This is a genomic window from Nocardioides sp. S5-5 (assembly GCF_054954065.1).
Genome location: NZ_CP199913.1, coordinates 1,239,579 through 1,294,579 on the forward strand (window position 1 = coordinate 1,239,579; position 55,001 = coordinate 1,294,579).

57 protein-coding genes, 1 tRNA gene and 1 riboswitch (2 of these 59 cut by a window edge) are annotated in these 55,001 nt (G+C 71.9%); of the genes, 35 read left to right on the top strand and 23 right to left on the bottom strand.

Annotated features, from left to right (window positions below; all coding sequences use genetic code 11):
* The 14 genes from ACUP6Y_RS05840 to ACUP6Y_RS05905 form a co-directional block, all read left to right on the top strand.
* Window positions 1-542, top strand: the 3' portion of a protein-coding gene (locus ACUP6Y_RS05840; protein ID WP_462554733.1) for an FAD binding domain-containing protein. 325 nt of this gene lie to the left of the window's left edge; the window shows 542 of its 867 coding nt (coding positions 326-867); its start codon lies off the left edge, out of view; its stop codon occupies window positions 540-542.
* Window positions 539-1,042, top strand: coding sequence for a (2Fe-2S)-binding protein (locus tag ACUP6Y_RS05845; RefSeq protein WP_462554734.1), 504 nt, complete (start codon window positions 539-541; stop codon window positions 1,040-1,042). The genes ACUP6Y_RS05840 and ACUP6Y_RS05845 overlap by 4 nt, the downstream gene beginning before the upstream one ends.
* A complete protein-coding gene (gene cutA / locus ACUP6Y_RS05850; protein ID WP_462554735.1) occupies window positions 1,039-3,420 on the top strand; it encodes an aerobic carbon-monoxide dehydrogenase large subunit in 2,382 nt (793 codons plus the stop codon). The genes ACUP6Y_RS05845 and cutA overlap by 4 nt, the downstream gene beginning before the upstream one ends.
* A complete protein-coding gene (locus ACUP6Y_RS05855) occupies window positions 3,417-4,055 on the top strand; it encodes an SRPBCC family protein (protein ID WP_462554736.1) in 639 nt (212 codons plus the stop codon). Before cutA ends, ACUP6Y_RS05855 begins: the two co-directional genes overlap by 4 nt.
* On the top strand, window positions 4,052-5,446 hold the full coding sequence (locus ACUP6Y_RS05860) for an amidase (RefSeq protein WP_462554739.1): 1,395 nt from the start codon (window positions 4,052-4,054) through the stop codon (window positions 5,444-5,446). The genes ACUP6Y_RS05855 and ACUP6Y_RS05860 overlap by 4 nt, the downstream gene beginning before the upstream one ends.
* A 214-nt stretch (window positions 5,447-5,660) precedes the next feature.
* Entirely contained in the window at window positions 5,661-7,739 is a 2,079-nt protein-coding gene (locus tag ACUP6Y_RS05865; RefSeq protein ID WP_462554742.1) for a hydantoinase/oxoprolinase family protein, read from the top strand.
* Window position 7,740: 1 nt separating this feature from the next.
* A complete protein-coding gene (locus ACUP6Y_RS05870) occupies window positions 7,741-9,738 on the top strand; it encodes a hydantoinase B/oxoprolinase family protein (RefSeq protein ID WP_462554745.1) in 1,998 nt (665 codons plus the stop codon).
* A gap of 10 nt (window positions 9,739-9,748) precedes the next feature.
* Window positions 9,749-10,504: an SDR family oxidoreductase gene (locus ACUP6Y_RS05875; RefSeq protein ID WP_462554748.1), complete on the top strand. Its 756-nt coding sequence runs from the start codon at window positions 9,749-9,751 to the stop codon at window positions 10,502-10,504.
* 61 nt (window positions 10,505-10,565) lie between these two features.
* Window positions 10,566-11,501 (top strand): carbamate kinase, encoded by a 936-nt coding sequence (locus ACUP6Y_RS05880; protein ID WP_462554749.1) that lies wholly within the window; start codon window positions 10,566-10,568, stop codon window positions 11,499-11,501.
* Between the two features lie 41 nt (window positions 11,502-11,542).
* The gene (gene bar, locus ACUP6Y_RS05885; RefSeq protein ID WP_462554750.1) at window positions 11,543-12,649 is read left to right on the top strand and encodes a barbiturase; all 1,107 of its coding nucleotides are present in this window, start codon (window positions 11,543-11,545) and stop codon (window positions 12,647-12,649) included.
* Between the two features lie 202 nt (window positions 12,650-12,851).
* Window positions 12,852-13,349, top strand: a complete 498-nt coding sequence (locus tag ACUP6Y_RS05890; RefSeq protein ID WP_462554751.1) for a (2Fe-2S)-binding protein — start codon at window positions 12,852-12,854, stop codon at window positions 13,347-13,349.
* A complete protein-coding gene (locus tag ACUP6Y_RS05895) occupies window positions 13,346-15,799 on the top strand; it encodes a xanthine dehydrogenase family protein molybdopterin-binding subunit (protein ID WP_462554752.1) in 2,454 nt (817 codons plus the stop codon). The genes ACUP6Y_RS05890 and ACUP6Y_RS05895 overlap by 4 nt, the downstream gene beginning before the upstream one ends.
* Window positions 15,796-16,653, top strand: coding sequence for an FAD binding domain-containing protein (locus ACUP6Y_RS05900; protein WP_462554753.1), 858 nt, complete (start codon window positions 15,796-15,798; stop codon window positions 16,651-16,653). The genes ACUP6Y_RS05895 and ACUP6Y_RS05900 overlap by 4 nt, the downstream gene beginning before the upstream one ends.
* A 2-nt stretch (window positions 16,654-16,655) precedes the next feature.
* Complete coding sequence (locus tag ACUP6Y_RS05905) at window positions 16,656-17,366, top strand: SRPBCC family protein (protein WP_462554754.1); 711 nt, start codon at window positions 16,656-16,658, stop codon at window positions 17,364-17,366.
* Window position 17,367: 1 nt separating this feature from the next.
* Here the strand turns inward: ACUP6Y_RS05905 and ACUP6Y_RS05910 are convergent, their stop codons facing one another.
* From ACUP6Y_RS05910 to vapB, 9 genes are read right to left on the bottom strand one after another with little or no spacing between them, the layout of a single operon-like run.
* Entirely contained in the window at window positions 17,368-18,075 is a 708-nt protein-coding gene (locus tag ACUP6Y_RS05910; RefSeq protein ID WP_462554755.1) for a tetratricopeptide repeat protein, read from the bottom strand.
* Window positions 18,072-18,980: a VWA domain-containing protein gene (locus ACUP6Y_RS05915; RefSeq protein WP_462554757.1), complete on the bottom strand. Its 909-nt coding sequence runs from the start codon at window positions 18,978-18,980 to the stop codon at window positions 18,072-18,074. The genes ACUP6Y_RS05910 and ACUP6Y_RS05915 overlap by 4 nt, the downstream gene beginning before the upstream one ends.
* Window positions 18,977-20,020, bottom strand: coding sequence for a VWA domain-containing protein (locus ACUP6Y_RS05920; RefSeq protein ID WP_462554758.1), 1,044 nt, complete (start codon window positions 20,018-20,020; stop codon window positions 18,977-18,979). The genes ACUP6Y_RS05915 and ACUP6Y_RS05920 overlap by 4 nt, the downstream gene beginning before the upstream one ends.
* On the bottom strand, window positions 20,020-20,592 hold the full coding sequence (locus ACUP6Y_RS05925; RefSeq protein WP_462554759.1) for a hypothetical protein: 573 nt from the start codon (window positions 20,590-20,592) through the stop codon (window positions 20,020-20,022). The genes ACUP6Y_RS05920 and ACUP6Y_RS05925 overlap by 1 nt, the downstream gene beginning before the upstream one ends.
* Entirely contained in the window at window positions 20,576-21,466 is an 891-nt protein-coding gene (locus ACUP6Y_RS05930) for a DUF58 domain-containing protein (RefSeq protein ID WP_462554760.1), read from the bottom strand. The genes ACUP6Y_RS05925 and ACUP6Y_RS05930 overlap by 17 nt, the downstream gene beginning before the upstream one ends.
* A gap of 7 nt (window positions 21,467-21,473) precedes the next feature.
* Window positions 21,474-22,532, bottom strand: coding sequence for an AAA family ATPase (locus tag ACUP6Y_RS05935; protein WP_462554761.1), 1,059 nt, complete (start codon window positions 22,530-22,532; stop codon window positions 21,474-21,476).
* Window positions 22,533-22,542: 10 nt separating this feature from the next.
* Window positions 22,543-23,388, bottom strand: coding sequence for an RDD family protein (locus ACUP6Y_RS05940; RefSeq protein ID WP_462554762.1), 846 nt, complete (start codon window positions 23,386-23,388; stop codon window positions 22,543-22,545).
* 26 nt (window positions 23,389-23,414) lie between these two features.
* On the bottom strand, window positions 23,415-23,816 hold the full coding sequence (locus ACUP6Y_RS05945) for a PIN domain-containing protein (RefSeq protein WP_462554763.1): 402 nt from the start codon (window positions 23,814-23,816) through the stop codon (window positions 23,415-23,417).
* Window positions 23,813-24,046: a type II toxin-antitoxin system VapB family antitoxin gene (vapB, locus tag ACUP6Y_RS05950; RefSeq protein ID WP_462554764.1), complete on the bottom strand. Its 234-nt coding sequence runs from the start codon at window positions 24,044-24,046 to the stop codon at window positions 23,813-23,815. Before vapB ends, ACUP6Y_RS05945 begins: the two co-directional genes overlap by 4 nt.
* 39 nt (window positions 24,047-24,085) lie before the next feature.
* On the opposite strand from vapB, the gene ACUP6Y_RS05955 reads away from it, so the two are divergent.
* From ACUP6Y_RS05955 to msrB, 6 genes are all read left to right on the top strand, one after another.
* Entirely contained in the window at window positions 24,086-25,090 is a 1,005-nt protein-coding gene (locus tag ACUP6Y_RS05955; RefSeq protein WP_462554766.1) for a stage II sporulation protein M, read from the top strand.
* Between the two features lie 21 nt (window positions 25,091-25,111).
* Entirely contained in the window at window positions 25,112-26,449 is a 1,338-nt protein-coding gene (locus ACUP6Y_RS05960; RefSeq protein WP_462554767.1) for a protoporphyrinogen/coproporphyrinogen oxidase, read from the top strand.
* Window positions 26,450-26,471: 22 nt separating this feature from the next.
* A complete protein-coding gene (hemQ, locus tag ACUP6Y_RS05965; RefSeq protein WP_462554768.1) occupies window positions 26,472-27,197 on the top strand; it encodes a hydrogen peroxide-dependent heme synthase in 726 nt (241 codons plus the stop codon).
* A gap of 153 nt (window positions 27,198-27,350) precedes the next feature.
* Window positions 27,351-27,800 carry a cysteine dioxygenase gene (locus ACUP6Y_RS05970; RefSeq protein ID WP_462554769.1) on the top strand — a complete coding sequence of 150 codons (450 nt, stop codon included), beginning with the start codon at window positions 27,351-27,353 and terminating at the stop codon, window positions 27,798-27,800.
* Window positions 27,797-28,216, top strand: coding sequence for a rhodanese-like domain-containing protein (locus tag ACUP6Y_RS05975; protein ID WP_462554770.1), 420 nt, complete (start codon window positions 27,797-27,799; stop codon window positions 28,214-28,216). Before ACUP6Y_RS05970 ends, ACUP6Y_RS05975 begins: the two co-directional genes overlap by 4 nt.
* Window positions 28,217-28,238: 22 nt before the next feature.
* Window positions 28,239-28,643, top strand: a complete 405-nt coding sequence (gene msrB / locus ACUP6Y_RS05980) for a peptide-methionine (R)-S-oxide reductase MsrB (RefSeq protein ID WP_462554771.1) — start codon at window positions 28,239-28,241, stop codon at window positions 28,641-28,643.
* On the opposite strand, the gene ACUP6Y_RS05985 is transcribed toward msrB, so the two are convergent.
* Window positions 28,615-29,355 (bottom strand): TetR/AcrR family transcriptional regulator, encoded by a 741-nt coding sequence (locus ACUP6Y_RS05985; protein WP_462554772.1) that lies wholly within the window; start codon window positions 29,353-29,355, stop codon window positions 28,615-28,617. The two genes, msrB and ACUP6Y_RS05985, sit on opposite strands and share 29 nt — an antisense overlap.
* Window positions 29,356-29,460: 105 nt before the next feature.
* On the opposite strand from ACUP6Y_RS05985, the gene ACUP6Y_RS05990 reads away from it, so the two are divergent.
* Genes ACUP6Y_RS05990 through ACUP6Y_RS06000 form a run of 3 tightly spaced genes read left to right on the top strand, consistent with a single transcriptional unit; the run spans window position 29,461 to window position 32,259 of the window.
* On the top strand, window positions 29,461-30,927 hold the full coding sequence (locus ACUP6Y_RS05990; protein ID WP_462554773.1) for an MFS transporter: 1,467 nt from the start codon (window positions 29,461-29,463) through the stop codon (window positions 30,925-30,927).
* A gap of 14 nt (window positions 30,928-30,941) precedes the next feature.
* Window positions 30,942-31,136, top strand: coding sequence for a hypothetical protein (locus ACUP6Y_RS05995; protein WP_462554774.1), 195 nt, complete (start codon window positions 30,942-30,944; stop codon window positions 31,134-31,136).
* A 40-nt stretch (window positions 31,137-31,176) separates the two neighbouring features.
* Window positions 31,177-32,259 (top strand): DNA polymerase domain-containing protein, encoded by a 1,083-nt coding sequence (locus ACUP6Y_RS06000; protein WP_462554775.1) that lies wholly within the window; start codon window positions 31,177-31,179, stop codon window positions 32,257-32,259.
* A 31-nt stretch (window positions 32,260-32,290) separates the two neighbouring features.
* On the opposite strand, the gene ACUP6Y_RS06005 is transcribed toward ACUP6Y_RS06000, so the two are convergent.
* The 5 genes from ACUP6Y_RS06005 to pdxY all read right to left on the bottom strand — a co-directional run bounded on the left by ACUP6Y_RS06005 (window position 32,291) and on the right by pdxY (window position 35,189).
* Entirely contained in the window at window positions 32,291-32,818 is a 528-nt protein-coding gene (locus tag ACUP6Y_RS06005; RefSeq protein ID WP_462554776.1) for a hypothetical protein, read from the bottom strand.
* 31 nt (window positions 32,819-32,849) lie between these two features.
* Complete coding sequence (locus ACUP6Y_RS06010) at window positions 32,850-33,962, bottom strand: ATP-dependent DNA ligase (RefSeq protein WP_462554777.1); 1,113 nt, start codon at window positions 33,960-33,962, stop codon at window positions 32,850-32,852.
* A gap of 16 nt (window positions 33,963-33,978) precedes the next feature.
* Complete coding sequence (locus tag ACUP6Y_RS06015) at window positions 33,979-34,134, bottom strand: hypothetical protein (protein ID WP_462554778.1); 156 nt, start codon at window positions 34,132-34,134, stop codon at window positions 33,979-33,981.
* 85 nt (window positions 34,135-34,219) lie between these two features.
* A tRNA-Thr gene (locus ACUP6Y_RS06020) sits at window positions 34,220-34,294 on the bottom strand.
* Window positions 34,295-34,325: 31 nt separating this feature from the next.
* Window positions 34,326-35,189, bottom strand: a complete 864-nt coding sequence (pdxY, locus tag ACUP6Y_RS06025; protein WP_462554780.1) for a pyridoxal kinase PdxY — start codon at window positions 35,187-35,189, stop codon at window positions 34,326-34,328.
* Between the two features lie 109 nt (window positions 35,190-35,298).
* Between pdxY and ACUP6Y_RS06030 the strand changes: the two genes are divergently transcribed.
* Together ACUP6Y_RS06030 and ACUP6Y_RS06035 are read left to right on the top strand one after the other, a co-directional pair.
* Window positions 35,299-36,954, top strand: a complete 1,656-nt coding sequence (locus tag ACUP6Y_RS06030) for a GMC family oxidoreductase (protein WP_462554781.1) — start codon at window positions 35,299-35,301, stop codon at window positions 36,952-36,954.
* Window positions 36,951-38,510, top strand: a complete 1,560-nt coding sequence (locus ACUP6Y_RS06035) for a succinic semialdehyde dehydrogenase (RefSeq protein WP_462554782.1) — start codon at window positions 36,951-36,953, stop codon at window positions 38,508-38,510. The genes ACUP6Y_RS06030 and ACUP6Y_RS06035 overlap by 4 nt, the downstream gene beginning before the upstream one ends.
* A 40-nt stretch (window positions 38,511-38,550) precedes the next feature.
* On the opposite strand, the gene ACUP6Y_RS06040 is transcribed toward ACUP6Y_RS06035, so the two are convergent.
* Window positions 38,551-38,988 carry an Hsp20/alpha crystallin family protein gene (locus ACUP6Y_RS06040; RefSeq protein ID WP_462554783.1) on the bottom strand — a complete coding sequence of 146 codons (438 nt, stop codon included), beginning with the start codon at window positions 38,986-38,988 and terminating at the stop codon, window positions 38,551-38,553.
* Between the two features lie 81 nt (window positions 38,989-39,069).
* Here ACUP6Y_RS06040 and ACUP6Y_RS06045 point away from each other — a divergent pair, with 81 nt between their 5' ends.
* Complete coding sequence (locus ACUP6Y_RS06045; RefSeq protein WP_462554784.1) at window positions 39,070-39,345, top strand: MerR family transcriptional regulator; 276 nt, start codon at window positions 39,070-39,072, stop codon at window positions 39,343-39,345.
* Window positions 39,346-39,446: 101 nt separating this feature from the next.
* A complete protein-coding gene (locus tag ACUP6Y_RS06050) occupies window positions 39,447-39,650 on the top strand; it encodes a hypothetical protein (protein WP_462554785.1) in 204 nt (67 codons plus the stop codon).
* On the opposite strand, the gene ACUP6Y_RS06055 is transcribed toward ACUP6Y_RS06050, so the two are convergent.
* The 6 genes from ACUP6Y_RS06055 to ACUP6Y_RS06080 all read right to left on the bottom strand — a co-directional run bounded on the left by ACUP6Y_RS06055 (window position 39,598) and on the right by ACUP6Y_RS06080 (window position 46,743).
* A complete protein-coding gene (locus ACUP6Y_RS06055; protein ID WP_462554786.1) occupies window positions 39,598-40,377 on the bottom strand; it encodes a dioxygenase family protein in 780 nt (259 codons plus the stop codon). The genes ACUP6Y_RS06050 and ACUP6Y_RS06055 overlap by 53 nt on opposite strands.
* Window positions 40,378-40,419: 42 nt before the next feature.
* On the bottom strand, window positions 40,420-41,118 hold the full coding sequence (locus tag ACUP6Y_RS06060; RefSeq protein WP_462554787.1) for a uracil-DNA glycosylase: 699 nt from the start codon (window positions 41,116-41,118) through the stop codon (window positions 40,420-40,422).
* A gap of 256 nt (window positions 41,119-41,374) precedes the next feature.
* A complete protein-coding gene (locus ACUP6Y_RS06065) occupies window positions 41,375-42,808 on the bottom strand; it encodes a pyridoxal phosphate-dependent decarboxylase family protein (RefSeq protein WP_462554788.1) in 1,434 nt (477 codons plus the stop codon).
* Window positions 42,789-44,108, bottom strand: a complete 1,320-nt coding sequence (locus tag ACUP6Y_RS06070; RefSeq protein ID WP_462554789.1) for an MFS transporter — start codon at window positions 44,106-44,108, stop codon at window positions 42,789-42,791. Before ACUP6Y_RS06070 ends, ACUP6Y_RS06065 begins: the two co-directional genes overlap by 20 nt.
* Window positions 44,105-45,289, bottom strand: a complete 1,185-nt coding sequence (locus tag ACUP6Y_RS06075) for an alpha/beta fold hydrolase (protein WP_462554790.1) — start codon at window positions 45,287-45,289, stop codon at window positions 44,105-44,107. The genes ACUP6Y_RS06070 and ACUP6Y_RS06075 overlap by 4 nt, the downstream gene beginning before the upstream one ends.
* Window positions 45,290-45,318: 29 nt before the next feature.
* On the bottom strand, window positions 45,319-46,743 hold the full coding sequence (locus ACUP6Y_RS06080; RefSeq protein WP_462554791.1) for an alpha,alpha-trehalose-phosphate synthase (UDP-forming): 1,425 nt from the start codon (window positions 46,741-46,743) through the stop codon (window positions 45,319-45,321).
* A 234-nt stretch (window positions 46,744-46,977) separates the two neighbouring features.
* Between ACUP6Y_RS06080 and ACUP6Y_RS06085 the strand changes: the two genes are divergently transcribed.
* From ACUP6Y_RS06085 to ACUP6Y_RS06105, 5 genes are all read left to right on the top strand, one after another.
* Window positions 46,978-47,280 (top strand): DUF3263 domain-containing protein, encoded by a 303-nt coding sequence (locus tag ACUP6Y_RS06085; RefSeq protein WP_462554792.1) that lies wholly within the window; start codon window positions 46,978-46,980, stop codon window positions 47,278-47,280.
* 32 nt (window positions 47,281-47,312) lie between these two features.
* Window positions 47,313-47,849 carry a LytR C-terminal domain-containing protein gene (locus tag ACUP6Y_RS06090; RefSeq protein WP_462554793.1) on the top strand — a complete coding sequence of 179 codons (537 nt, stop codon included), beginning with the start codon at window positions 47,313-47,315 and terminating at the stop codon, window positions 47,847-47,849.
* 135 nt (window positions 47,850-47,984) lie between these two features.
* A complete protein-coding gene (gene otsB / locus ACUP6Y_RS06095; RefSeq protein WP_462554794.1) occupies window positions 47,985-48,836 on the top strand; it encodes a trehalose-phosphatase in 852 nt (283 codons plus the stop codon).
* A 78-nt stretch (window positions 48,837-48,914) separates the two neighbouring features.
* A riboswitch (SAM riboswitch) is annotated at window positions 48,915-49,061 on the top strand.
* A 10-nt stretch (window positions 49,062-49,071) separates the two neighbouring features.
* Entirely contained in the window at window positions 49,072-50,355 is a 1,284-nt protein-coding gene (gene thrC / locus ACUP6Y_RS06100) for a threonine synthase (RefSeq protein ID WP_462554795.1), read from the top strand.
* A 31-nt stretch (window positions 50,356-50,386) separates the two neighbouring features.
* Entirely contained in the window at window positions 50,387-50,665 is a 279-nt protein-coding gene (locus ACUP6Y_RS06105; protein ID WP_462554796.1) for a MoaD/ThiS family protein, read from the top strand.
* A gap of 10 nt (window positions 50,666-50,675) precedes the next feature.
* On the opposite strand, the gene ACUP6Y_RS06110 is transcribed toward ACUP6Y_RS06105, so the two are convergent.
* Entirely contained in the window at window positions 50,676-52,265 is a 1,590-nt protein-coding gene (locus tag ACUP6Y_RS06110; protein WP_462554798.1) for an acyl-CoA synthetase, read from the bottom strand.
* Window positions 52,266-52,314: 49 nt separating this feature from the next.
* Here ACUP6Y_RS06110 and ACUP6Y_RS06115 point away from each other — a divergent pair, with 49 nt between their 5' ends.
* The 3 genes from ACUP6Y_RS06115 to groL all read left to right on the top strand — a co-directional run.
* The gene (locus ACUP6Y_RS06115; RefSeq protein ID WP_462554799.1) at window positions 52,315-52,785 is read left to right on the top strand and encodes an OsmC family protein; all 471 of its coding nucleotides are present in this window, start codon (window positions 52,315-52,317) and stop codon (window positions 52,783-52,785) included.
* 58 nt (window positions 52,786-52,843) lie between these two features.
* Complete coding sequence (locus tag ACUP6Y_RS06120; RefSeq protein ID WP_462554800.1) at window positions 52,844-53,671, top strand: SGNH/GDSL hydrolase family protein; 828 nt, start codon at window positions 52,844-52,846, stop codon at window positions 53,669-53,671.
* Window positions 53,672-53,772: 101 nt separating this feature from the next.
* Window positions 53,773-55,001 carry the 5' portion of a chaperonin GroEL gene (gene groL, locus ACUP6Y_RS06125; RefSeq protein WP_462554801.1) on the top strand. 403 nt of this gene lie beyond the right edge of the window, so 1,229 of the gene's 1,632 nt are visible here — the first part of the coding sequence; its start codon is at window positions 53,773-53,775; its stop codon lies beyond the right edge, outside the window.

Genomic DNA, 55,001 nt, shown 5'->3' on the forward strand with positions numbered 1-55,001 from the left:
GTACGACGGTCGGCTCGCTGGTCCACGCCGACGCGGCGGCCGAGATGCCGATGGTGCTGCGGCTGCTCGACGGCTCGCTCGACGTCGCCGGACCCGGCGGGCGTCGTACGATCCCGGTCGAGGAGCTGTACGTCGGCCCGCTCGAGTCGAGCCTGCACCACGACGAGATCGCGGTCGAGGCCTTCTTCCCGGCTCTGCCGGACGGCAGCGGGGTGGCCTTCGAGGAGATCGCCCGCCGGCACGGCGACTACGCCATGTGCGGCGTCGCGGCCGTGGTCGCGGTCGAGGACGAGCGGGTGGTGTCGGCGAAGGCCGGCTACCTCTCGGTCTCCGACATCCCGACCGTGGTCGACCTGACCGAGGCGCTCGGCGGCGAGATCAGCGACGCGTCGCTGGCGCGCGGGGCGGAGGCGGCCCTCGCCACCCTCGACCCGGAGACCGACATCCACGCCACGGCCGACTACCGCGCGCACCTCGCCCGGGTGCTGACCGCGCGGGTCGTCACCGCGGCCTACGAGAACGCACGGGAGGAGCGCTCGTGAGCGAGCAGACCCACGAGATCCGGCTGAGCGTCAACGGCGTCGAGCACGCGGCGGCGGTGCCCGCCCGGCGGCTGCTGTCCGACGCGCTGCGCCACGACCTCGGCCTCACCGGCACCCATGTCGGCTGCGAGCACGGCGTCTGCGGCGCCTGCACCGTGCTGGTCGACGGCCAGCCGATGCGCAGCTGCCTGATGTTCGCGGTGTCCGCGGCCGGGCACGACATCACCACCGTCGAGGGCCTCGCCGAGCCCGACGGCGGACTCGGCCCGGTGCAGCAGGCGTTCCGCGAGTGCCACGGCCTGCAGTGCGGCTTCTGCACGCCCGGCTTCCTGACCACGATCACCGCCGGCATCGCCGAGAACCCCGATCCCACCGAGGACGAGGCACGCGACATGATCGCCGGCAATCTGTGCCGCTGCACGGGCTACCAGAACATCGTCAAGGCGGTCTGCCGCGCGGCCGAGCTGGCCCGGTCGACCGACGAGGACGGTGCCGCATGACGACCAAGATGATGGGCGCCAAGGTCCAGCGTGTCGAGGACGAGCGGTTCGTCACCGGTCGCGGTCGGTATCTCGACGACGTGGCGCCGGACGCGCTGCACGCCGCCGTCCTGCGCAGCCCCCACGCCCACGCGCGGATCGTGTCGATCGACGTCGACGCCGTCCTCGACGTCGAGGGCGTCCACGCGGTGTGGACCTACGAGGACCTCGACGGGGCGATGACCGAGCCGCTGCCGTTGCTGATCCCGCACCCGACCCTGACCCATGGCCGCACCCAGTACGCGTTGGCCAAGGACGAGGTCAACTACGTCGGTGAGGCCATCGCACTGGTCGTCGCCGACGATCGCTACCTTGCCGAGGACGCCCTCGCCAAGATCGTCGTCGAGTACGAGCTGCTGCCCGCCGTCGTCGGTGTCGAGGCCGCTCGGGCCGCGACCCACCTGGTCCACGAGGACGTGCCGGGCAACGTGGCCGCGTCGATGGAGCAGTCCAACGGCGACGCCCCCGCGGCGATCGAGGGTGCTCCCCACAGGCTCTCGCTCGACCTCGAGATCGAGCGCAGCGCCTGCATGCCGATGGAGGGTCGCGGCACCGTCGCGCGCTGGGACCCCGACCAGAACCGGCTCCAGGTGTGGACCTCCACCCAGACCTCCACCGGCGTCCGCGCCGCCGTCGCCGCCAAGCTCGGCCTCGACCTCGGTCAGGTCGACGTCATCACGCCCGACGTGGGCGGCGGCTTCGGCGTCAAGATCGTGCATCCGTGGCCCGAGGAGCTGCTCGTCCCGCTCGCCGCGCAGCGGCTCGGTCGTGCGGTGAAGTTCGTCGAGGACCGGCGCGAGCACTTCATCTCCTCGGCCCACGAGCGGGCCCAGGTCCACCACGTCGAGGTCGGCTTCGACGACGACGGCCGAGTGCTCGGACTGGACGTGCGCTTCTGGCACGACAACGGCGCCTACATCCCCTACGGCCTGATCGTCCCGATCGTCACCTCCACCCAGCTGCTCGGGCCCTACAAGCCCGGCGCCTACCGGGTGCGGTTCGACTCGCTCTACACCAACACCGTGATCGTCACGCCCTACCGCGGCGCCGGCCGGCCACAGGGCTGCTTCGTGATGGAGCGGACCATGGACGCCATCGCCAAGGAGCTCGGCAAGGACCGGACCGACGTACGCGCGGTCAACTTCATCCAGCCCGACGAGTTTCCCTTCGACCAGGGCCTGATCTTCCAGGACGGCCGCCCGCTGGAGTACGACTCCGGCGACTTCCCGACGATGCTGACCAAGACCAAGGAGCTCGTCGACTGGGACGGCTTCGCGGCGTTCCGGGCCCAGAAGGCCGCGGAGGGCAAGCGGGTCGGGATCGGTCTGGCCTGCTATGTGGAGGGCACCGGCGCGGGTCCCTATGAGGGCGCGCACGTCAACATCGAGACCTCGGGCAAGGTCAAGGTCGCCACCGGCCTCACGACGCAGGGACAGGGGCACCAGACCGCGTTCGCGCAGATCGTCGCCGACGAGCTCGGCGTGCGCTTCGAGGACGTCGAGATCACGACCGGCGACACCCGCCGGATGCCGTACGCCGTGGGCACCTTCGCCTCGCGCGCGGCGGTGATGAGCGGCTCGGCCATCCACCTGGCCGCCAAGCGCGCCAAGGAGAAGGCGCTGCGGATCGCGGCAGAGGCGCTCGAGGCCGACATCGACGACCTCGAGATCGTCGACGGCGTCGTGAGCGTCAAGGGCACCGACAGCTCGATCCCGCTCGGCACCGTCGCGGTGCTGTCCAACCCGCTGCGCTACGCCTTCGACGAGGCGTCCAAGGCGGCCACGCAGTTCAGCGTCGGCGACCCCGGCAAGCCGCCGGTCGCGGAGGACGACGAGCCGGGCCTGGAGGGCAAGGACTTCTACTCACCGCAGCGCTCGACCTTCGCCTCCGGCATGCACGCCGTGATCGTCGAGACCGACGTCGAGACCGCCGAGATCCGGATCCTCAAGTACGCCGTGGTCCACGACTGCGGGCACCTGATCAATCCGATGATCGTCGAGGGCCAGATCCACGGCGGCGTCGCGCAGGGCGTCGGGGGCGCGCTGTACGAGCGGATGGCCTACGACGAGTCCGGCCAGCTGCTCAACGCCTCGTTCATGGACTTCTTGATGCCCTATGTCACCGAGGTCCCCGAGCACATCGACATCGACCACATGGAGACCCCGTCTCCGCTCAACCCGCTCGGCATCAAGGGCGCGGGCGAGGCCGGCGTGATCCCCGGATCCGCCGCCTTCGCCGCCGCCATCGAGGACGCCGAGGGGCTGCCCATCACCGCCATGCCCATCTCGCCGTCGGAGCTGTTCGCGCTCCGGGCGGCCCACGCTCAGGAGCCGAAGTGAAGATCTCCGGTCAGAACACCATCGCCGCCCCCGTCGACAAGGTCTGGGAGGCGATCCTCGACCCGCGGGTCCTGGTGGCCACGATCCCGGGCTGCGAGCAGCTCGCGGCGACCGGCGAGAACGCCTACGCGATGACGGTCAGCGCCGGCGTCGCGGCGATCAAGGGGACCTACTCGGGCTCCTGCGTGCTCGAGGACCTGCGAGTCAACGACGGGTTGACCATGAAGCTCAAGGGCGCGGGCGCTCCCGGCACCATCGACGCGACGGTGCTGGTCACCTTCGCGGCCTCCGGTGAGGAGACGGTGCTGTCGTACGACGCCGACGCGGTCGTCGGGGGGATGATCGGCGGGGTCGGTCAGCGGATGCTGACCAGCGTCTCGCGGCGGATGGCCGCCGAGTTCTTCGGCAACGTCGAGAAGGTGATCGCGGACGGTCTGCCGGCGGAGGTCGCGGCCGCCGAGCCGGCTGTCTCCGCCGAGGGCGCGCCGGTCTATGCGGCGGCGCCGAAGCCCGCCCGGGCCGCCGGTGCCGGCGCCGCGGTCGGGGGCGAGTCGTTCCTGACGGGGGTCGCGGTCGGCGGCGGGCTGGTGCTCGCGGGCGTGATCGTGGGTGGCCTGCTGGGCCGTCGCCGATGAGCTCGCTCTCGGTCGACTCGACGGCGCGGGAGCAGGCGGCCGCCGTACGGAAGCGGGAGATCTCGGCGCGCGAGCTGCTCGAGCTGCACCTCGACCGGATCGCCGAGCGCAACCCCCAGCTGAACGCGATCGTCTCGCTCGACGAGGCGCGGGCCCGTTCCGGGGCGCTGGCCGCCGACGAGACGCTGGCGTCGGGCGCGGAGGTCGGGCCGCTGCACGGGCTGCCGTTCGCGTTCAAGGACACCCATGCGGTGGGCGGCTGGCGCACGACGTACGGCTCCACCGTGATGGCCGACAACGTGCCCGAGCACGACGAGCTGATCGTGGAGCGGGTGCGCGGGGCCGGGGCGGTGACGATCGGCAAGACCAACGTGCCGGAGTTCGCGGCCGGGTCGCACACCTTCAACAAGGTCTTCGGCACCACGCTGAACCCGGTCGACCCCACCCGCTCCGCGGGCGGGTCCAGCGGGGGAGCGGCCTGCGCGCTGGCCGCCGGCATGGTCCCGCTCGCCGACGGCTCCGACATGGGCGGCTCGCTGCGCAACCCGGCGTCCTTCTGCGGCGTCGTCGGCATGCGCCCGAGCCTGGGCAGGGTGCCCGAGTGGCCGCTCTACAACCAGTGGGAGACCACCTCCGTCGGCGGCCCGATGGCCCGCAACGTCGGGGATCTGGCGCTGCTGCTCTCGGTCATGGCCGGGCCCGACCCCCGGGCGCCGCAGGCGCTGGGCGACCCGGGCGTCACGTTCGCATCCGCGCAGGCCGCGTCCCTGGCCGGTCTTCGCGTGGCCCTGAGCGTGGACCTCGGCGGCGCGCTCGAGGTCGACCACGAGGTCGCCGCCGTCGTCGAGGCGGCCGGCGCCGCTCTGGCCGGCGCCGGGGCCTCCGTGTCCGGTGCCGCGCCCGACCTGTCCCTGGCCGAGGACACCTTCCGCACCCTGCGCGCCTGGCACCTCCAGGCCAAGCTGGGGCGCCTGCTGGCCGAGCACCCCGACGCCTTCAAGACCTCGCTCGCCGACAACATCCGCGCAGGAGAGGGGTTGAGCGGCGCCGACGTCGCGCGCGCCTACACCCAGCGCACGGCGCTCTCGGAGACCATGCGGTCGTTCTTCGGCTCCTACGACGTGCTCGTGCTCCCCGTCTCCCAGGTCCCGCCGTTCCCCGCCGACCAGGAGTTCCCGACCGAGATCAACGGCAGGCCGATGGCGACCTACCTGGACTGGATGCGATCGGCGTACTTCATCACCGTCACCGGCTGCCCCGCCATCTCGGTGCCCTTCGGCACCACCTCCTCGGGGTTGCCCGTGGGGGTGCAGCTCGTCGCGCCGCATGGTGCGGACCTGCGGCTGCTCGAGCTCGCCCTGGCGGTTGAGGGGTTGGTTGGCGCCCGCTGACGGTGCCGGTGCAGGTTTCTCAAGGGATGCAGGAGAATCGGCGCTTCCCCGTTCAAATACGAACTGGGAAGCGCGGGTTCTCCTGCATCCCTTGAGAAACCTGCACCCGGCGCCAGGCACTCGCCGCCGGCAGGCAACATCTGCCCACGAAGCCCGAATCGGTCGGCAGATCATGCCGTCGTGCAGCGCGACGTGGCTCACTTGAATGTGAGTCATGACAGCGAGGCGGATCAGGATCGGCATCGACACGGGCGGCACGTTCACCGACGTGGTTGCCTTCGACGAGGACAGCGGTGAGGTCGTCACGACCAAGACCCCGAGTACGCCGGGGAACCCGGCCGACGGGTTCTTGGCGGGCATCGAGAAGGTGCTGGGGATCGCGGGGGCGGAGTTCGGCGACGTCGTCGCCGTCAGCCACGGCACCACGGTCGCGACCAACCAGCTCCTCGAGGGCAAGGTGGACGCGCTCGGGTTCATCACGACCGAGGGCTACGAGGCGATGCTCGAGATCGCCCGGCAGTCGGTGCCGGACGGCTACGGCAACTCGTACTTCTGGGTGAAGCCGGACCGGATCGTGCCCCGCGACCTGGTCAAGGGCGTCGGGGGTCGCCTCGACTTCACCGGTGCCGAGATCCGCCCGTTCGACGAGGACGGCGCCCGCACGGTCGCGCGCTGGTTCAAGGACAAGGGCATCGACACGCTGGGCGTCTGCTTCCTGCACGCGTACGCCAACCCGGCGCACGAGGAGCGGATGCGCGAGATCATCGCCGAGGAGCACCCGGCTGCGGTGGTGTCGATCTCCAGCGAGGTGCTGCGGGAGTACCGCGAGTACGAGCGCTCGATGACCACGCTCGTCGACGCCGCGGTCAAGCCCAAGCTGAGCCGCTATGTCACCAACATCAAGGACCGGCTCGCCACCCAGGGCGGCCGGACCATCCCGTTCTACGTCATGAAGTCCAACGGCGGCGTGCTGTCGGCCGACGAGGTCGTCCACCAGCCGATCACCACCGTGCTGTCCGGCCCGGCGGCGGGCGCGCTCGGCGCCGCGCTGATCGCGAAGGTCGCGGGCTTCGACAAGGTGCTGACCTCCGACGGCGGCGGTACGTCGACCGACGTCTCGGTCGTCATCGACGGCGATCCGACGCTGACCACCGAGGGCAGCGTGGGCGTGTACCCGTCCAAGATCCCGATGATCGACGTCGTGACCGTGGGTGCGGGCGGCGGCTCGATCGCCTGGCTCTCGCCCGAGGGCACGCTCAAGGTCGGCCCGCACTCGGCCGGCGCCGACCCGGGCCCGATCTGCTACCGCAAGGGCGGCGACGAGGTCACCATCACCGACGCGCACGTCTTCCTCGGCCGGATCCCTCCCCACCTGCTCGGTGGCGAGATCCCGCTCGACGTCGACGCGGCCAGCGCGGCGATCCAGCAGCTCGCCGGCAAGCTCGGCATCTCCGCCGAGGCCTGCGCCACGGGCATCCTCGAGATCTCCGCGTGGAACCAGGCCAACGCGCTGCGCCAGGTCACCGTCAAGCGGGGCCTCGACGTCCGCGACTTCACGCTCACCACGTTCGGCGGCTCCGGCTCGCTGCTGCTGTGCCGGCTGATGGACATCCTCAACGTCCCGACCGTGCTGGTCCCGCCGAACCCGGGCAACGTCTCGGCGTTCGGCCTGCTGACCGTCGATGTGAAGAACGACTACGTGCAGACGCACGTCGCGCTCCAGGACAACCTGGACCCGGCCGACCTGCAGCAGGAGTACGACGTCCTCACGGCTCGTGCCGCGGAGGCGCTGAGCAAGGAGGGCTTCGCCGAGGCGGACCACGTCTTCGTGCGGACCGCCGACGTGCGCTACTTCGGTCAGGCGTTCGAGGTGCGGGTCGGCGTACCGGACGGGCCGATCACCGCGGAGACGCTGACCACGGTCGCGGACCGGTTCCACGCCGAGCACCGGGTGCTCTACGGCTACGACTTCTCCGGCGACGCCTCGCAGCAGGTCGAGGTCGTCAACCTGCGCGTCTCCGGCGTCGGCCCGATCAAGCGCCCCGAGATCCTGCGTGCCGACGGTGCCAAGCCGGAGCCGCAGCCGACCGGCTCGCGCTCGATCTGCTTCGATGCCGACGCCGGGTACGTCGAGACGCCGGTCTTCTGGCGCACCGACCTGCCCGCCGGCCAGGTGCTCGCCGGCCCGGTGATCATCGAGGAGTTCGGCTCCACCGTGCCCATCCACCCCGGCTTCACCGCCCTGGTCGACGACTACGCCAACATCATCGTGACGCGCTCGGAGGGAAACTGACATGTGCCTGAGCTGCCAGACCATCCACAACGGCACCCAGCCGGCCGACCACACACATGACGCGGAGACCGGCTCGCGCCGGGCGCCCACGCTGTTCCCGTTCGGCACGCTGACCGCCGACGCCGGCCGCAGCGCCGACCCGGTGCTCGTCGAGATCGTCCAGGGCTCGCTGGCCGCGGTCGAGCACGAGGTCGAGACCGCCATCGCGCGGACCAGCCGCAGCCCGATGATCCGCGACGCGCACGACTTCCGCGCGGGCATCCACGACCGGCTGCTGCGCAAGCTGACCGGCCGCTCGTACTCCGCGCTCGTGCATCCGGTCGCCCGGGACTTCCCGATCGAGGAGATGCAGGAGGGCGACGTCTTCTTCCACAACGACGTCTACCTGTCCGAAGGCGGGATCGGCCACCTGCCCGACCTGTGCGTCACCGTCCCGGTGTTCGCCGGACCCGACGGGGAGCGCCGCGTCGTCGGCTTCATCCAGGCCTTCGGCCATCACGACGACATCGGCGGCGCGGTGCCCGGCTCGATGCCCTCGCACGCCACCAGCGTGTTCGAGGAGGGTCTCGCCGTACCGCCGATCAAGCTGTGGGACGCCGGTGTGCCCAACAAGGCCGCGCTGCGGATCATGACCCGCAACTCGCGGATGCCCGAGTCGCTGGCCGCCGACCTCGACGCCGAGTGCTCGGCCTGCCTGATGGGCGCGCGGCGCCTGGGCGAGCTGTTCGACCGCTACGGGATCGAGACGGTCGAGGCCTGCTTCGACGCCGTGATCGACCGCTCCACCGAGACCTACCGGCGCGAGATCCTCTCCAAGATCCCCGTCGGCAGCTGGACCTGGGAGGACTATGCCGAGCACGACGGCGTCGACGAGCCGCAGCTGCACACGCAGCGGATCACGCTGACCCGGACGGCGGCCGACGACCCCGAGGGCGAGCGGCTGATCCTCGACTTCGACGGCACCGGACCGCAGGCCAAGGGCCCGATCAACCACTGCGGCGACTACTCCGACGGCGTCTTCCTCAAGAAGTGGCTGGCGCCGATCTTGCGCAACCTCGCCGACACTCCCGAGCGGATGGCCGAGCTCGACGTCAACGAGGGCGTGGTGCCGCTCATCGAGATGCGCTTCCCGCCCCCGGGGACCCTGCTCACGCCGGTGTTCCCGGCGCCGACGAACGCCCGCACGTTCGTCATCCTGCGCCTGCTCGGCGTGCTGGCCGGGGTGATCGCCAAGGCGGTCGACGGCAAGATGCCCGCCGACCAGGAGACCATCCGCTACACCGGCGTGTACGGCGAGGACCTCGAGGGTCGCTCCTACCTCATGCGCGAGGTGCTCGGCGGCGGCTCCGGCGGCCGCTACTACGCCGACGGCGAGGACACCATCCACGTCGTCCCGGACTCGCGCAACCTCCCCACGGAGTTCACCGAGTCGCGCTTCCCGTTCGTGGTCGAGTCGCTCGGCCTCGCCATGGACTCCGGCGGCGCCGGCCAGTTCCGCGGCGGGCTGGGCTACGAGAAGCACATCCGGATGCTCAAGGACGCGAACTTCATGTCCATCGCGGACCGGTCGATCCTCGCCTGCTGGGGCGTCAAGGGCGGCAAGGCGGGCCAGCCGTTCCAGGTCACCATCGACGCGGGCGGCCCGAACGAGCGCGAGGTCGACGCCCTCGCCGACTCCGAGCCCGTCGTGACCGGCGAGGTCATCCGGATCCGCACCACCGGCGGCGGCGGCTGGGGCAACCCGCTCGAGCGCGCCCCGGAGCTGGTCGTGCGCGACGTCGTGTGGCGCAAGGTCTCCGCGGAGGCGGCGCGCGCCGACTACGGCGTGGTCCTCACCGGCTCGCTCGACGACGACACCCTCGGGTACGACGCCGCCGCGACCGCCGCCGAACGGGCCTCCCGCCCGGCGCCGGCTGCCGACGACGCGTTCTTCGACCGCGGTCCCGGCTACGGCGTACTCGCCGGCGGCGCGGCGGCCGCCGCGGTGGACGTGCTCTGAGGTCGATGACATGAAGGTCGCGATCCTCGGCGGATCCGGCAAGACCGGCCGCGCCGTCGGCGTGGCCCTGGCCCGGGCGGGCGTGGCGACACGCCCCCTGGGCCGGGCCGCGTTCGACGACCTGCCGGCGGCCCTCGCCGGCGCCGACGCCGTGCATGTCATCGCCCCCAACCTGCACCCCGACGAGCCCGCCTACGTCACCGCGGTGCTCGGCGCCGCCCACCAGGTCGGCGTCGGTCGGCTCGTCTACCACTCGGTCGCCTCGCCCTACGTGCCGGCGATGCCCCACCACCTCGGCAAGGCCGTCTCGGAGGACCTGGTCCGCCGCTCCGGCCTGGAGTGGACGCTGCTGCAGCCCTGCGCCTACACGCAGAACCTGCTGCCCGCGCTGCGCGCGGCCGAGGAGTCGGGGGTTCTCGAGGTGCCCTATGCGGTGGACCAGCCGTTCGGGATGGTCGACCTGCTCGACGTCGCGGCGGCCACCGCCGTGGTGCTGACTCGGACCGGTCACGTCGGCGCGACCTACGAGCTGGGCGGACCGGCCCTGGTCACCATCGTCGACGTCGCGGCCGCCGCCGGCCGCACCGCCCGCCGGGTGCCGGCGGGCGGAGATGTGCATCCGTGGCTGCGGGCCATGTTCGACTACTACGACGACCACGGACTGCCCACCGGCGGTGTCCCGCTCGGCGCGCTGCTCGGCCGCGCGCCGGCGTCGGTCGCCGACGTGGTGGGCCGGGAGCTGGCTGGCAGGAGTTGCCAGGCTTGAGGGCCGGTGTTGGCTGATCCTCACGATGAACGACGGTGATCCGGCTCACTAGGTTCGCTGCATGAGGATCCTGCTGGCACTCGGCGGCAACGCGATGACATCTCCTGACGGCAAGGCCCGTCCGGAGGACCAGATCGCCGCCGCGACCGAGGCGATGGAGGCCGTGGCCGATCTGGTCGCGGCGGGTGTCGACGTCGTCATCACCCACGGCAACGGCCCCCAGGTCGGCAACCTGCTGGTCAAGAACGAGCTGGCCGCCACCGTCGTGCCTCCCGTGCCGCTCGACTGGTGCGGCGCCCAGACCCAGGGCACCCTCGGCGACATCTTGATGAACGCCCTCGACGGCGCGCTCGCCGCCCGCGGCCTCACCCGGCCCACGGCCGCGCTGGTCACCCGCACCCGCGTCGACGCCGCCGACCCCGCGTTCGCGGCGCCGAGCAAGCCGGTCGGCCGGTACCTGTCCGCCGACGAGGCCCGCACCATGGTCGAGCACGGCGAGACCTGGGAGGACCGGGGTGAGCGCGGCTGGCGCCGGGTCGTCGCCTCGCCCGAGCCGCTCGAGGTCCTCGACGCCCCTGCCGCGGTCGCCCTCGTCGAGGCCGGCTTCGTGGTCATCGCCAACGGCGGCGGCGGGATCCCCACCGTGCGCCACCCCGATGGCAGCCTCGCCGGCGTCGAGGCCGTCATCGACAAGGACCTGGGCGCGGCCCTGCTCGCCCAGGCGATCGAGGTCGACCTCCTCGTCATCGCCACCGACGTCGCGCACGCCGTCCTCGGCTTCGGCACCCCCGACGCTGCCGACATCGGCGAGGTCACCCTCGACCAGATGCGGAAGTACGCCGCCGACGGCCACTTCGCCGGCGGCTCGATGGGACCCAAGGTCGACGCGGTGTGCCGCTTCGTCGCCAACTCCGGCCGCCGCGGTGTGATCACCGACCTCGGCAGCATCCTCGCGGCCGCCGACGGTCGCGCCGGAACCATCGTCACCCCCAACTGAACCACCCGCACGACCGACCACCACTGAAAGGACGGCTGACCATGCCTTCTGCCATCGAGGTCCGCAAGGTCCCGATCCACTCCGTCGCCGACGCCTCCGAGCTGGCCAAGCTCATCGACGAGGGCGTCTTCAAGGCCGACCGCGTCATCGCGATCATCGGCAAGACCGAGGGCAACGGCGGGGTGAACGACTACACCCGGATCATCGCCGACCGTGCCTTCCGCGAGGTGCTCGTCGAGAAGGGCGCCCCGGCCGACCAGGTCAAGCAGGTCCCGATCGTGTGGTCCGGCGGCACCGACGGCGTGATCAGCCCCCACGCCACCATCTTCGCCACCACCGACGTCGCCGAGGACGACCCGAGCCGCGAGGAGCAGCGCCTCACGGTGGGCTTCGCGATGAGCGAGCCGATCCTGCCCGAGGAGATCGGGTACGTCGCGATGATCGAGAAGGTCGCCGCCGGCGTGAAGGTCGCCATGGAGCGCGCCGGCATCACCGACCCGGCCGACGTGCACTACGTGCAGACCAAGACCCCGCTGCTCACCATCCACACCATCCGCGACGCGCACAGCCGCGGCAAGGAGGTCTGGACCGAGCACACCCACGAGTCGATGGACCTGTCCAACGGCGTCACCGGCCTCGGCATCGCCGTCGCCCTCGGCGAGATCGAGATGCCGACCGACGCGGACGTCATGAACAACCGCGACCTGTACTCCTCGGTCGCGTCCTGCTCCTCGGGGGTCGAGCTCGACGTGGCCCAGATCGTCGTCGTCGGGAACGCCACGGGCGTCGGCGGCCGCTACCGGATCGGCCACTCGGTGATGAACGACGCCCTCGACCAGGACGGCATCTGGAACGCCATCAAGGACGCCGGTCTCGACCTGCCCGAGCGCCCGCACTCCTCCGACCTCGACGGCAAGCTGGTCAACGTCTTCCTCAAGTGCGAGGCGTCGCAGAACGGCGAGGTCCGGGGTCGCCGCAACGCGATGCTCGACGACTCCGACGTGCACTGGCACCGCCAGATCAAGTCGTGCGTCGGCGGCGTCACCGCTGCCGTGACCGGCGACCCGGCGGTCTTCGTGTCGGTCTCCGCCGCCCACCAGGGCCCGGAGGGCGGCGGCCCCGTCGCCGCCATCGTCGACCTGGGCTGATGCCGACCCGGCGCGAACTGTCCCGAATTTCGCGCCGACCCGGCCGAGACTGACCCGATCCGCGCGCTGACCCGGCAGAGATCTTCTGCCGGGTCGGCGTGATTTCGGAGTCAGTTCGCGCCGGGTCGCGCACCAACCCGGCGCCAACCAGACGTTCCTAGTGTGAGTCAGGTCACAGGTCCCTTCGCCCACTGGGAGTGTCATGACCCGGATCAGCCTCACCGTCGACGGCCAGCGCGTGACCGACGACGTCGAACCCCGGATGCTGCTCGTGCAGTACCTGCGCGAGAAGCTCGGCAAGACCGGCACCGTCATCGGTTGCGACACCAGCAACTGCGGCGCCTGCACGGTCCACCTCGACGGCAGGAGCGTCAAGTCCTGCAACGTGCTGGCCGTGCAGGCCGACGGCGCCGCGGTCACCACGATCGAGGGACTGGCCGGCGAGGACGGCACCCTGCACCCGGTGCAGGAGGCGTTCCGGGAGTGCCACGGCCTCCAGTGCGGCTTCTGCACGCCCGGCATGATCATGCAGACCGTCGACCTGCTGGCCGAGAACCCCAGCCCGTCGGAGGAGGCGATCCGGCTCGGCCTCGAGGGCAACCTGTGTCGCTGCACGGGCTACCACAACATCGTCCGGGCGGTGCAGCACGCCGCCGGGGTCTCGACCGGCTCGGCCAGCAGCGAGGGGGCGTCGGCATGACCGCCACCCAGGAGCCCACCCAGCACGAGATCGGCCGCGATCGCCGGCGCAAGGAGGACCAGCGCCTGATCACCGGCCGCACCCGCTGGACCGACAACATCACGCTGCCGGGCATGCTGCACCTGGCGATGGTCCGCAGCCCCTTCCCGCACGCCCGGATCACGGCGATCAGCACGGAGGCGGCGAAGGGTGCCCCCAATGTGGTGGCCGTGCTCACCGGCGCGGACCTCGGCGAGAGCCAGGGCGCCTGCATCAACGCCTGGCCGATCGTGCCCGACCAGGTCACGCCGGTCCACCTGCCGATGCCGACCGACCGGGTCGCCTTCGCCGGCGAGACGGTGGCGGTCGTGGTGGCCCGCAGCGCCGCCGAGGCCCGCGACGCCGCCGAGCTGGTCGAGGTCGACTACGAGGAGCTCCCGGCCGCGCTCGACCTCAAGCAGGCCGCGTCGGCACACCAGGAGGGGGGAGCGCTCGCGCACCCCGACCTCGGCACCAACGTCAGCGCCGTGTGGCGCTTCGACTCGGCCGAGGCCGGCACCGGCGGCGACGTCGAGCAGGCCATCGCGGAGGCGCGCGAGAACGGCATCGTGATCGAGCGGGAGTACCGCCAGCAGCGGCTGATCCCGGCGTTCATGGAGCCGCGCAGCACCGTCGTGGACCCGACCGGCGAGCAGATCACGGTCTGGTCGGCGACCCAGGTGCCCCACATCCTGCGCTTCGCGATGGCGGCCACCACCGGCGTACCCGAGTCCAAGATCCGGGTGATCGCGCCCGACGTGGGCGGCGGCTTCGGCGGCAAGCTGCAGCAGACGCCGGAGGAGATGATCACCTTCGCGGTGGCACGGCGGCTCGGGAAGCCGGTGAAGTTCACCGAGACCCGCAGCGAGTCCCTGCTCACCGCCCACCACGGGCGCGACCAGTGGCAGCGGCTCACGCTGGCCGCCACGAAGGACGGCCACGTCACCGGCCTCAAGGTCGACCTGCTCGCCGACCTCGGCGCCTACGTCGCGATCGTCGGCGGCGGCGTGCCGGTGCTCGGGGCGTTCATGTTCAACGCGATCTACAAGTTCCCGGCGTACCAGTTCCAGACCACGAACGTGCTCACCAACAAGACCTGGACCGACGCCTACCGCGGCGCCGGCCGGCCGGAGGCGACGTTCGCGATCGAGCGGCTGATGGACGAGCTCGCCAACGAGCTCGGCAAGGACCCGCTCGAGGTCCGCGAGCTGAACTGGATCAAGCACGAGGAGTTCCCGTTCACCACGGTGGCCGGGCTCGAGTACGACTCCGGCAACTACGAGGCCGCCACCGCGCGCGCCAAGGAGATGTTCGGGTACGACGCCCTGCGCGCCGAGCAGGCCGAGCGCCGGGCCCGCGGCGACCGGGTCCAGCTCGGGATCGGCGTCTCGACGTTCACCGAGATGTGCGGTCTCGCGCCGTCCCGGGTGCTCGGCAGCCTCAACTACGGAGCCGGCGGCTGGGAGCACGCCGAGGTGCGGATGCTCGCGACCGGCAAGGTCGAGGTCGTGACCGGGGCGTCGGCCCACGGCCAGGGGCACGAGACCGCGTTCAGCCAGATCGTGGCGGACCGCCTCGGCGTGCCGTTCGAGGACGTCGAGGTGCTGCACGGCGACACCCAGATCTCCCACAAGGGCCTGGACACCTACGGGTCCCGCAGTCTGGTCGTCGGCGGCGAGGCCCTGGTGCGGGCCGTCGACAAGGTCATCGAGAAGGCCAAGCCGGTCGCGGCCCACCTGCTCGAGGCCTCCGCCGACGACCTCGAGTTCAACGGCGGCCGGTTCACCGTCAGGGGGACCGACCAGGGCCTGGCGATCACCGAGATCGCGACCGCCGTGTTCGCCGCGCACAACCTGCCCGACGGGGTCGAGGCGTCGATCGACTCGGAGGCGACCTACGACCCGGTGAACTTCAACTACCCCCACGGCACCCACCTGTGCGCCGTCGAGGTCGACACGGAGACGGGTCAGGTGCGACTGCGCGCCTACGCCTGCTGTGACGACATCGGCAACGTCATCAACCCGCTCATCGTCGCGGGCCAGGTCCACGGCGGGCTGGTCCAGGGCATCGCCCAGGCGCTGTGGGAGGAGGCGGTGTACGACGAGAACGGCACCCTGGTGACCGGCTCGTTCGTCGACTACCTGCTGCCCACCGCGGCCGACACGATCAGCTTCGAGCTCGACCACACCACCTCGCCGGCGACGACCAACTCGCTCGGCACCAAGGGCGTCGGCGAGGCCGGCACGATCGCGTCCACCCCCGCGGTGGTCAACGCGGTCGTCGATGCGCTGCGCCCGTACGGCGTCCACGACGTCGCGATGCCCTGTACGCCGGAGAGAGTCTGGCGCGCGATCAACGGCGGCGGCTCCGGGGGAGAGACGACCGAGGCCGCCGCACCCCACTTCGACGAGTCGGAAGGAGCAGCCCAGTGATCCCCGCAGCCTTCGAGTACGTCGCGCCGAGCACGGTCGACGAGGCCCTGGCCGCACTCGCCGAGCACGGCGACGAGGCCAAGATCATCGCCGGTGGGCAGAGTCTGCTGCCGGTGCTCCGGATGCGGCTCAACGCGCCGGAGTGGGTGATCGACCTGGGCCGGATCGCCTCCCTGCGCGGCATTCGCGACGAGGGAGACCACCTCGCGATCGGCGCGATGACCACCCACCACGAGGTCGGCCAGGACCCGCTCGTCCACGAGCACGCCCTGTTGATCAGCAAGGCGATCACCCACCTCGCCGACGCGCAGGTGCGCCACCGCGGCACCTTCGGCGGGGCGCTGGCCCACGCCGACCCGGCGGGCGACCTCGGCGCGCCCGCGCTCGCGCTCGATGCCACCTTCGTGGTCCAGGGGCCGGGCGGCACCCGGGAGATCCCGGCCGCCGACTTCTTCGTCGACCTCTTCGAGACGGCGATCTCCGACGACGAGATCCTGGTCGAGGTGCGGGTGCCCACGTACGACGGCTGGGGGGCGGCGTACGAGAAGTTCGTCCGGATCGCCCACCAGTGGCCGATCGTCGCGGTCGCCGCGACGGTCCGGATGGACGGCGACACCATCGCCGAGGCGCGGGTCGGGCTGACCAACATGGGCGCCACGCCGGTGCGGGCGCGGGCGACCGAGGCGGCGCTGGCCGGCGTACCGGCGACGGAGGAGGGGGTGGCTGCCGCGGCCGCCCTCGCCGCCGACGGCACGCACCCGCCCAGCGACCTCAACGGTGACGCCGACTACCGCCGCCACCTCGCGACCGTGCTCACCCGACGGGCCGTGCTCGCGGCAGCCGGGAGGGGCTGACCTTGGACCTCAGCCACTCCTTCACCGTCCCGACGTCGCTCGACGCGACCTGGGCGCACTTCCAGGACATCGGCGCCCTCGCCGAGTGCTTCCCCGGCGCCCAGGTCACCTCGGTCGGCGAGGACGACGACGGCGCCCCGACCTTCGAGGGCACCTGCAAGGTCAAGCTCGGCCCGATCGCGCTCGTGTACGCCGGCTCCGGCAAGTTCGTCGAGCGCGACGAGGCCGGCCACCGGTTCGTCGTGGACGCGAAGGGCCGCGACAAGCGCGGCAACGGGACGGCCGGCGCCACGGTGAGGGTCTCCATGGCGGAGGCCGACGCCGGCTCCACCCGGGTGGAGGTGCTGACCGACCTGGCCATCACCGGCAAGCCCGCCCAGTTCGGGCGCGGCGTGATGCAGGACGTCTCCGACAAGCTGCTCGGGCAGTTCGTGTCCTGCCTGGAGCAGCGTCTCGCCGCCGGGACCGCTCCCGCCGAGTCCACCGACACCGCGGCCGCCGGGACCGATCCCGAGCCGGCGGCCGCGGCACCCACCCCGCCGCCGGGCCCCGCACCGGCGGCCGCGCCGCGGCCGGTCGCGGCCGAGGACGACGCCCTCGACCTGGGCTCGGCGGTGCTGCCGATCCTGCTCAAGACCTACGGCAAGCAGATCGGCGCCGCGCTGGCGGTGCTGGTCGGGCTGGTGATCCTGCGGCGGGCGCTGCGCCGCTGACTCACCAGGCATCAGGACGCGTGTAGTCCTCGTCGTCGTAGAGCCCCTGGTCCTCGTGCCGCTGGTCGGCGCCGCGGTCGTTCTGCTCCTGCAGGCGGTCGCGGCGCGGGTCGGAGTCGCCGGGGTCCTGGGGTGGCTGGTCCTGCTGGGGCGGCTGCTGGTCCTGGGGGTCCTGCGGCTCCTGTCGGCTCTGCTCGAGCTTCTCCCGCAGCCGCTGGTCGACCGCGTCGGCGTCCTCGCTCTGCTCCGTGCCGCGGCCGGAGTCCTGGGGGCAGTCGCCGGCGGCGAGCGCGTCGATGCCGGCCTGGTACGCCGCCCGCGCGTCGTCGCTCGAGCCCGACTCGGCCGCGGCGTCGCCGACCGCCTCGTGGGCGAGGGCGAGGTTGATCCGCACGGTGCACTCGTCGCGGCGGGGGACGTCCTCGAGCGCCGCGCGGTACGACGCGATGGCGCCGGCGTACTTGCCCTGCGCGTGGTCGGCGGTGCCCTCGTCGAAGGCGGCGACCCAGGACTCGAGCCAGTTCAGCCGGCGGGTGCCGGCGAACTCCGCGGCCGCGCCGTCGAGGTCGCCGCGATCGAAGGCGTCGCGGCCCGACGCGTTGGCCTGCAGCATCAAGGTCACCTTGACGGCGTACCCCGCGACCAGGAGCGCGGGCAGCAGCCCGGCCAGGAGCAGGATCCGCCGGAGGCGGCGGCGTGGGTTCGTCATCGGGCGGCTCCCCTCCGCGGCGTCAGCACCTGGCGCGAGGTCCAGACCGCGCGCCAGCCGGCGTGCAGCTCGATCAGCAGCAGGCCGAGCAGCAGGACGCCGGCCAGCCAGGTCAGGTCGTGCTGGGCCGGGCGGGTGTGGCCGCCGGTGCCGTCGGAGTACGACGCCTCGAACGACTCCGCGAGATGGTCCAGGCCGCCGGGCCGGGTGCGGTGCTCGAGCGGGACGCCGAGCTCGTCGGCGACCTGCTGGAGGTTGTCGAGGTCCGCGTGGGACTGGGCGGTGTCGCCGGTCTCGGGGTCCTGGACCAGGCCGAGCTCGCCGTTCAGCTCGTCGTCCTCCGGCATCGGGGCGCCCCTGGCCGTGCCGTAGCCGAGGACGGCCCCGCCGGCGACGAAGTCCCTCACGTCCGCGTACGACTCGTCGCTGCCCTCGCTCGTGGTGTCCTCGCCGTCGCCGACGTAGACGACGATCCGGCGCCGCTGGGGTGCCTGCTCCGCGGACCGCTCGAGGAGGTCCGTCAACTCGGGCACCGGGCGGTCGGCGCGTGAGCCGATGCCGTCCTTGGGCCTCTCCAGGTACAGGGTGTCGACGGCGGCGCCGAAGGCCGCGCTGTCGGAGGTGAGGGGGAGGACGACGCGCGCGTCGGTGCCGAAGGCGAGCATGCCGAACCGGGCGCCGGGCAGGGCCTCGGCGAGCGCGGCGAGGTCGGCCTTGGCGCCGGTGATCCGGGGCAGCTTGGTGTCGTAGTCGAGCGCGGCCATGGAGCGGGTGCGGTCGATGACCACGACGACGTCGAGGTCGGAGAGCTGGGTGGGGACCTCGGCGCGGCCGAGGCCGGGGCGCAGCAGGATCACCACGAACAGCAGCACGATCCCGATCCGGCGGGCCAGGACGAGGCTCATCGGCGTGCCTCCGCTCGCTCGCGCAGCACGAGCACGCCCTGGACCACCCACAGCAGCATCAGGCCGCCGAGGCCGATCCCGACGACGACGGTGCCGAGCCGCGGCCGGTCGAGGACCTGCACGAGCGGCCGGCGCTTGATCGGCTTGGCGTCCAGCCGGGCGATCGCGTCGATCACCGCCTTGGTGCTGCCGTCGGCGCCGAGCATGGAGAAGGTGCCGCCGGTGCTGGTCACGGCGGACTCGAACTGCTGGGCGGCGTCAGGGCGCTCGGCGGTCGTCGGGGCGGCGATGCCGTGGACGACGACCTTCTTCTCGCGGGCGTAGGCGGCGGCGTCGGGGACGGTGAAGATGCCGGTACCGATCGGCTCGTTGTCGGAGGCCAGCACGATCGCGCGGCTGCGGTCCTCGTCGCTGCGGTCGAAGCGCTGCACGCAGGACGCCAGCCCGTCGCCCATCTGGGACTGGATGTCCCAGTCCAGCACGGTGCCGGCGGTGAAGATGGCGTAGTCGTCGCTGTAGACATCACCCGAGGCGAATGCCTTCTCCGCGGCGTTGAGCTGCTCGAGCACGTAGGTGTAGTCGTCGGTCAGCGGGAACACCGTGATCGCGGCGCCGCTCCAGATGGTCAGCCCGATCCGCTCGCCGCGCAGGCCTGAGATGATCGCCCGGAACTCGCGCAGCACCTCGGCGTCGACCTCCGCCATCGACCCGGACGCGTCGAGACACAGCACGATGTCGCGGGTGCGGTCCTCCTGGGTCATGGTCTGGCGCTGCTGCAGTCGCCCGGCCAGCACCACCGCACCGGTGCAGGCCACCAGCGCGCACAGGGTCACGCAGGCGCCGAGGACCACCTGGCGGCGGACCAGGACGTGGAAGCGGGGGAGGGACTGCAGCCGAGCCGCGTGGGCGACGTACGACGCGCCGGCCCGGCTCGGCCGGCGCCAGGGCCGCAGCCACAGCACGAGGAGCAGCAGCACGAGGGCACCGAGCGCCAGCGCCAGCCACGGCCAGCGGAAGGTGGTGGTGTCGGTGTCCCACATCAGGCGAGGCTCCAGCTCGTCACCAGGTCGCGCGCCCGCTCGGCGGCGGTGTCGAACAGGTCGCGCGCCACGGCGTCGTCGGGGGCGAACTCCGGCGGGTAGACCAGCTCGAGCACCTCGACCAGCGGCGCCGGCGCCCGGCCGCGGAGGTCGGCCAGCGCCATGGTCCGAGCGGGCAGTGTGGTGACCGCGGCGACGTAGTCGCGGACCACCTCGCTGAGCTGCTGATGGCCCTCGCGCGGCGGGAGCTCAGCGGCCCGGACCTGCGCCTCGATCCGGTCGATCCGGGCCAGGTGCTGCTGGCGTACGTCGGGCAGTGGCACGCCCGGACGGGCGAGGGCCGGTGGCCGGGGCGCGCGGGTGAGCCACCAGGACAGCAGGTAGTAGACGACCAGCGCGGCGGCGAGCCCGACGGCGATCCACAGCCACCGGTCGGCGTATCCGACGGGGCCGGTGAACTCCTCGGGGAGCTGCGGGGCCGGCAGCGCGGCGGGAGCGAAGCTCCGGAAGCTTGCTTCCCCCGCCGAAGCGAAGACGCGCTCGGCCAGATCCAGGCTAGCGGCGGCGGGCATGTCGGTGCCTCTCCAGGAGCCGGAAGACGGCGGTGATCGCGGAGTCGGGGTCGCGGACCGGCTCGTGGGCGATGCCGAGCTGCTCGAGACGGCGCCGCATCCGCCGGCCCTCCTCGTCGACGAGCGCGGCGAACTCCGCCCGCAGCCGGGCGTCGCGCCGCAGCCAACCCGGCACCTCGGCGTCGGCGTCGACGTCGACGAGCCGCCGGTCCGCCACCTCGCTCCGGGTCGGGTCGAGGTCGCCGACGGTCAAGAAGAGCACCTCGTGCTGGGCGGTCAGTCGGCGCAGCAGCGTCGTGGACTCCTCGGAGAGGGTCACGTCGTCGGTGACGATGACCAGGATGGTGCGGCGCCGGATGGTGCGCACGACGTGGCGCAGCAGCCCGGGCAGGTCGCCGTGCGGGCCTTCGGGCGTGATCGCGTCGTGGACGGCGCCGAGCAGGCGCTCCAGGTGGAGCTCGCCGGCGCCGGGGCGCTCGACGTGACGGCGCTGCTCGTCGCCGTGGACGAGCGCGACCAGGTCGCCGTGGTGGACGGCGAGGTAGCCCAGCACGCCCGAGACCAGGACCGCGAGCTCACGCTTGGCGACGGCGGCGTCGTTGAGCGCGGCCATGCTGCGACCGGTCGAGACGCACAGCAGCACGGTGTGCTTGCGCTCGGCGACGTACCTCTTCACCAGCAGCTGACGACTGCGGGCCGAGGCCTTCCAGTCGATGTCCTTCACGTCGTCGCCGCGGACGTACTCGCGTAGGTCGTTGAAGTCGATCCCGCGCCCGACGTGGATCGCGGCGTACTCGCCCTCCAGCAGGCCCCACACCTTGCGGTGGGCGTGGATGGCCAGCCGCGACTTGATCCGGGTCAGGTGGGCCGTCACTGCCGGCTCACGGGGTCGGCACCGCCCGGAAGACGGCGTCGATGATCGTCTCCGGGCGGACCCGGTCGGCGAGCGCCTCGAAGCTGAGGTGGAGCCGGTGGCGCAGCACGCTGTGGCGCAGCTCGCGCACGTCCTCCGGGATGACGTAGTGGCGGCCCTGGACGACCGCCATCGCCCGCGCCGCCTGGAAGAACGCGATCGAGCCGCGGGGGCTGGCGCCGATCTCGACGTAGGTGCCGAGGTCGGGCCCGAGCAGGCCGGTGACGTCGCGGGTCGCCCGCACCAGGGCCGTGATGTAGCGGCGGATCGCCGGGTCGACGTACACCCGGCGCACGAGCTCTTGCAGCTCGGCGACCTCCTGCGGCGTGACCACCGCGGGGACGTCGGTCATGTGCTGGCCCAGGATGCCGTCGTCGATCCGCTCGAGGACCATCAGCTCGTCGTCCTCGGTGGGGTAGTCGATGATCTCCTTGAGCAGGAAGCGGTCCATCTGGGCGTGGGGGAGGACGTAGGTGCCCTCCTCCTCGATCGGGTTCTGGGTGGCCAGCACCATGAACGGGTCGGGCAGCGGGTGGATGGTGCCCGCGATCGAGGTCTGCCGCTCCTGCATCGCCTCCAGCAGCGCCGACTGGGTCTTCGCGCTCGCGCGGTTGATCTCGTCGAGCAGTACGAAGTTGGCATGCACCGGGCCGAGCTGGGTCTCGAACTCGTGGCGGCGCGGGTCGTAGACCTGGGTGCCGATGATGTCGCTGGGCAGCAGGTCGGGGGTGCATTGGATCCGGGCGAAGCGCGCGCTCACCGCCTGGGACAGGGTCGCGGCGGCGAGGGTCTTCGCCAGGCCCGGCACGCTCTCGAGCAGCACGTGGCCCTCGGCGAGCAGGGTGACCAGGAGAGCCGTGCGGACCCGGTGCTGGCCGACGACCCGGCTGGAGAAGGCGTCGGAGACCTTGCTGATCGCCTCGGTCGCGCGGGCCAGCTCGTCGGCGGACAGCGGCGTGCTCGGCTCGGAGGGAGCACGCCGGGTGCGGCCGGTGGGTGCGGTCGGCGGCTCGTTGACCTGCGTCATGGCGCCCAACCTACCCAGCGGGCGGGTGGCTCATCCCCTCCCGGCGGTCGTCGGCGAGGAGCCGCCCGCGGAGCTGGTCGTCACGGCGCAGCCGGGCCAGGTCGCGCTCCCGCCGCTCGGCCACCACGGCCATCAGCACCAGCTCCGGCGGGGCACCGGGAGGTGGGGGCGGGGCGACGTGCGGCGCCACGTCGGCCAGCAGCGCTCGCCCCACCCGCTCCCGCGACGCCGGGTCCAGGGTGGCGAGGCGGCCGAGGAACTGGCGTACGGCGAGCGCGGTGCCGGTCGGCAGCGCCGCGAGGTCGGTACGCCGCGCCCAGGCCGCCAGCTGCGGCGGCATCGGCGGCGGGGGCGGCAGCCGCAGCGGCACCCGCTCACGCACCACGTACGTGCCGGCGGCGTAGTCCCCGAGCCGCTTCCCGCGGGTGCTGAGCATGACCGAGAAGAACGCCGGCGCCCCGGAGAACGCGTAGATCTCCACGAACCCGATCAGCGCCCGCACCAGGGCGTGCTGGAAGCTGATCGGCCCGCCGTCGTCGCGGACCGTGCGCAGGCCCAGCGCCAGCTTGCCCACCGACCGGCCGCGGGTCAGGGTCTCCAGCGCGGTCGGGACGACGAGGAAGGTGACCACCGAGGTGAGCACGACGCCCGCCCCGATCAGCGCCTCGTCGTGGGCGACCGAGGCGCCGACGAGCAGCAGGATGTAGAGCACCACCAGGCTCAAGAGCGTCACCGCGACGTCGATCAGCCCACTCGCCATCCGCAGGCCCAGCGAGGCGGCCGGCAGGTCGAGCGCCACACCCTCGCCGGTGACCAGGTCGTCGGCGGTGACGGTGGCGAAGTCGGAGGTGGTCATCGCGGGCAGCCTAGGACACGCGCCGGTCACCAGCGCTCGACGCGGAGCCCGTCGACCCGCCGGAACTCGCGCTCGTTGCGGGTGACGACGATGAGTCCCCGGGAGCGGGCGTGCCCGGCGATCATCACGTCGTAGGCGCCGATCGGGGTGCCCTGGCGGGCGAGGTCGGCACGAATGTCCCCGGCATGTGCGGCCGCGTCCGCGTCGAAGTCGAGGAAGTCGACGGCCGCCGCCAGCTCGTCGACCGCGAGGTCGTTGCGCGCGGCGTCGGCGCTGCGAGCGGCGCCGAACCGCAGCTCGAACAGCGAGACGGCGGACGCCGCCACCGGCCCGGCCGCGCGCCATCGCTCCCGCAGCGGCAGGTCGCGTTTGCGCAGCAGTTCGATGGCCACGTCGGTGTCGAGCAGGTGGCGGTGGCGTGAGGTCACGCCCAGGCCCGCTCCTGCGGAGCGCTCGGCTGCTCGCGGCCGAAGTCGTCGCTGATCCGCAGCTCGCTGTCCCAGAACACGTCGACGCGCGAGCCCGCCGGCCTGATCACTCGGGCGTCGCCCACGATGTCGATCTCGACGTCGGAGACGGACTCGTCGAAGGCGACGGCCTTCGGGAGGCGCACGGCCTGCGTCCGGTTGGAGAGGAACAGCTTGGTGACGACGGACATACGCCAAGTATATACGCACTCACCGCATAGGTTGTCCCCATGCCCCGGATCGACCTCGACGCCTACGTCGCCACCCATGCGGGGTCCTGGACGCGCCTGGACCAGCTGGTGCGCCAGCGGCGCCGGACGGGGGCGGAGGCCGACGAGCTGGTGGACCGCTACCAGCAGGTGGCGACCCACCTGTCCGTCGTACGGACCTCGGCGCCGGACGGCGAGCTGGTGGCCCATCTGTCGTCGCTGCTGGGGCGGGCGCGGATCGCGATGTTGGCGTCGCGGAGCCTGCGCTGGCGGGGGTTCGCGGAGTTCTTCACCGAGCGGTTCCCGGCGGCGCTGTACCAGCTGCGCTGGTGGTGGCTGGGCTGCCTGGCCGGCAACGTCGTCGTGACGGCGGTGATGATGGTCTGGCTGGGCCAGCACCCGCAGGTGGAGCAGAGCCTGCTCTCGCCGCAGGAGATCGACCAGCTGGTCGGCAACGACTTCGAGAGCTACTACAGCGAGAACGCCGCGGGTGCGTTCGCGACCCACGTGTGGGTCAACAACGCGTGGGTGAGCGCGCTGTGCATCGCGTTGGGGATCCTCGGGCTGCCGGTGCTCTACCTGCTGTTCCAGAACGTCGCGAACCTGGCGATCGTCGGGTCGATCATGATCCGACACGACCGCGGCGAGCTGTTCTGGGGGCTGATCATCCCGCACGGCCTGCTCGAGCTGACCTGCGTCTTCGTCGCCGGGGGAGTGGGGCTGCGGCTGTTCTGGTCGTGGGTCGAGCCCGGGCAGCTCTCCCGTGCCCAGTCGCTCGCCAAGGCCGGACGCACGTCGGTCACGGTCGCCCTGGGCCTGGCGGTGTGCCTGCTCGTCAGCGGCATCATCGAGGGCTTCGTGACGCCCTCACCGCTGCCGACCTGGGCCCGGATCGCGATCGGGGTGGTGGCCGAGCTGGTCTTCCTCGCCTACGTCTTCGTGGTCGGTCGCGCCGCCTTCTCCCGCGGGATCACCGGCGACGTGTCGGCCTCGCTGCTCGAGGACCGGGTCGCCACCCAGGCCTGAGGTGCTCCTACGCTGGCCCCCATGAGCCGGGCGGTCGTGGTGGGGGCGGGGATGGCCGGGCTGACCGCGGCCCGCGCCCTCGCCGAGGCAGGGGCCGGCGTGCTCGTGCTCGAGGCGACCGACCGGTCCGGGGGAAAGCTGCGCGCCGGCGAGGTCGCGGGCATCACCGTCGACGTCGGCGCCGAGGCGATGCTGCACCGGCGCCCGGAGGGGACCGCCCTCGCGACGGACCTCGGCCTGCCGCTCGTCCATCCCACCGCCGCGACCTCCCGGGTCTGGACCCGCGGCGCGCTCCGGCGCCTGCCGCGCACGGTGATGGGCGCCCCGCTCGACCTCGACGAGCTCGCCGGGACCGGCATCCTGTCCGCCCACGGTCTCGACCGCGCCCGCCACCAGGCGGTCCCGCACCCCGACGGTGACGTCTCGGTGGGCGACCTCGTCGCCCAGCGGTACGGCGACGAGGTGGTCGACCGGCTGGTCGAGCCCCTCCTCGGCGGGGTGTACGCCGGCCAGGCCCGCCGGATCTCGGCCCGCTGCGCCGCGCCCCAGCTCCTCGACCTGCTCACCCACGACCACGTCGACGTCCCGAAGCCGCCTGCCGACGCCCCGCCCGTGTTCGCGGGGGTCGACGGCGGCATGTGGCGGCTGCCCGCCGCGCTCGACGCGGACCTGCAGGACCGCGCCGAGGTCCGGTACGACGCCCCGGTCACCGTGGTCCGCCGCACCCACGGCGGCTTCCTGGTCACCACCCCCACCGGCGCCGAGCCCGCCGACCAGCTCGTCCTCGCCACCCCCGCGGCGCCGACCGCCCGCCTGCTCGCCGACCTCGTCCCCGAAGCGGCCCGCGAGCTGCAGCAGATCGCCTACGCGTCGGTCGCCCTGGTCACCCTCGCCTTCCGTGCTGACGACCCGGGTGTCGCCGAGGCGCTCGACACCAGCGCGTCCGGCTTCCTGGTCCCGCCCGTCGACGGTCGCCGGGTCAAGGCGTCGACGTTCTCCTTCGCCAAGTGGGACTGGGTCCGCCGCGCGGGGGAGGGCCTGCTCGTCCTGCGCACCTCGCTGGGCAGGTTCGGCGAGGAGGACACCCTCCAGGTCCCCGACGACGCGCTCGTCGGCGCCTCCCTCGCCGACCTGGCCGCGGCCACCGGTCTCACCGGCACGCCCGTCGACGCGGTCGTCCAGCGCTGGGGCGGCGGGCTGCCGCAGTACTGGGTCGGCCACGCCGACCGGGTCGCCCGGATCCGCGCGGCCGTCGCCCAGGTGCCCGGGCTCGCCGTCTGCGGCGCGGCGTACGACGGCGTCGGCATCCCCGCCACCATCGGCTCCGCCCACCGCGCGGCCGCCGGTCTGCTCGCGTGATCCCTACCGGCACAATGAGGTCATGACCGACCCCCAGGCGCACGTCCAGACCAACGCAGCGAAGATCAACGAGCTCAACGACACGATCCGCTTCACCATGTGGTCGGTCTTCCGGCTCGAGCAGCCGCTCGGGCCCGACGAGGTGGTCCGCAAGCAGGAGACCGAGGAGCTCGAGGCGCTGCTTGCCGAGCTGGCCGCCGAGGACGTCGTCGTCCGTGGTCTGTACGACGTCGCCGGGCTGCGCGCCGACGCCGACCTGATGATCTGGTGGCACGCCGTCAGCAGCGACCAGCTGCAGGACGCCTACCACCGGCTGCGCCGCACCGCCTTCGGAGCGCGGCTCGCGCCGGTGTGGTCGCAGATGGCGCTGCACCGTCCGGCGGAGTTCAATCGCAGCCACCTGCCGGCCTTCCTCGCCGACGAGCGGGCCCACGCGTACGTCGCGGTCTACCCCTTCATCCGGTCCTACGAGTGGTACCTCCTCGAGGACGCCGAGCGCCGCCGCCTGCTCGCCGAGCACGGCCAGATGGCGCGCGACTACCCCGACGTGCGGGCCAACACGGTCCCGAGCTTCGCGCTGGGCGACTACGAGTGGATGCTGGCCTTCGAGGCCGACGACCTGACCCGGATCGTCGACCTGATGCGGCACCTGCGCGGCTCGGAGACCCGCCGCCACGTGCGCGAGGAGGTGCCGTTCTACACCGGTCGGCGCGTCGAGCTCGCGGAGCTGCTCGCCCGGCTGCCCTGATCTGCTACTTGCTAAGTCTATCAACTTAGTCCACTATGGAGGCATGACCAGCCTCCCAGTCCTGCGTGCCGCCCTCGGGGCGTCCGGGCTGTGTTGTCGCTGCTGTTGATCCGCGCCACCCGATCCAGCACCGACAACCCCCGGAGGAACCCGATGACCCAGCTCGCCGTCCTGCCCCTGCTCGAGGCCGTGCGCAACCACGCGGCCGACCCCGACCTGCGCCACCTGCTCGACCACGACCCGTACGAGCGCTCCTGGATCCGCCTGCTCACCACCGACGACTACGAGCTCTGGCTGATCTCGTGGCCCGCCGGCGCCGCCACCGACTGGCACGACCACGGCTCGTCCTCCGGCGCCTTCACCGTCCTCGAGGGCCGGCTCACCGAGCACACCTTCGACGGGGGGCTCCGACTGGTCGAGGTCGGCCCCGGCGACGGCAAGGCGTTCGGCGCCGGCTACGCGCACGACGTACGCAACGCCACCGACCGCCCGGCGCTCTCGCTGCACGCGTACTCACCGCGGCTGCACACCATGACCCGGTTCGCGTTCCACGGCGACCGGCTCGAGGCGCTCGGTGTCGAGCGCGCGGGGGAGGAGTGGTGAGTACCCTCGTCCCCGTGCGGTACGACGGCATCGACGCCCTCCTCGCCGACGCCCGCTCCCGGCTCGACCGGGTCAGCGCCCGCGCCGCCTTCGAGGAGCTGGTTGCCTCCGGTGCCCTGCTCGTCGACATCCGGCCCGCCGCCCAGCGGGCCCGCGAGGGCGAGGTCGCCCGCTGGCTGCCGGCCCTCGTCGTCGAGCGCAACGTCCTCGAGTGGCGCTTCGACCCGCGCAGCGACGCGCGGCTGCCCGAGGCGTCGTACGACCTGCGGGTGATCGTGCTGTGCCAGGAGGGCTACACCTCCTCGCTCGCCGCCGACGCGCTGCGCAGCATCGGCGTCGAGCGCGCGACCGACGTGGTGGGTGGGTTCGCCGCCTGGCGCGAGGCCGGCCTGCCGGTCTCCGGGCCCGCGGCGTGACGGGCTGAGTACGCTCGTAGTCATGGCATACGAGGTCGAGAAGACGGACGAGGAGTGGCGCGCCGCGCTGTCTCCCGAGGAGTATCAGGTGCTCCGCCAGGCCGGCACCGAGCGGGCCTTCGTCGGCGAGTACACCGACACCGAGACCACCGGGGTGTACCGCTGCAAGGCCTGCCAGGCCAAGCTGTTCGAGTCCGACACGAAGTTCCACTCCGGCTGCGGCTGGCCGAGCTTCTACCAGCCGATCAGCGACACGATCGAGTACCTCGAGGACAACACCCACGGCATGAAGCGGGTCGAGGTGCGCTGCGCCAACTGCGGCTCGCACCTCGGCCACGTGTTCCCCGACGGGTACGGCACGCCCACGGGCGATCGCTACTGCATCAACTCGATCAGCCTCAGCCTGGAGCCGGCCGACCAGAGTTGACCGCCTGGCGGACCAGGCCGAGGACCAGCAGGTCCAGGCCGGCGGCGAACTGAGCGAGGTCGTCGTGCCGGCGGAACTGGTCCGCCATCGAGCGGATCCACGGGAAGTCGTCGTACTCCTCGCCCTGCCAGCGCTCGACCACGCGGTCGAGCTGCTCCTCCTTCGACAGGGTCGGGTCGACCGCGTTGTCCTGCGCCGACATCTCGGCGGCGACGCCGACGACATAGCCCGTGATCGCGGTGCTGCCGTGGAACTGCTGGCGCGGCGAGAGGCCCATCGCGGCCAGCGCGCGGCCGACCTGCTCCCAGATCCGCAGCCCGTTGGGGCGCTCGGCGCCGCCGAGCTGGGACTGCGCGGCGAGCCACGGGTGCTCGTCCATCTGCGCGAACAGGGCCAGTGAGATCCGGCGCACCGTCGCGGCCGCGGCGAGCACCGCGGGGTCGTCGGTGTCGAGCTCGACCTCCATCGGCGGCGCGGGTACGTCGTCCGCGGCCAGTGCGCGCCCGATCAGGGTGTCGCAGGCCAGGTCGAGCAGCTCGGCCTTGCCGGCGACGTACCAGTAGATGCTGCCGAGGCCGCCGCCCAGCTCCGCGGCCAGCCCGCGCAGGGTGAGGCCGCCGGCTCCCTCGCGGTCGAGCATCGCGATCGCGGTGTCGACGATCTGGTCGAGCGAGTGGGTCGCGCGACGGGTCGTCCGGGGGCGTCCTGGCATGCCTCCACCCTAGGGGGACTTGACATTCTCGAACAACGTTCTATTCTCGAACAGTGTTCGAGTCGAACGCTGTTCGATCACCCTCGTCCCCGAAGGGAGGCCGTCATGAGCGCCACCACCGCGTCATCGACGCCCACCACCACGCGGGCCGCGAAGCCCACCACGCTCCGCGCCGCCGCGCCGGCGATCCTCGCCCTGTGCCTGACCATGCTCGTGGAGATGGTCGACAACTCCGTGCTGTCCGTCGCCCTGCCGACGATCGGCCGCGACCTCGTCGTGGGCCCGACCGGCCTGCAGTGGATCGTCGGCGCCTACTCGCTGACCTTCGGCGGGCTGCTGATGGTCGGCGGCACGCTCGGCGACAAGCTGGGCCGGCGCCGGATGCTGCTCGCCGGCATCGCCGGCTTCGGGCTGGCCTCCACGCTGGTCGTGTTCGCCACCGAGCCGTGGCACCTGATCGCGGTCCGCGCCCTGTGCGGCGTGTTCGCCGCCCTGATCGCGCCCGGCACCATGTCGCTGGTCTTCCGGCTCTTCGACGACGACGCCCTGCGTCGTCGCGCCATCGGTCTCATCGTCAGCGTCGCGATGATCGGCGTCATGGTCGGCCCGGTCCTCGGCGGACTCGCCGTCACCCACCTGCCGTGGCAGGCGCTGCTCGTCGTCAACGCGCCGGTCGCCGCGATCGCATGGTGGGGAGTCGCGCGCGGGATCCCCGTCGACGACCCGGCCGAGCGTCGTACCGGTGGCGCGGACCTGCCCGGCGCGGCGCTGTCCGTCGCGATGCTCGGCCTGGGCCTGTTCGCCCTCACGCTCGGGGTCGACGAGGGCTGGACCTCGCCCGTCACCCTGGCCACGGCGCTCGGCGCGCTGGCGGCCGGCATCGGCTTCGTGCTGCGCGAGCGGACTGCCGCGGACCCGATGCTGGACCTGCACCTGCTCGCCCGGCGTACCGTGCGCGGCAGCGCGATCCTGCAGACCGGTGTGATGGTCGCGATGATCGGCGTCATGTTCGCCGCGACCCAGCTGTTCCAGTTCGCGTGGGGCTGGGCGCCGCTGCAGGCCGGGCTCGGCACGCTGCCGATGGTCGCCGGCATGTTCGTGTCCGGGCCGCTCACCGACGCCCTCGTCGACCGCTTCGGGCACCGGACCACCGCCCTGGTCGGCAGTACGTCGCTCCTGGTCGCCCTCGCCGTCGAGTACGTCGCGCTCAGCGCCGGCTACCCGGTCTTCGCTGCCGGCATGCTGCTGCTCGCCGTGGCGATGCGGATGGTGATGACGACCTCGGCGGTCGCCCTGATCGAGGCGCTGCCCGAGGACCACACCGGCATCGGCTCGGCGCTCAACGACACCGCCCAGGAGATCGGCAACGTCTTCGGCGTCGCCGTGGTCGGCACCGTCACCGCCGCCGTCATGGGCAGCTCGCTGCCGACGGGACGCTGGAGCCAGGCGGTGGTGGACGAGTTCCTGCACAGCCAGCGGATCGGATTCGCGATCCTGGCCGGCCTGGTCGCCGTCATCACCGTCATCGGTGGGCGCACCCTCACCGCCTCCCGGTCGACCGACGAGCACTGATCTAGGCTCCCCGCATGGCGAAGACCGCGGCGGCGATGGTCCAGGCAGGCGACCGCGAGGTCCGGGTGTCCAGCCCGGACCGGGTGATCTACGAGGCGACCGAGCGCACGCGCGAGGTCACCAAGCTGATGGTCGCCGAGTACGTCGTCGCGGTCGGTGCCGGCCCGATGCGGGCGAGCAGGCGCTGGCGACATGAGCGCATCGGCTGAGTCGCGCTCCGCGACGCTTGCGAACGATTAGGTTGGGACCATGGCCAAGACGCCCGCCGCGCACGTCGTTGTAGGAGAGCGGGAGGTTCGCGTCTCAAGCCCTGACCGCATTGTCTATGAGGCCACCGACCGCACAGCGGAGGTCACGAAGCTCCAGGTCTGCGAGTACTTCGCCGAGGTCGCTGATGCCTTCATGCTTGCCAACGGGAACCGCCCTGTGGCGCTGGAGAGGTGGCCTGGCGGGTGGCGAGAAGGCATGACCCTGTCGGTCGGCCCCATGGGCCAGCAGCAGGGAGATGGCTTCTACTCAAAACGGCTGCCCAAGGGAGCCCCCGAGTGGATCGAGACCTGTCGCGTCACCACGCCCAATGGCCGTCCCATCGACGAGCTGCGCCTCAGCGAACCGGCTGCAGCAGTGTGGGCAGCGCACATGGGAACCCTGACCTTTCACCCCTGGGCCGTTCGAGCGTCTGACGTCGAGCACCCCGACGAGTTCCGCGTTGACCTGGATCCTCAGGAGGGCGCGACCTTCAAGGACGCGCAGCGCGTCGCCGAGGCGACACGCGAACTGCTTGACGAACTCGGTCTACGCGGCTTTGCCAAGACCAGCGGCAACCGAGGAATCCACATCTACGTTCGGATCGAGCCGCGGTACGGGTTCGAAGAGGTCCGGCATGCAGCCATCGGGCTCGGAAGAGAGCTCGAACGGCGGGACGTCGGTGCCACGACGAAGTGGTGGAAGGAGGAACGTCCGGCGAGGTCAGTCTTCCTGGACTTCAATCAGAACCTGCGAGACAGGACAGTGGCGGGTGCTTGGTCGTTGAGGCCGAAGCCGGGCGCCCCAGTCAGCACGCCGGTGACGTGGGAGCAGCTGGCCGAGGTCGAGGATGCTCGGGAGTTCAACCTGTTCTCAGTCCCCGACTTTCTCTCGGACGGTGACCCCTGGTCCGAGATCGATGAGGTCGCGCACTCACTCGATCCTCTGCTGCAGTTGTGGGAGACCCTGCCGGGAGGGGAACTGAACTTCCCACCAGATCATCCGAAGATGCCTGGGGAGCCTCCGCGTGTGCAGCCGAGCAAGAAGGTCGCCGAGCACTGGGACGAGCAGGGCAACCGGGTCTAGAGCCCGCGCACGACGTTCCGGGCCCGCGGCGCTACGACTCCTCGTGCTCCAGCAGGTGGAGCACGGGGACGCCGAGCTTGCGGCGGGCGCGCGAGGTCCAGTCGACGTGGAAGAACTCGGCGACCAGGTGAGGGCGGGTGAGGATGATCGACTCCCGGCCGTCGACCTCCTTGACCTTGCCGATGAGGGCGTCGACCGGCGGCTCGGTGACGATCGACATGGAGCCGATGATCGCGCCGGCCGCCACGAGGACCTCGCGGGTCGTCGCCAGGTCCCGCTCGGCCTGGTCGCGGTACTCGCCCCGCAGCCGCTCGATCTCGTCGGGCGACGGTGTGATCGGGGGCGCGATCAGGTCGGCGCCGCCGATGACCCCGAGCGAGGCCTCGACGGCGGCGGCGGCATCGGCCATCGGCAGCAGCACGTGGTACTGCACCTCGATCGTCGGGTCGTCGTCCAGCTCCTGGTGCAGGCCGCGGACCTGGGCGGCATCGGCGGCGGTGAGCGCCTGCTCGATGAGCAGGACGACGGCGTACGGTTCCTCGCGGGGCGCGGTGCTCATGGCACCATCCTGCCGGTCCGCTGGTCGCGCGTCAGCCCCCGAGCACGTCCGCGAGGTCGTAGCGCACCGGCTGCTCGAGCTGGTCGTAGCCGCACGACTCCGGGTCGCGGTCCTCGCGCCAGCGCTTGAAGTGGGCCGTGTGGCGGAACCGACGGCCCTCCATGGCGTCGTACTTGACCTCGATGACACGCTCGGGACGCAGCGGCGTGAAGGACAGGTCCTTGCCCTGGCTCCACCGGCTCTGGGTGCCCGGCTGGCGGCCGGGATTGGCCACGAGGAACTCCTGCCAGCGTCCCCAGGGGTGCTCCTCGATCGGCACGACCAGCGGCTGCAGCTCGTGCCAGAGCTCGGCGCGCCGCGTGGCCGTGAAGCTGGCGCTGACGCCGATGTGCTGGAGCTCGCCGCCGTCGTACAGCCCCAGGAGGAGGCTGCCGATCAGCGGCCTCTCGGGGGTGCTCGTCTTGTGCTCGCGGTAGCCGGCCAGCACCACGTCGGCGGTGCGCTCGTGCTTGATCTTGAGCATGGTGCGGGCGTTCGGGGCGTACGGCGCGCTCAGCGGCTTGGCCACCACGCCGTCCAGCCCGGCCCCCTCGAACCGGCGGAACCACTCCTCGGCCACCGCCGGGTCGGTGCTGGTCCGGGTGAGGTGGCACCGGCCCTGGTCGGCCTTCAGGTGGGCGAGCGCCTCCTCGAGCGCCGCGCGCCGCTCGGCGAACGGCCGCTCCACGTAGGAGGTGTCGTCCAGGGCGAGCAGGTCGAACGCCACGAAGTCCGCCGGCGTCTGCTCGGCCAGTAGGTTGATCCGCGACGCCGCCGGGTGGATCCGCTCCTGCAGCACCTCGAACTGCAGTCGGCCCTTCCCGTCCTCGCCGTCGAGTGCCACGAAGATCTCCCCGTCGAGCACGCACCGCTCGGGCAGCTCGGCCCGCATCGCCTCGACCAGCTCGGGGAAGTAGCGGGTCAGCGGCTTGGTGTTGCGGCTCGCCAGCTCCACCTCGTCGCCGTCGCGGAACACGATGCACCGGAAGCCGTCCCACTTGGGCTCGAAGCTGAGGCCCTGGTCGTCGTACTTCGCCGGGTCGGGTACGCCGGACACGGCCTTCGCGAGCATCGGCAGGACGGGCGGCAGCACGGGGAGGTCCACGGCTGCCAGCCTACGGTCATGCGTCGGCGACGGCGGGCTCGCGCCAGAGCCGGTCGATCGGCAGGACGTGAAGGCGGTCGTCGTAGGCGTAGCTGCGGGCTCCGGTGTAGAAGACGACCCCGCCGATGAACGAGTCCCCGAGCAGGTCGCGGAGCTGTCGCAGGCCCTTCAAGTCCTCGTTGGTGGCGCGGGATGCGGACTTGACCTCGAACCCGAGGACGCCGAGGAACGGACGCTACGAAGAGGTTCCGACAGTGTGGAGCCGCCTGTCGGAATCGAACCGACGCAACACCGCTTACAAGGCGGATGCTCTACCCCTGAGCTAAGGCGGCGTGCGCCCGCGAGGCGAGCGACGGCGTCATCCTAGCGAAGCTGCGTGACCTCGAACCGCTCGTCCGGTACGGCGATCGCGTCCTGCGCCGCGATCAGCCGCAGCTCCCGCTCGCCCGACTCCAGCGTGGCCGCGAGCACGTCGTACACCGACGCGACGGTGCGCCCCAGCGCAAGGGGCGCCGAGCCCGTGGTGTGCAGGTGGGCGGTGAAGAGCGCGGCGGTGATGTCGCCGGAGCCGTTGGCCTTCATGGGCAGGCGGGGGGTCTGCACCGTCCAGGCTCCGTCGGCGGTGACGGCGATCATCTCGATCACGTCGTCAGGGGCGCCGAGGCGCTCGACCGAGGTGACCAGCACCGTGGCCGGCCCGAGGGCCCGGACCTCGTCGGCCGCCCCGAGGATCTCCTCGAGGGACGACGGACCCGACAGTGCGTCGCGGCCCGTGATGAAGCCCAGCTCGAACTGGTTGGGGGTGAGGATGTCGGCGACCGGGACGACCGAGGAGCGGATGATGGGCGGGATCTCCGGGTTCACGAAGCAGCCCGACTTGGCGTTGCCCATCACCGGGTCGCAGGTGTACGTCGCCGCGGGGTTCGCTGCCTTCACCTTGCGCACGGCGTCCACGATCACGGCGGCCACGGCGGGGGAGCCCTGGTAGCCGGAGAGCACGGCGTCGCAGGAGGCGAGCACGCCGCGCTCCTCGATCCCCGTGATCACGTCGGCCACGTCGGAGGGTGTGAGCAGGGGGCCGCGCCAGGCGCCGTACCCGGTGTGGTTGGAGAAGTGGACGGTGAACACCGGCCACACCTCGTGGCCGAGGCGCTGCAGCGGGAAGACCGCCGCGGAGTTGCCGACGTGGCCGTAGGCGACCGAGGACTGGATGGACAGGATCCGCACCGGGACATTCTCGCAAACGAAACACTTTCGTGAGGAAACTAGAACGCGTTACAGTGAGCCGGCCGGGCCCGACGACCCCGGTCACTCGAGCGAAGGATGGGACCACCGCATGGCCAAGCGCGCGCCACACTCCAACGAAGCCGACTACGTGGTGGTCGGCTCGGGCAGCTCCGGGTCGATCGTGGCCGGGCGGCTCGCCCAGTCCGGCGCGAGCGTGATCCTGCTCGAGGCCGGCAGGTCCGACGACAAGGGCATGCACGGCTACTTCACCAAGAAGCCCGGCATGATCGGCCCGATGCACTCCGAGCCCAAGCTCGAGCGGCTCTTCGACTGGGGCTACCGCTCGGTGCCGCAGCCCGGTCTCGACGGACGGCGGATGCCGGCCCCGCGCGGCAAGGTCGGCGGCGGCTCGAGCTCGGTCAACGGCATGGTCTACGTGCGCGGCAACCGCGCCAACTACGACTCCTGGGCAGCTGAGGGCAACGAGGGCTGGGGTGCCGACGAGGTCAACGAGGCGTTCAAGCGCTACGAGGACTTCGAGGATGGCGAGAACGCCTACCGCGGCGCCGGTGGCCCGATCAAGATCACCCGCAACAAGACGCCGCAGGAGGCCAGCCTCCAGTTCATCCAGGCCACCGCCGACACCCTCGGCGTCAAGGTCCTCGACGACTACAACGCCGCCGAGCAGGAGGGCATCGCCCGGATGCAGCAGAACGCTGCCGACGGTCTGCGCTACTCCTCGACGCGCGGCTACGTCCACCACCTGGCGCCGCGCACCCTCGAGTTCCAGACCGAGGTCCACGTCGCCAAGATCGTCGTCGAGAACGGCCGGGCCACCGGCGTCGAGGTCATCGACCAGGGCAAGAGCGGGGGCACTCGCCGGTTCATCAAGGCCGGCAAGGAGGTCATCGTCTCTGCCGGCTTCGCCAACAGCCCTCAGCTGCTCATGCTCTCCGGCATCGGTCACGCCGACCACCTCGCCAGCGTCGGCATCGACTGCGTCGCGGACCTGCCGGTCGGCGACAACCTGCACGACCACCTGTTCCACCCGCTGTCGTTCCACGTCCCGAGCGTGAGGTACCGCGGCAACGCCTGGACCTTCGTCAAGGGGATGGCCCGCGACCTGACCCGGGGCGGCTCGTTCCTCGACAACTCGGTCTTCGAGTCCGTCGGCTTCATCCGCAGCTCGATGGCCACCGACGTACCGGACATCCAGCTGCACATGCTGCCGTGGGCCTACCCGAGCCCCAACCAGGACGAGCCGATCCGGCACATCCCCGACGGCCGGCCGTCGCTCACGGTCTTCTCGACGCTGATCTACCCGAAGAGCCGCGGCACCCTGCGCCTGGCCTCGGCCGACCCGACCGCCGCGCCGCTCATCGACTACGGCTTCTTCACCGACCCGGCCGACGTCGAGGTGCTCGCCGAGGGCACCGAGATGATCCGCGAGATCATGGCGTCGGCCGCGTTCGGCGGTGGGGTCAAGGAGGAGATCCACCCCGGGCCACAGGTCCCCAACGGCAAGGAGCTGCGGGTCGCGCTCAAGAACCGCTCCACGTCGGTCTACCACGGCGTCGGCACCTGCCGGATGGGCGTCGACCAGCGCGCCGTCGTCACGCCGGACCTCAAGGTCCGCGGCATCGAGGGCCTGCGCGTCGCGGACGCCTCGATCATGCCGAGCATCACCGGCGGCAACACCAACGCGCCCTGCTACATGATCGGCGAGAAGGCCGCCGAGATCATCCTGGGCGGCGTGACGTGGTGAGTACGACGCGCCCCGCCTCGGTCACCGACGAGCTGCTCGAGCGCCTGGTCGCGCGGGTGCCCGGCCGCTCCGGCGCCACGTGGAAGCTGACCGAGGTCTACACCGGCGAGGTGCTCGTCGAGCTCCCGCAGTCGACCCCGGAGGACATCGAGGACGCCTTCGCGAAGGCCCGCGCCGCGCAGGCGCTCTGGGCCCAGTGGCCGGTCGCCAAGCGGCTGGAGATCTTCGACCGCGCGCACACGCTGCTCGTCGACCACGCCCACACCACCGCCGACCTGATCCAGGTCGAGAGCGGCAAGAACCGGCGGATGGCGATCGAGGAGACCTGCGACCCGCCGATGGTGATGTCGTACTACCTCAAGCGCGCGAAGCGGCTGCTCGCCCCGAGGAAGCACGGCGGACCGGTGCCGATCGTGTCCGGCTCGACGGAGGTGCGCGTCCCCAAGGGCGTCGTCGGCATCATCGCGCCGTGGAACTTCCCGTTCGCGACCGGCCTCTCCGACGCCGTCCCCGCCTTGATCGCCGGCAACGCCGTCGTGGTCAAGCCGGACAACAAGACCGCCCTGTCGCCGCTCTACGGGATCTCGCTTCTCGAGGAGGCCGGTCTCCCGAAGGGCCTGTTCCAGGTCGTCTGCGGCGAGGGCCCCGACATCGGCCCGACCTTGATCGACAACGCCGACTACGTCATGTTCACCGGCTCCACCGCGACCGGACGGGTGATCGGCGAGCGCGCCGGCCGCAACCTGATCGGCTGCTGCCTCGAGCTCGGCGGCAAGAACCCGATGATCGTCCTCGACGACGTCAACGTGGCGGAGTGGGTCGAGTCCGCGCTCTTCGGCGTCTTCGGCAACACCGGCCAGATCTGCATGCACATCGAGCGGATCTACCTGCCCGAGAGCCGGTACGACGAGCTGAGGTCGGCGTTCGTGGAGCGGGCCGCGAGCCTGGTGATCGGCGCGGCGTACGACTTCGGCCCGGAGATCGGCTCCCTGGTCAGTCCCGACCACCGCGACCGGGTCGCCTCCCACGTCGAGGACGCCGTCGCCCAGGGCGCGACCGTGCTCACCGGCGGCCGCGCGCGGCCCGACATCGGCCCCGCCTTCTTCGAGCCGACCGTGCTCGAGGGCGTCACCCAGGACATGCTCGCCGGCCGCACCGAGACCTTCGGCCCGGTCGTCGCGCTCTATCCGTACCGCACCGTCGACGAGGCGATCCGCCTCGCCAACGACACCGACTACGGCCTCAACGCCTCGGTCTGGAGCGGCGACCTCGCCCGCGCCGAGGCCGTGGCCGCGCGGATCGAGTCCGGCAACGTCAACATCAACGACGCGCTCGCGACGGCGTACGCCTCGAAGGGCTCGCCCTCGGGCGGCGTGAAGAGCTCCGGCGTCGGCGCCCGGCACGGCGACCAGGGCCTGCTGAAGTACACCGACGCCAAGAACGTCGCCGTGCTCAAGAAGCAGGTCATGGGGCCGCGGCCCGGCCAGGGCTACGACGCCTACGTCAAGCAGATGCTGAGCTCGCTCAAGTTGATGCGCAGGCTCCGCGTCCGCTGACCCGCGCCGCGGACGCGGAGCCCCCTGCGGGTGCTCGAGGTCAGGCCTCGATCGCCTCGGCGGCGGGCTTCGCGCCGCTGAGGTCGATCTTGCGCGGCTTCGCCCTCTCGGCCACCGGGATGACCAGGCGCAGCACGCCGTTGTCGTAGCTGGCGTCGATGCGCTCGAGGTCGAGGTTGTCGCCGAGGACGAGCTGGCGCGAGAACTGGCCGTGCGTCCGCTCCGATGCCAGCCGCTGCCAGTCGCCATTGCCGGCGACGCGCTCGGCGCGGACGGTCAGCACATTGCGCTCGACGTCGATGTCGATGCTCTCGCGGCGCGCTCCCGGCAGGTCGAGCTCGACGACGAACTCGTCGCCCTGGCGCCAGGCATCCATGGGCATCACGGCGGGACGGTTCGTCGTCCCCCAGCCGGAGCCCAGGAGCTGGCCCGCGAGCCGGTCGAAGTCGCGGAACGGGTCGGTGGTGCGCAGCAACATGACGTGTGTCTCCCTTCGGATGGTCCGGCCGCGCGGCCGGTGCAGTGGATCTGCACTGATTGTTATAGATAATCTGGTCCCATGAATCAAGGGGATCGCGAGTGGAGTCGGGGGGTCTTCGCCATCTCGGTCGCGGCCGACCTGACGTCGCTGCGGATCCAGAACATCCGCGTGTACGAGCGCCGGGGCCTGCTCGAGCCGGCGCGCAGCGAGGGCGGCACCCGCCTCTACAGCCGGGCCGACATCGAGGTTCTGCACCGGATCCGCGACCTGCTCGCCGAGGGCCTCAACCTGGCCGGCATCGCGCGGGTGCTGGAGCTCGAGGCCGAGGTGGCCCGGCTGCGGGCCGCTCGCTGAGCCGGTCACAGCGACTCCACAGGCGTCTCCGCGCTGTGGCACACGTGGGCGGGGGAGCGTGGACGTCATCAGTCGATCAGTCGATGACGAAGGAGCCCACCATGGCCGACATCCTCACCACTCTGCTCGTTGCGATCGGTGCCTTGTCGCTCGTGCTGCTCGGCCTCGCGGCGGCCTTCGTGCTCTCCGTGATCATGATGGCCCGCCGCGGCCTGGCCGAGCTGCGCGCCGCTGAGCCCGCCGTGGTCGTGGTCAGGCCACCTGCAGCGAGCGCTTCGACAGCCCCATCCAGAACCCGTCGATGACCTGCTCGCCGGGCTCGCCCGCGTCCGTGGCGGCACCGAGGGTGACGAACAGCGGCGTGTAGTGCTCGACCGTCGGGTGGGCGAAGGGCATGCCCGGTGCCTTGTCGCGGTACGCCGCCAGCTCGTCGATGTCGCCGCGCGCCATCGCCTCGCCGGCCCACGCGTCGAAGTCGGTCGACCAGCCCGGGGCGTCGGCGTCGATCTGCCACGAGGTCAGGAACGGCAGGCCGTGGGTGAGGAAGCCGGAGCCGATGACCAGCACGCCCTCGTCGCGCAGCGGCCGCAGCCGGCGCCCGATCTCCATCAGCCGGCCCGGGTCGTGGGTGGGCATCGACATCTGCAGGACCGGGATGTCGGCGTCGGGATACATGACCTTGAGCGGCACCCACGCGCCGTGGTCGAGCCCGCGCGAGGCGTGCTGGTGGATCGGCTCCGTCTTCGGCATCATCGCGGCCACCCGGGCGGCGAGCGCCGTGGCGTCGGGCGTCTCGTAGGTCATCCGGTAGTACCTCGGCGCGAACCCGCCGAAGTCGTAGACCAGGGGCACGCCGCTCGCGGTGAGCGAGAGCGGTGCGGCCTCCCAGTGCGCGCTGACGATGAGGATCGCCTTCGGGCGCGGGAGGTCGCCGGCCCAGGCGGCGAGCTGGCTCGACCACAGCGGGTCGTCGAGGAGTGGAGGAGCGCCGTGCCCGATGTAGAGGGCCGGCATGCGTGCGGTGGTGTCCATACCTACTCCAATAGTTGAGAGTTCAACTATATTCCGGAGCGGTCAGGCAGGCAAGGACCAGTCGACCGGCTGCGCGCCGCGCTCGACGAGCAGCGCGTTGACCCGGCTGAACGGCCGGGACCCGAAGAACCCGCGCGAGGCCGACAGCGGCGAGGGGTGCGGCGACTCGACCGACGGGATCGGGCCGAGGTGCGGCTTGAGGGTCTGGGCGTCGCGACCCCAGAGGATGGCGGCGATCGGCGCGCCCGCCTCGGCCCGTCGTACGACGGCCTGGATCGCGCACGCCGTGACGTGCTCCCAGCCCTGGTTGCGGTGCGAGCCGGGCTCGCCGGGACGCACGGTCAGCACCCGGTTGAGCAGCATCACGCCCTGGTCGGCCCAGCCGGTGAGGTCGCCGTGGCCGGGGGAGACGAAGCCGACGTCGTTGCCGAGCTCCTGGTAGATGTTCGCCAGGCTGCGGGGGATCGGCCGCACGCCGCGGTCGACGGCGAAGCTGAGGCCGATCGGATGCCCGGGCGTGGGGTACGGGTCCTGGCCCACGATGAGGACGCGTACGTCGGCGAGCGGTCGCCGGAAGGCGCGGAAGACGTGATCCCCGGCCGGCAGGTACGCACGGCCCACGGCGATCTCGGCGCGGAGGAACTGCCCGAGGGCGGCGACGCGGTCCTCGACCGGCGCCAGCGCCTCGGCCCAGTCGGCGGCCATCAGGCCCTGGTCGACGAGTCCACGAAGAGCACCCACGGCCGAACCCTATCCGTGGCCGCGGGCCGGGCGGCGCCCCTCTCCCTCCCAGGGGCGCCGCACCCGGCTGCGGCGTGGCGCCGACGCGGATCTCGAGTCCCCCGGTCCTCCGGGTGTGTTCCCGGCAACGGGGTGCCGGATCCCGGTGGGGCTCCCTCCAGCGGACTCTGAGGTCCGCGTCGGTAGTGAGAAATCTACGGAGCGCGGCGGGGGCCGCGAATCGGGAGCGCGGCCGGGACCGGTTAGTCCTTTGGGACTATGTCCCGGGCGCGAACGGCCGGGCGAGCCGGTCCAAGAAGGCGACCAGCACCGCCTCGCGCAGGGCCGGCGGGGCCACGTCGAGCAGCGCGTTGACCGGCGCCATCCGCTCCGGCAGGCCCAGCCCGCCGTCACCGGCCAGCCCGCCGGCGGCGAGCAGCAGGTCGAACTCGGCGTCGCCGAGGGTCGCCGGGTCGAGGGTGCCCAGCAGCTCGGCGACGCCGGGGTCGACGGGGACCGGGCCGGCCTCGCGTGCGGCCGCGACCGACTCTGCCAAGGCGGAGAGGAAGGCCGCCGGGTCGGTGGCCGCGCTGATCGCGACGTGCAGGGAGGGTGGGCGCTCGCCGTAGGACAGCTGGGGCTGGACGAACCAGCCGCGGGCGCCCATCTCGTCGCAGACCGTGAAGACGTCGAGGTCGCCGGCAGCCACCGCGGCGACCAGCGTCGACTCGGGGGAGGCGACGAGGGAGAGCCCGGACAGCGCCGAGATCCCCGCGGCGATCGCGTCCGTCGCCGCCAGCGCTCGCTCGGTCAGCCGGAGGTAGCCGGCGTCACCGATCGCCCGCACCGTGGCCCACGCGCCGGCCGTCGGGCCGCCCGAGCGGGTGGACTGCAGCGTGGCGTTGAGCATGGTGTAGCCGGGCCAGCCGGCGTGGGCGAAGTACTGCGGGCGGCGCAGCGCCGGGTCCCGGTGCAGCAGCAGGGACGCGCCCTTCGGCGCGTAGGCGTACTTGTGCAGGTCGGTCGAGATCGAGGTGACGCCGTCGACCGCGAACGTCCACGGCGTGACCGGGCGGCCCAGCCGGGCGGCGTACGGCAGCACCCAGCCGCCGATGCAGGCGTCGACGTGGCAGCGCACGCCCCGAGCCGTCGCGGCCGCTGCGATCGCCGGGACCGGGTCGACCACCCCGTCGGCGTACGACGGCGCGCTGGCCACCATCAGCACCGTGGTGTCGTCGACGGCGGCCGCCATGGCCGCCGCGTCCGCCCGGTGGTCGGGACCGGTCGGCACCACGACCACCCGCACGCCGAAGTAGTGCCCGGCCTTGTGGAAGGCCGCATGCACGGTGTCGGGCACGACGATCGACGGCGACGCGATCTCCGGGCGGGCGTCGCGCGCCCCCTGCACCGCCAGCAGGCACGACTCGGTCCCGCCCGACGTCAAGGTGCCCACCATGGTCGACGGACCGTCCACGAGCGGGCGGACGAAGGCCACCAGGTCGTTCTCCATCGCCAGCAGGCTCGGGAACGCCGTCGGGTCCAGGCCGTTGCTGCCGGCGAAGGCGGCCACCGCCTCACGGGCCAACGCGTCGACCTCGGCCAGCCCCGCGTCGTAGACGTAGGCGAGGGTGCGGCCGCCGTGGACGGGCAGGTCGTCGGCCTGGAGCGCGGCGAGCCGCGCGCGGATCTGGTCAGGCGTCAACGGTGCCATCGGTCCGGTCGACCTCCTTCTCGTCGAGTGCGTAGCCGCGCAGCCACCACAGGCTCGCGAGCACCAACAGGGCCGGCAGCACCGAGAACCCGAGCGTGATCGCGGTGACCGCCGAGTCCGGCTGCACGACGTCGCCGCTGGCGCTGGACCGGTAGGACCCGAGCGCCAGCACCACCGCGAACAGGCCGGGACCCAGCGCCAGGCCGAGGGTCTCGCCCGCGGTCCACACGCCGGTGTAGACGCCCACCCGCGACGATCCGGTACGACGCGCGTCGACCGCCGCCGCGTCCGGCAGCATCGCCATCGGGAACACCTGCACGCCGGCGTACCCGACGCCGACCAGCCCGACCGCGGCGAACACCACGGCCGCGGGGGCGTGCCCGGCGAGCACCGCCAGCGCGGCGCCGACGGCGAGCACGAGCGAGGACGCGACGTACCCGCGCTTCTTGCCGATCCGCCCGCCGAGCGCCGCCCAGGCCGGCGTCAGCAGCAGCGCGGGGCCGACGAAGCAGACGAACAGGAGGGTGGCCGCGCCGTCGCGCTCGAGGACGTCGCCGGCGAGATAGTCGACGCCGGCCAGCATGCAGCCGGTGGCGAGCGCCTGCACGACGAAGGTCACCAGCAGCAGCCGGAAGTCCCGGGCCGCGGCCACCAGGCGGAGCTGGTCGCGCAGGGTGCCGGGGCCGGGCGCCACCTCGCCGATCCGGGCGTCGCGGGTGCCGCGGTAGGCCAGCAGCGCGCCGGTCACGATGATCGCGGCCATCACGAGGCCCATCACGCGGTAGCCGTCGCGCCCGCCGACCGCGTCCCGGATCGCCGGAGCGCTGGCGCCGGCCAGCAGGATCGTGAACGCCAGGATCGCGACCCGCCAGGTCATCAGCCGGGTGCGCTCGGCGTAGGAGTCGGTGATCTCGGCCGGCATCGCGACATAGGGGACCTGGAAGAAGGCGTACGCCGTCGCGCAGGCCAGGAACGCGACCAGCACCCAGGCCGTGTCGAACGCCCGCGAGCCGAGGTCCGGTCCCGCGAACAGCACGGCGAAGCACATCCCCAGCGCCAGCCCGGCCCGCAGCAGCCAGGGCCGGCGCGGTCCGCGCGGGTCGACGGTGCGGTCGCTGATCCGTCCCGCCACCGGGTTGAGGACGACGTCCCACGCCTTCGGGAGGAACACGATCGCGCCCGCCAGCAGGGCCGGCACGGCGAGGGTGTCGGTCAGGTAGGGCAGCAGCATCAGGCCGGGGACGGTGCCGAACGCGCCGGTGGCGACCGACCCCGCGCCGTACCCGATCCGCGGGCTCACCTGCCGAGCGCTCGCGAGGCTGCCGAGGAGTGCCGCCGCCTCCGGTTCGTGCCGATCGGCGTGACCGGCCGGTTGTCGGTGGACCACTGGGTGATCCACTCGTCCATCGCCAACCAGGTGGTGGTCCGGGCGGCGCGGCCGGTCAGCATGCCGAGGTGGCCGCCGGGCACCACCTCGAAGCGCACCTCCGGCGACTTGGTGAGCATCGGCACGACGGCCCGCACCGCCGGGACGGGAGCGATGCCGTCGGCGGCGCCGCCGAACACCAGCACCGGCACGGTGATCTCGTCGAGGGCGATGGTCCGGTCGTCGAGCTCGAAGGTGCCGCTGGCGAGCTGGTTGCCCTTCGCGAAGCGGTGGTAGAGCTGGCCGAAGGTGCGGCCCGGGTAGGCGATCATGTTGGCGGTGAAGTGGTCGACCGCCTCGATCTGCGCCAGGAACTCGCGGTCGTCGACGTGGGTCGCCAGCGCGATCGGCTTGGTCACCAGCTTCTGGAAGGCCGTGAGCTGGAAGGCCCACTTCACCAGTGGCTTCGGCGCCCCGCCGAGCAGTTGGTAGCCCCTGGTGATCGGACCGTTGCCGTTGAACAGGTTGAGCAGTGGCCGGAACGGCGCCAGCAGCGGCACCTGCGAGATGTCGATCGGCGAGCCGACCACCGTCAGTGACGCGACGGGCAGCTCGCCGGAGCGCCGGTCGGCGAGGGCGAGCAGCGAGAAGATGCCGCCCAGCGACCAGCCGATCACGTGGACCGGGCGCCCGCCGGCGTGCTCCGACACCTCGCGGATCGCGGTCGGCACCACCTCGTCGACCCAGTGCTCCATGCCGAGGTTGCGGTCGCGGAAGGAGACCTCGCCGTACTCCACGAGGTAGGTCGGCCGCCCCTCGGTCACGAAGTGCTCGACCAGCGAGCAGCCGCGGCGCAGGTCGTAGCAGCTCGACGGCGCGGCGAGCGGCGTCACCAGCAGCACCGGGTCGCCGTGCTCCTGCACGTGGCCCGAGGGGCGGTAGTGGTAGACCTCGCGCAGGGTCCCGTCGTCGATGAGCGTGCGCGGCATCGGGCGCAGGTCGGCCACGCCGCCGTAGAGCAGCTTGTGGGCGACATTGCTCGCGGCAGCGACGACCTGGTCCGGGGCGGGGAGCAGGCCGGCGCCCGGAACCGAGCGCAGGGGCACCAGATCCATGGCCGAACGCTACCGCGCGGTAGCGCGGTTCAGGAGCGTGTCGCCGGTCGCACCGACTTGGTGTGGCTGTGGCTCTCGTCCTCGAGCTCGGTCATGAAGCTGTCGGCCCATGCCTTCACGTCGTGCTGGGCGATCTGACGGCGCATCGCTCTCATCCGCCGGGTCAGCTCCTTCGGCTCGGCCTCATAGGCCTCCAGCAGCGCGGCCTTCATGCCGTTCATGTCGTAGGGGTTGACCAGCCAGGCCTGGCGCAGCTCGTCGGCCGCGCCGGCGAACTCCGAGAGCACGAGCGCGCCGTCGTCGTCGATCCGGCAGGCGACGTACTCCTTGGCGACCAGGTTCATCCCGTCGCGGTAGGGCGTGACGACCATGATGTCGGCGGCCCGATAGAGGGCGGCCATCTCCTCGCGGGGGTACGACGTGTGCAGGTAGCTGATCGCCGGGCGGCCGATCCGGCCGAGGTCGCCGTTGATCCGGCCGACGAGCAGCTCGATGTCGTCGCGCAGGTTGCGGTAGTGCTCCACCCGCTCGCGCGAGGGGACCGCGACCTGGACGAAGACGGCGTCCTCGACGGTGAGCGCGCCGTCGCGGATCAGCTCGCCGAACGCGCGCAGCCGGGCGTGGATGCCCTTGGTGTAGTCGAGCCGGTCGATGCCGAGCAGGATCTTGCGCGGGTTGCCGAGCGCGTCGCGGATCGCGTCCGCGCGCTCCGCCACGGCCTGCGAGCGGGCCAGCTCCTCGAAGCCGGCCGCGTCGATCGAGATGGGGAACGCGGCCGCCCGCACGGTGCGCCCGTCGGGCAGGTAGACGAGGTCGCGGTGCGTCTTGTGGCCCACCCGCTGGCGGACCAGGCGGATGAAGTTCTGGGCGGCACCCGGCAGCTGGAAGCCGACCAGGTCGGCGCCGAGCAGGCCCTCGAGGATCTGTCGGCGCCACGGGAGCTGCTGGAACAGCTCGGCCGGCGGGAACGGGATGTGCAGGTAGAAGCCGATGCGCAGGTCGGGCCGCAGCTCGCGCAGCATCTGCGGCACCAGCTGCAGCTGGTAGTCGTGGACCCACACCGTCGCGCCGTCGTTGGCGAGCTCGGCGGTGCGCTCGGCGAAGCGCCGGTTGACCTTGACGTAGGTGTCCCACCACTCGCGGTGGAACTCCGGCTTGGCCACGACGTCGTGGTAGAGCGGCCACAGGGTGCCGTTGGAGAAGCCCTCGTAGTGCTCCTCGATCTCCTCGGCCGACATCGCCAGCGGCACCAGGTCGAGGCCGTCGACCTTGAACGGCTTGAACTTCTGCGTCCCGCCCGGCCACCCGACCCACACCCCGTCGTGGGCCCGCATCACCGGCTCGATGGCCGACACCAGGCCGCCGGGCGAGCGGCGCCAGCGGGCCTTCCCGTTGTGGTCGGTGACGCGGTCGACAGGGAGGCGGTTGGCGACGATCACGAGGTCATGGCCCACGGTCACACCCTAGTAGTCGGGCGAAGGTCGGGCTGGCCCGACAACGGGTGTCGTGCTGGCAGGACTCTGTTGACGACCTCCCCGGACCACGCTGGACCCATGACCGAGACCCTGGTGACGAGCCCGATCGTGCCGCGGCCCGCGGCGCGGCCGAATGACATCGTTGTGATTCGCGGGTTACAGTAACTCGCGAAGAGTCGTCGCACCCGCCCACCCGAGCGTCGAGGAGACCGCATGAACGCCGAGCGCAGCCCCCAGGAGGGCACCGCCGACGCCGCAGCTCCCGCGGGCCTCAGCAAGCGTGACGTCGACATCCTCGCCTTCGAACGCCAGTGGTGGAAGTACGCCGGCGCCAAGGAGAGCGCCGTACGCGAGCAGTTCGACATGAGCGCGACCCGCTACTACCAGGTGCTCAACGCCCTCATCGACCGCCCCGAGGCCCTCGAGGCCGACCCGCTGCTCGTCCGTCGCCTGCGACGGCTGCGCTCGCAGCGGCAGCGGCAGCGGTCCGCGCGGCGCCTGGGCTTCGAGATCTGAACCCACCGAACCAGCTACCCGGAGAGGCGGCCATGACCTTCCCCACCTGGCCCACTCGCACCCGAGACGAACGCGGCGCCGTCCTGCCCTCGCCCGTGGTGCTGCTCAGCATCGTCGCCGTGGCCCTCGCGGCCATCGCCTTCGTCGCCACCCGCGGCGACGGCCCCGCCGAGCGCGACATCTCCGCCACCAAGGCGGCCGCCACGCCCACCGCGACCGACCAGCCGACCGACGCCGCCACCGAGCCGACCGCGACCGCCACCGAGAAGCCCGCGCCCCCGCCCGTCGTCCGCGGTGACCACTCGGTCGTCGTCTTCAACAACACCCGGGTCCGTGGTCTCGCCGGCCGGGTCTCGGAGAAGGTCAAGGCGGCCGGCTGGAAGGTCGCCGCCGCCGACAACTGGTACGGCACGGTCCCCGCCACCACTGTCTACTTCCCCAAGGGAAAGAAGGCCGCCGCCCGGCTGCTCGCGCTCGATCTCGGCATCGCCCGGGTGCAGCCGGCCGACACCGACAGCGACATGAGTGCCACGAACATCACCGTGATCCTCACAGGGGAGTTGGACTGAGGCTGGTGCTGCTCGGTGCTGCCCCCCCGGACAGCCACTCCACCCGCGAACTACTGAGCGCCCCCCGGCAAGACCGAGCGAGCGCTCACCCCACCGGTCATCCGCGAGCGCGGGTGACGTGATGGGATGGGATGCGTGAGGTTCACGTCCGCCGCCGGTGAGCAGCGCTACGCCGCGCTGGTGCGCGCCGCGTCGCGGACCGTCGTCGGCCTGGACTTCGACGGCACCCTGTCGCCGATCGTCGACGACCCGGCGCAGGCCCACATCCATCCGGACGCGCCCGAGGTGCTGACGGCGCTGGCCGAGGAGGTCGCCGCGATCGCCGTGATCACCGGCCGGCCGGCGCGCCAGGCGCTCGACCTCGGGGGACTGGAGGAGGTCGGCGACGCGCTCCAGGCGGCCGGCAAGGAGCTGTTCGTGTTCGGGCAGTACGGCAACGAGCGCTGGAGCTCGGGCCACCGCCGGATCATGGGCGCTCGGCCGCCGCGCGGGCTGGCGACCTTCGAGCGCGACCTGCCGCGTGCGCTGCGCAGCGCCGGCGCCAGTGACGCGTACGTCGAGGACAAGGGTCTCGCGGTCGCCGTCCACACCCGGCGCCTGCCCGACCCGGAGGGCGCCTTCGACCGGCTGCTGCCGCCGCTGCGCGAGCTCGCCGACCGGCACGGCCTGGTGCTGGAGCCGGGCAAGTCGGTGATCGAGGTGCGCTCGGCGGGCTCCCACAAGGGCCTGGTGGTGCATCGGCTGGCCGCGGTGCTCGACGCCGACGGCTTCCTGTTCGCGGGCGACGACCTCGGCGACGTCGAGGCGTTCGAGGCGGTCGAGGAGCTCGGCGAGCGTGGCCTGGCCACCCTGCGGGTCTGCTCGGCGTCCGACGAGCAGAGCGCCCTGGTCGCGCTGTCCGACGTCGTCGTCCACGGGCCGGCCGGGGTGCTCGACCTGCTCCGGCAGCTCGCCGCCGACGCGGGTGTCGCCCGTCGTACGGCTTGAGTCTCGGATCCTGGACATCGATCTCGGCATTCGGGACCCCGATTGGGTGCCGGTGCCTGATCGCCCCTAGGCTGTGCGTGCTCATCCAGAGGGACTGAGGGAACGGCCCTGAGAAGTCCCGGCAACCGCCGCGAACTCCCGTCAGCGCCTGCGTCACGCAGGAGCCGGCGTCGCGGAAACGGTGCCAAATCCGACCCGCGCGAGAGTCGCCGGGACAGATGAGAAGGAGGAACCCATGAGCGCCGTTGTGACCGAGTCGGAGACGACCACGCCCCGGCAGCCCGGTCTGCGCGAGGGCGCGTTCGGCAACGCCACCGCCCTGTCCTGCCGGGAGTGCGGCCACCAGGTCGCCCTGGGCCCGTTCTACGCCTGTCCGGAGTGCTTCGGCCCGCTGGAGATCTCCTACGACTTCCCGGCCGTGACCCGCGAGCAGATCGAGGCCGGCCCCCGCAACATCTGGCGCTACAAGGCGCTGCTGCCGGTCCCGGACGACATCGAGACCAGCCCCAACACCGAGCCCGGCTTCACCCGGCTGCTCGCGGCCACGAACCTGGCCGCCGAGCTCGGCATCGCGAAGCTGTGGGTCAAGGACGACTCGACCAACCCCACCAACTCGTTCAAGGACCGCGTCGTCGCCTGCGCGCTGAGCGCCGCCCGCGAGCTCGGCTCCACCGTCTTCGCCTGCCCCTCGACGGGCAATCTCGCCAACGCCGTCGCCGCCGCCGGCGCCCGTGCCGGAATCAAGACCGTCGTGTTCATCCCGAGCAACCTCGAGCAGCCCAAGCAGGTCAACTCCGCGGTCTTCACCGAGAACCTGGTCGCTGTCGACGGCAACTACGACGACGTCAACAAGCTCGCCTCGGAGATCGCCGGCGAGGAGGAGGGCTGGGCGTTCGTCAACGTCAACGTGCGGCCCTACTACGCCGAGGGCTCCAAGACCCTGGGCTACGAGATCGCCGAGCAGCTCGGCTGGCGGCTGCCCGACCAGGTCGTCATCCCGGTCGCGTCCGGCTCCCAGCTGACCAAGGTCGACAAGGCCTTCCAGGAGCTGATCAAGCTCGGCCTGGTCGAGGCGAAGCCCTACAAGATCTTCGGCGCCCAGGCCACCGGCTGCGGCCCGGTCGCGACCGCCTTCAAGGCCGGCGTCGACGCGATCCGCCCGGTCAAGCCCGACACCATCGCCAAGAGCCTGGCCATCGGCAACCCCGCCGACGGCATCTACGTCCTCGACATCGCCCGTCGTACCGGCGGCGCCGTCGAGGAGGTCACCGACGAGGAGATCCGCGAGGGCATCGTGCTGCTCGCCCGCACCGAGGGGATCTTCACCGAGACCGCCGGGGGTACGACGACCGCGGTCACCAAGAAGCTCGTCGAGACCGGCCAGCTCGACCCGAGCCTCGAGACGGTCATCATCAACACCGGCCACGGCCTGAAGACCCTCGACGCGGTCTCCGGACAGGTCGGCGCCACGGCCACCATCGCTCCGAGCTACGCGGCCTTCAAGGCCACCGGCATCTGAGCCCCACCCATCGACCAGAAGAGAGCGCACCATGGCAGTCAGCGTCCGGATCCCCACCATCCTGCGCACCTACACCGGCGGTGAGTCAGAGGTGAGCGCCACCGGCGCCAACCTCGCGGAGATCCTCGACGACCTCGACGCCAGCTACGCCGGCATCAAGGGCCGGATCCTCGACGAGGACGGCAAGCTGCGCCGCTTCGTCAACGTCTACGTCAACAACGACGACGTGCGCTTCGAGCAGGAGCTCGCCACCCCGACGCCCGACGGCGCCGAGGTCTCGGTGATCCCCGCCGTCGCCGGCGGCTGCTGACGCGAGGAGCTCAGCCGAGCAGCCGGGCCGCCAGCGCCGCGCTGGCCGGGTAGTCGACCTTGCTCACCGGTGTGCGCGGCACCTCGTCGACGAACAGGACCGTCTTCGGCACCTTGTAGTTGGAGATCAGCGCGCGGCAGTGGTCGCGGACCTCGTCGTCGGTGAGCGTGACGCCGTCGCGGCGCTGCACCAGGGCGGTGACCTGCTGGCCCCAGCGCTCGTGCGGGGTGCCGACGACGACCGCGTCGAAGATGTCGCCGTGGCGCAGCAGCACCGCCTCGACCTCCTCGGGGTGGACCTTCTCGCCGCCGGTGTTGATGCAGACCGAGCCACGGCCCAGCACGGTCACCGAGCCGTCCTCCTCGCGGCGCGCGAAGTCGCCGGGGATCGCCCAGCGCACGCCGTCGATCTCCTTGAACGTGGCGGCGGTCTTCACCGGGTCCTTGTAGTAGCCCAGCGGGACCGGGCCGCAGCGGCCGAGCATGCCGTCGACGCCGACCGGACAGGCCTTGAAGTCGGCGTCGAAGACCTCGACCTGGTCGGTGACGGTGAACCGCGGCGCGGCCTGGCCGCCGTCGGTGCCGTCGTCCATGCGTGAGCCGGCGGCGCCCGACTCGGAAGAGCCGTAGGAGTCGAGGATGAACCGGCCGGGCAGGGCCCGGCGGATCTCGTCGCGTACGCCGTCCGAGAGCGGAGCGGCGCCGTTGGACACCGCGGCCAGGCTGGACAGGTCCCAGCGGTCCGGCTCGGCGAGGATCGCCTCGGCGACCGGGCGGCCCATCGCGTCGCCGAGGAAGGTCAGCGACACGACCCTCGCCTTCTCCACCAGGTCCAAGATCGCCTCGGCGTCGAAGTGCGGCTCGGTGTAGAGCGCGACGGTCTGGCCGGCCACGTGGGCGTTGCCGAGGATCCACTGGCTGCCGCCGTGCATCATCGGGCCGCAGGCCAGCAGCACCATCGGGCTCTCGGTGGCGCTCGCCTCGGCCACCAGCTGGTCGATCGAGTCCAGCGGGGCGCCGTACCGCGCGGCGTTGAGGGCGGCGCGGATCAGGTCCTCGTTGCGCCACACGACGCCCTTCGGGTACCCGGTCGTGCCGCCGGTGTAGAGCACGTAGTGGTCGTCGGCGGAGCGATCGGTGACCTGGCGCTCGGGGGAGGCGGCGGCCAGTGCGGCGTCGTACCCCTCGCCGAGGACGACGGTGTGGCGCAGGGTCGGGAGCTCCAGCTCGGCCAGCGCGTCGACGTACTCGGGGGCGACGATGGCCGCCACGCAGTCGGCGTTGTCGTAGAGATAGGCGAGCTCGTCGCGCAGGTACTTGTAGTTGATGTTGATCGGGACCGCCCGGGCCTTGAGGCAGCCGTAGAGCGCGTCGACCCACTCGATCCGGTTGGTGGAATGCACCGCGACGTGCTCGCCGGGTCGTACGCCGAGCCCGACCAGGTGGTTGGCCAGCCGGGTGGCGCGCTCGTCGATCTCGGCGAAGGTCCACACCCGGTCGCCGGTGTGGACGGCGGCCCGGTCGGGCAGGGCGTCGGCCATCGCCTCGAGAACGTCGGCGAGGTTGATCGGACGCGCGGTGGTCTCTGTGGTGGGGGTCACAGTGGACAGCCTGCCAAACTAGAACGCGTTCTCGCTACAGAATGGCAGGGTGACCGACCACCACTACGCGCTCGACGTGACCTGGCAGGGCAACCGCGGCACCGGCACCAGCGGATACCGCGACTACGGCCGCGACGTCCTGCTCGCCGCCGCCGGCAAGCCGGAGCTGCTCGGCTCCGCCGACCCGACCTTCCGTGGCGACGCGACCCGCTGGAACCCCGAGGAGCTGCTGCTCGCCGCGCTGGCGCAGTGCCACCTGCTGTCGTACCTCCACTCGGCGGTCAACCACGGCGTCGTCGTGGTCGCGTACGACGACAGCCCGGTCGGCACCATGGCCCAGGTCGGGCAGGGCGGGCGGTTCACCTCGGTCACGCTGCGGCCCCGGGTGACGGTGGCGGACGCGTCGATGGCCGAGACCGCGCAGGCGATCCACGGCGAGGCGAGCGCGAACTGCTTCATCGCGGCGTCGGTGAGCTTCCCGGTCGGCCACGAGCCGACGGTGCTGGTCGCGGGAGCCTGACACCCGGCGGCCACCGCCGCGCCACGATCCGTTCAGGCGGGTCTGGTTCAAAGCAGCCATGACCCGCACCCGTACCGCCCTCGTCGCCGCCGGCCTCGCCCTCGCCGGCATCGGCGTGACGACCGGCGGCGGCCGTGAGCTGCTGCGGCGGCAGGCCGCGATCGCCCGGGCCCGGATCGGGAAGCCGCTGGGTGAGCAGGCGATCGCGGCCGACAAGGTCTGGAAGCGCAAGTCGTACGACGCCCCTCCGCTGCGCCTGCTCGTCCTCGGTGACTCGATCGCCGCCGGGCTGGGGGCCGAGCGCGCCAAGGACACCCTCGGCGCCCGGGTCGCGCGCGGACTGGCCGGCGAGCTGCGGCGGCCCGTGGCCCTGCGGACCGCGGCGGTCGTCGGCTCGGAGAGCTCGGCGCTGGCGGGGCAGCTCGACGGGCTCCCGGCGTCGTACCACGCGGACGTCGCGGTCATCGTGATCGGCGGCAACGACGTGACCCACCGGATCCCGGTGGCGACCTCGGCGGGGCAGCTGGAGGAGGCCGTGGTCCGGCTGCGCTCGCAGGGGACGGAGGTCGTCGTCGGCACCTGTCCGGACCTGGGGGCGCTCCGGCCGGTGCCGCAGCCGCTGCGCTCGCTCGGCTCGCGGATGTCGCGCCAGCTCGCGGCGGCGCAGGCCGAGGTCGCCGTACGCAATGGCGCGCACGCCGTCTCCCTCGCCCACGTCGTCGGGCCGTTCTTCATCACCAACCCCGACGAGATGTTCAGCCTGGACCGGTTCCACCCGAGCGCGCTGGGCTACAAGCGCACGGCCAAGGCGCTGCTGCCGTCGGTGCTGCTGGCGCTGGGGCACGCGGAGCGGGTGCCGTTCGGGCATCGCGCACCCGCCTCTTGACCACCCTTCTCCTTGCACTCGCCATGGTCGAGTGCTAAACATGATGCTGGCACTCTCGCCTTGAGAGTGACAACGGACATCGCGAAGGAATCGCAGGAGTTATGTCGAAGCTGATTGCTTTCAACGAGGAGGCCCGCCGCGGTCTCGAGCGTGGCATGAACACGCTCGCGGACGCCGTCAAGGTCACCCTGGGCCCCAAGGGCCGCAACGTCGTGCTGGAGAAGAAGTGGGGCGCCCCCACGATCACCAACGACGGTGTCTCCATCGCCAAGGAGATCGAGCTCGAGGACCCCTACGAGAAGATCGGCGCCGAGCTGGTCAAGGAGGTCGCCAAGAAGACGGACGACGTCGCCGGTGACGGTACGACGACCGCGACCGTCCTCGCCCAGGCCCTCGTCAAGGAGGGTCTGCGCAACGTGGCCGCCGGCGCGAACCCGATGGGTCTCAAGCGCGGCATCGAGGCCGCCGTCTCCGCCGTCTCCGAGCAGCTGCTCGGCATGGCCAAGGACGTCGAGACCCGCGAGCAGATCGCCGCCACCGCCACCATCTCCGCCGGTGGCGACGCCACCGTCGGCGACGCCATCGCCGAGGCGATGGACAAGGTCGGCAAGGAGGGCGTGATCACGGTCGAGGAGTCGAACACCTTCGGCATCGACCTCGAGCTCACCGAGGGCATGCGGTTCGACAAGGGCTACATCTCGGCCTACTTCGTCACCGACCCCGAGCGCATGGAGACCGTCCTCGAGGACGCCTACGTGCTCATCGCCAACAGCAAGATCAGCAACGTCAAGGACCTGCTGCCGCTGCTGGAGAAGGTCATGCAGTCGGGCAAGCCGCTCGTCATCCTCGCCGAGGACGTCGACGGCGAGGCGCTGTCGACCCTGGTCGTCAACAAGATCCGCGGCACCTTCAAGTCCGTCGCCGTCAAGGCCCCGGGCTTCGGCGACCGTCGCAAGGCCATGCTGCAGGACATCGCGATCCTCACCGGCGGACAGGTCATCTCCGAGGAGGTCGGCCTCAAGCTGGAGAGCGCCGGCGTCGAGCTGCTCGGCCAGGCCCGCAAGGTCGTCATCACCAAGGACGAGACCACCATCGTCGAGGGTGCCGGCGACCAGGCCCAGATCGAGGGCCGGGTCAACCAGATCCGCGCCGAGATCGAGAACAGCGACTCCGACTACGACCGCGAGAAGCTCCAGGAGCGCCTCGCCAAGCTGGCCGGCGGCGTGGCCGTCATCAAGGTCGGCGCGGCCACCGAGGTCGAGCTCAAGGAGCGCAAGCACCGCATCGAGGACGCCGTCCGCAACGCGAAGGCGGCCGTCGAGGAGGGCAT

Excerpts from the sequence above, each read along its gene's own strand:
- ACUP6Y_RS05875 (WP_462554748.1), top strand. The coding sequence starts at position 9,749 with ATGAAGGTCGCGATCCTCGGCGGATCCGGCAAGACCGGCCGCGCCGTC.
- ACUP6Y_RS05865 (WP_462554742.1), top strand. The coding sequence starts at position 5,661 with ATGACAGCGAGGCGGATCAGGATCGGCATCGACACGGGCGGCACGTTC.
- ACUP6Y_RS05935 (WP_462554761.1), bottom strand. The coding sequence starts at position 22,532 with ATGACGCAGGTCAACGAGCCGCCGACCGCACCCACCGGCCGCACCCGG.
- ACUP6Y_RS06050 (WP_462554785.1), top strand. The coding sequence starts at position 39,447 with ATGGCCGACATCCTCACCACTCTGCTCGTTGCGATCGGTGCCTTGTCG.
- bar (WP_462554750.1), top strand. The coding sequence starts at position 11,543 with ATGCCTTCTGCCATCGAGGTCCGCAAGGTCCCGATCCACTCCGTCGCC.
- ACUP6Y_RS05990 (WP_462554773.1), top strand. The coding sequence starts at position 29,461 with ATGAGCGCCACCACCGCGTCATCGACGCCCACCACCACGCGGGCCGCG.
- ACUP6Y_RS05940 (WP_462554762.1), bottom strand. The coding sequence starts at position 23,388 with ATGACCACCTCCGACTTCGCCACCGTCACCGCCGACGACCTGGTCACC.
- ACUP6Y_RS05995 (WP_462554774.1), top strand. The coding sequence starts at position 30,942 with ATGGCGAAGACCGCGGCGGCGATGGTCCAGGCAGGCGACCGCGAGGTC.
- ACUP6Y_RS06090 (WP_462554793.1), top strand. The coding sequence starts at position 47,313 with ATGACCTTCCCCACCTGGCCCACTCGCACCCGAGACGAACGCGGCGCC.
- ACUP6Y_RS06085 (WP_462554792.1), top strand. The coding sequence starts at position 46,978 with ATGAACGCCGAGCGCAGCCCCCAGGAGGGCACCGCCGACGCCGCAGCT.
- ACUP6Y_RS06065 (WP_462554788.1), bottom strand. The coding sequence starts at position 42,808 with ATGGCACCGTTGACGCCTGACCAGATCCGCGCGCGGCTCGCCGCGCTC.
- ACUP6Y_RS06055 (WP_462554786.1), bottom strand. The coding sequence starts at position 40,377 with ATGGACACCACCGCACGCATGCCGGCCCTCTACATCGGGCACGGCGCT.
- ACUP6Y_RS05985 (WP_462554772.1), bottom strand. The coding sequence starts at position 29,355 with ATGCCAGGACGCCCCCGGACGACCCGTCGCGCGACCCACTCGCTCGAC.
- ACUP6Y_RS05970 (WP_462554769.1), top strand. The coding sequence starts at position 27,351 with ATGACCCAGCTCGCCGTCCTGCCCCTGCTCGAGGCCGTGCGCAACCAC.
- cutA (WP_462554735.1), top strand. The coding sequence starts at position 1,039 with ATGACGACCAAGATGATGGGCGCCAAGGTCCAGCGTGTCGAGGACGAG.
- ACUP6Y_RS06040 (WP_462554783.1), bottom strand. The coding sequence starts at position 38,988 with ATGTTGCTGCGCACCACCGACCCGTTCCGCGACTTCGACCGGCTCGCG.
- hemQ (WP_462554768.1), top strand. The coding sequence starts at position 26,472 with ATGACCGACCCCCAGGCGCACGTCCAGACCAACGCAGCGAAGATCAAC.
- ACUP6Y_RS06030 (WP_462554781.1), top strand. The coding sequence starts at position 35,299 with ATGGCCAAGCGCGCGCCACACTCCAACGAAGCCGACTACGTGGTGGTC.
- msrB (WP_462554771.1), top strand. The coding sequence starts at position 28,239 with ATGGCATACGAGGTCGAGAAGACGGACGAGGAGTGGCGCGCCGCGCTG.
- ACUP6Y_RS06045 (WP_462554784.1), top strand. The coding sequence starts at position 39,070 with ATGAATCAAGGGGATCGCGAGTGGAGTCGGGGGGTCTTCGCCATCTCG.
- ACUP6Y_RS05910 (WP_462554755.1), bottom strand. The coding sequence starts at position 18,075 with ATGACGAACCCACGCCGCCGCCTCCGGCGGATCCTGCTCCTGGCCGGG.
- ACUP6Y_RS05860 (WP_462554739.1), top strand. The coding sequence starts at position 4,052 with ATGAGCTCGCTCTCGGTCGACTCGACGGCGCGGGAGCAGGCGGCCGCC.
- ACUP6Y_RS05960 (WP_462554767.1), top strand. The coding sequence starts at position 25,112 with ATGAGCCGGGCGGTCGTGGTGGGGGCGGGGATGGCCGGGCTGACCGCG.
- ACUP6Y_RS06075 (WP_462554790.1), bottom strand. The coding sequence starts at position 45,289 with ATGGATCTGGTGCCCCTGCGCTCGGTTCCGGGCGCCGGCCTGCTCCCC.
- ACUP6Y_RS06120 (WP_462554800.1), top strand. The coding sequence starts at position 52,844 with ATGACCCGCACCCGTACCGCCCTCGTCGCCGCCGGCCTCGCCCTCGCC.
- ACUP6Y_RS05880 (WP_462554749.1), top strand. The coding sequence starts at position 10,566 with ATGAGGATCCTGCTGGCACTCGGCGGCAACGCGATGACATCTCCTGAC.
- ACUP6Y_RS05890 (WP_462554751.1), top strand. The coding sequence starts at position 12,852 with ATGACCCGGATCAGCCTCACCGTCGACGGCCAGCGCGTGACCGACGAC.
- ACUP6Y_RS05920 (WP_462554758.1), bottom strand. The coding sequence starts at position 20,020 with ATGTGGGACACCGACACCACCACCTTCCGCTGGCCGTGGCTGGCGCTG.
- ACUP6Y_RS06000 (WP_462554775.1), top strand. The coding sequence starts at position 31,177 with ATGGCCAAGACGCCCGCCGCGCACGTCGTTGTAGGAGAGCGGGAGGTT.
- vapB (WP_462554764.1), bottom strand. The coding sequence starts at position 24,046 with ATGTCCGTCGTCACCAAGCTGTTCCTCTCCAACCGGACGCAGGCCGTG.
- ACUP6Y_RS05895 (WP_462554752.1), top strand. The coding sequence starts at position 13,346 with ATGACCGCCACCCAGGAGCCCACCCAGCACGAGATCGGCCGCGATCGC.
- thrC (WP_462554795.1), top strand. The coding sequence starts at position 49,072 with ATGAGCGCCGTTGTGACCGAGTCGGAGACGACCACGCCCCGGCAGCCC.
- ACUP6Y_RS05955 (WP_462554766.1), top strand. The coding sequence starts at position 24,086 with ATGCCCCGGATCGACCTCGACGCCTACGTCGCCACCCATGCGGGGTCC.
- ACUP6Y_RS06005 (WP_462554776.1), bottom strand. The coding sequence starts at position 32,818 with ATGAGCACCGCGCCCCGCGAGGAACCGTACGCCGTCGTCCTGCTCATC.
- ACUP6Y_RS05915 (WP_462554757.1), bottom strand. The coding sequence starts at position 18,980 with ATGAGCCTCGTCCTGGCCCGCCGGATCGGGATCGTGCTGCTGTTCGTG.
- ACUP6Y_RS05925 (WP_462554759.1), bottom strand. The coding sequence starts at position 20,592 with ATGCCCGCCGCCGCTAGCCTGGATCTGGCCGAGCGCGTCTTCGCTTCG.
- ACUP6Y_RS05870 (WP_462554745.1), top strand. The coding sequence starts at position 7,741 with ATGTGCCTGAGCTGCCAGACCATCCACAACGGCACCCAGCCGGCCGAC.
- ACUP6Y_RS06105 (WP_462554796.1), top strand. The coding sequence starts at position 50,387 with ATGGCAGTCAGCGTCCGGATCCCCACCATCCTGCGCACCTACACCGGC.